The sequence below is a fragment of the Paludibacterium paludis genome (assembly GCF_018802605.1).
Classification (GTDB): domain Bacteria; phylum Pseudomonadota; class Gammaproteobacteria; order Burkholderiales; family Chromobacteriaceae; genus Paludibacterium; species Paludibacterium paludis.
Genome location: NZ_CP069161.1, coordinates 2,967,517 through 3,023,312 on the forward strand (window position 1 = coordinate 2,967,517; position 55,796 = coordinate 3,023,312).

Here is a 55,796-nt window from a genome sequence, read left to right on the forward strand (position 1 = left end):
GGCGGGAACCACGGTGGAGATCGCATGCTTGTAAACCATCTGGGTCACAGTGTTCTTCAGCAGAACCACATACTGATCGAACGACTCGATCTGCCCCTGAAGCTTGATACCGTTGACCAGATAAATGGACACCGGCACGTGCTCCTTGCGCAGGGTGTTAAGGAACGGGTCTTGTAACATTTGCCCTTTAGAGCTCATTTGTTATTCTCCGAATCGATGATTGTTTTAATGGGTATAACCTTCACGCCCGGATGGCACGCTTGTAGTTTTAGCAGAAATCATCCCGGTGTACTATTTTTTGCCACTTTTACCACCACGACTGTCCTTTTCAGTGTCAAAAGGATTGTCGCCGGTCTTGTACTGCACCCTCAGCGGGGTACCCTGCAGCTTGAACACCTTGCGGAAGGTATGTTCGAGATATCGGGTATAGCTGTCCGGCACCGCATCCAGCGCGTTGCCGTGCACGACAATGATCGGCGGGTTCATGCCCCCTTGGTGAGCATACCGCATTTTCGGGCGGATGGCTCCCGAGCGCGGAGGAGCCTGACGCTCCACCGCGACTTTCAGGACCCGCGTCAGTTTCGGCGTGGCGAGCTTGGCCATGGCCGCGCGATACGCTTCGTCGATCGATTTGAACAGGTCGGCGATGCCGCGCCCTTCCTTCGCCGAAATGAAGTGAAACTTGGCGAAATCGAGGAAAGCCAGCTTGCGGGCGATCTCCCGCTTCACGGTTTCCTTCTGTTCGGACTCCAGATTGTCCCACTTGTTGACGGCCACGACCAGTGCCCGCCCCGCTTCCAGCGCGAATCCGGCGATCGTGGCGTCCTGTTCGGAGATGTCGAGCTGGGCGTCGAGCACCAGCACGGCGACATTGGCGTCCTCGATGGCCTTCATGGTCTTGATCACCGAAAACTTCTCGATCGCCTCGTTCACCTTGCCGCGGCGGCGCACGCCGGCGGTGTCGATGATGGTATAGGTATGGCCTTCCCGCTCGAAATCAATATAAATGCTGTCGCGCGTGGTGCCCGGATGGTCGAAGGCGATCACCCGGTCCTCGCCGAGAATGGCATTGACGAGGGTCGACTTGCCGACGTTAGGGCGGCCGATCACGGCGAACTTGGGATGGCGCAGCGACTCTTCCTCGGTTTTGTCCGGAAAGCCTTCCAGCACGATTTCCATCAGTTCGCGCACGCCGTCGCCATGGGCGGCGGAAATCGCCACCGGCTCGCCCAGCGCGAGTTCATGGAACTCGGCGCCGGCCATCGCGCTTTGCAGACCTTCGGCCTTGTTGACCACGAGATGCACGGGTCGTCCGGACTGACGCAGCCGGTTGGCGATCACCTTGTCCTGCGGGGTAACGCCGGTGCGGCCGTCGACGAGGAACACCACCACGTCGGCCTCGTCCACGGCCTGCAGGGTCTGTTTGGCCATCTCGAACAGGATGCCTTCGTCGACGATGGGTTCGAAGCCCCCGGTATCCACGACGAGATAGGGCTTGGCGCCGACACGGCCATGACCGTAGTGCCGGTCGCGCGTCAGGCCGGGCTGATCCGCCACGAGCGCGTCACGGCTGCGGGTCAGGCGGTTGAAAAGGGTCGACTTGCCCACATTGGGGCGGCCGACCAGAGCTACGGTAGGTTTCATTAAGACTCAGTTCATCCCAGTGACAGCATCGACAGGCGTCCGTTGCGGCCTTGAATCAGCACGGACTCGCCCACCGACACCGGTTGTCCCGTCCAGCCCTCCGTGTCCAGGCGCAGGCGGCCGACAATGGCGCCGCTCTCGTTGGACAGCAGGTGGGCATAGCCCTCCGCATCGGCGACCAGGACATAGCGGCCCAGCATCACCGGACCGGAGATGTTACGGTTTTTCAGGTCATCCAGCTTCCAGACGTTGCGGCCGCTTGTGCGGTCGAAGGCCGAGACCGACCCGTCCTCGCCGGTGACATACACATTTTTCACATCCAGCGCGATACCGCGGCTGGAGGAGACTTCGCGCGCCCACGCGAGGTTGCCGGTGCGAGCCTCGAAGCAGGCCACGCGCCCCTGATAGGCGACCGCGCAAACGTCATTGCCATTGAACACCGGACGGCTGACCACATCGGTCACCCGCTCCAGCTCCGTCGCGCCACGCGCATTGGCCACGACGCCTTCCCACAAGGTCGCGCCAGAGGACAGGCTCGCGACCACGAGCTTGCCGGCGGGCATGCCGACCAGCACGGCCTCGGCGCCGACCACCTGCATGGAACCAGTATCGCGCACGATCAGTTGCGGCGCCAGGCGGCCCACCGACCACAGCTGGGAGCCATCCTTGACGTTCAGACCGGTCAGGCGGCTGTCGTTGGTGCGGACCACGGCCACCTCGCCCCCCACCTGGGCGGCTTCCAGCGTCACGCTGGTCAACGGCGCCTCCCACAGAGTCTTGCCGGTGTGCCGGTCGACGGCGAGCAACGAGCCGCTGCCGGTACCGACCAGCAGACGGTCGGCGGCGACCGCCACGCCCGACACCAGTTCGCGCTTCAGGTCGAAGCGCGCGGTCTCGCGACCGGTCGACGCGTCGAGTACGACGATCCGGCCTTCCTTGTCGGCGGCGATGACATTGCCCCGGTCGTAGACCGGCGTGAAGCCCGCGGCCGTATTGCCCAGCCCCGACGCCGTCCAGTTCGGCTTGATCGCCTGCAGCGTGGCCACGTCACGCAGCGGGGTCGGCTTGGGACCGGTGGACGACTCGAACCAGCTCGCGCAACCGGACAGCAGCGTTGTCGACAACAGGGCGGTAAGCAGAAGACGTTGACGCATGGATTAGCCTCCGAGGGCTTCAAGTTTGGTCTGGATGAACTGGCGGCTCGGCGAGTCGCCAGGCAGTTTGGCCACGGCGGACTTGTAGGCGTCGCGCGCGGCCGGCTTGTCGCCCTTGGCCAGTTGCACGTCGCCCTTCATGTCCAGGAACTCGGCATCGAACGCCGCGTCGTGCTCGCGGGCCAAAGCGGCCAGCGCGGCCGGGAAGTTTTTCTGATCAAGCTCGAGGCCGGCCAGACGCAGCAGCGCAACGGCCTTGATCCCCGGTTCGGAGGCATGCTCGGCCGCCCAGGAAAGCTGGGCGCGGGCAAAGGCCGTGTCGTTCCTGTCGAAGCCGAGGCGGGCAGCCAGGAGCGCCGCGCGCGCGCCGTACGGCGTCTTGCCGTAGGTGGTCTCGATGGAGGCCGTGGCCTTGCGCACGCCGTCAAGATCGCCCGCGATGATTTTCTTCTCGAGTTCGGCGTAGGACTGCGCGGCATCGCGCACCTGGTCCTTCTGGTACATGCCCCAGCCCTTGTAGCCAAGATAGGCGAGCACCAGCGCGGCGAACAGCGCCGCGAGCCACTTGCCGTACTGGTGCCAGAAGGCCTTCATCGAATCGATCTGTTCCTGCTCTTGCAAATCGAACGCCATCGCGCTCACTCCTCAAATGGTGGTCAAGCCTTGAGCCGGGCGATGGCGTCGGCGACGCCCTCGCAGGCCACGGTGTGTTGTTCGGCGCCGCCGCGCAGCGGCTTGAGGCTGGCCGTACCGCTCGCGACCTCGGTTTCGCCGAGGATCACGGCAAAGGCCGCGCCGCTGGCGTCCGCGCGCTTCATCTGCGACTTGAAGCTGCCGCCGCCGCAGTGCTGCACCACGGACAATCCGGCCTCGCGCAACTGGCGCGCGAGCTTCAGGGCGGCGATATCGGCGCCATCGCCCTGCTGGACGAGGTAGACATCCGGCGCCTTCGCTAGCGGCAGCAGGCCGCGCGCCTCGAGCAGCAGCAGGATGCGCTCGAGTCCCATGCCAAAACCGATGCCGCTGGCGGGCTTGCCGCCCAGCTGTTCGGTCAGTCCGTCGTAACGGCCACCGGCGCAGATGGTGCCCTGAGCGCCCAGTTCGGTGGTCACCCACTCGAACACCGAGTGGTTGTAGTAGTCGAGTCCGCGCACCAGGCGGTGATTCTCGACATAGGGGATGCCAACGGCTTCGAGCATTCGCTTCCAGCCCTCGTAATGCGCTCGCGAAGCCTCGCCCAGATAGTCGATCAACCGTGGCGCCGCCTCGCAGATTTCCTGCAGCGCCGGATTCTTGGTGTCGAGCACGCGCAGCGGATTGCTGTACAGGCGGCGCCGGCCGTCCTCGTCGAGCTTGTCGGCGTGCTGTTCGAGATAGGCGATCAGCGCTTCGCGGTGCGCGGCGCGCTCGGCCTTGTCGCCCAGCGTATTGATCTGCAGTTCGGCGCAATCGGCGATGCCGAGACGCCGCCACAAATCGGCGCCGAGCATGACAAGCTCCGCGTCGATATCGGGTCCGGCGAAGCCGAGGGCTTCGACACCCATCTGATGAAACTGCCGGTAACGGCCCTTTTGCGGGCGCTCGTGGCGGAACATCGGTCCCATGTACCACAGGCGCTGGGTCGCATTGTAAAGCAGGTTGTGCTCGACCACCGCGCGCAAGGTCCCTGCGGTGCCCTCCGGACGCAACGTCAGGCTGTCGCCGTTGAGCGTGTCGACGAAGGTGTACATTTCCTTCTCGACGATATCGGTCACTTCGCCGATCGAGCGTACGAAAAGACCGGTCTCCTCCACGATGGGAGTGCGGATGTTCTGGTAACCGTAATCGGCCAGGAGGCCGCGCAGCACCGACTCGAGGTATTCCCACCGGGAGGACTCTCCCGGCAGGACATCGTTCATGCCCCGGACGGCCTGGATTTTCTGTGCCATGTCAGTGAATTTCTTGTTGGTGGTGTGGTTATGCCTGGGTCGCGGAGCGCATCACAACGGCCGGATGGGAATCGTTCCCCGTCCGCCCTCGCGGCGTTTCGCGCCGCCGATTCCGTAACGCGTCGCCACGTAATTCTCCACGATCGCCTTGAATTCGTCGGCGATCGTCTCGCCCTTGAGCGTCACCGCCCGTTCGCCGTCCACGTAGACCGGCGCCACGGGCACCTCGCCCGTGCCCGGCAGCGAGATGCCGATATCCGCGAGCTTGGACTCGCCCGGTCCGTTGACCACGCAGCCCATGACCGCGACTTTCATGTCCTCGACGCCCGGGTATTGCAGGCGCCAGACCGGCATCGAATCGCGCAGGAAGGTCTGGATGCGGTCCGCCAGCTCCTGGAAGAAGGTGCTGGTGGTGCGCCCACAGCCCGGACAGGCGGTCACGAGCGGTGTGAAGGAGCGCAGCCCCATGGTCTGCAGGATCTCCTGGGCGACGACGACCTCGCGCGTGCGGGATTCGCCCGGCAGCGGGGTCAGCGAAATGCGGATGGTGTCGCCAATGCCCTCCTGCAGCAGCACGGACAGAGCCGCGGTCGAGGCGACGATGCCTTTGGATCCCATCCCCGCCTCGGTCAATCCAAGATGCAGCGGAAAATCGCAACGCCGTCCGAGTTCGCGGTACACGGCGATCAGATCCTGCACATGGCTGACCTTGCAGGACAGCAGGATGCTGTCGGGCGAAAGGCCCAGATCGATGGCCTTGTTCGCGCTGTCGAGCGCCGACACGATCAGCGCCTCGCGCATCACCGCGTCGGGCGGCAATGGCGCCGCGCGACGGTTGTTCTCGTCCATCAGGCGCACCGCGAGCGACTGGTCGAGACTGCCCCAGTTCACACCGATACGGACCGGTTTGTCATGCTCGACCGCCGCGCGGATCATGAAGGCGAACTTGTCGTCGCCCTTGGCGCCCTTGCCCACGTTGCCGGGATTGATGCGGTACTTGGCCAGGGCCCGCGCGCATTCCGGGTATTCCCGCAGCAGGCGGTCGCCATTGAAATGAAAATCGCCCACCAGAGGGACGTCGCAGCCCATGTCGTCGAGCCGGCGACGGATTTCGCCGACCCGGGCCGCCGCTTCCGGCGTATTGACCGTGATGCGGACGAGTTCGGAGCCCGCCCCGGCCAGTTCCGCGACCTGCGCCGCGGTGGCTTCGGCGTCCGCCGTATCGGTGTTGGTCATCGACTGCACCACGACGGGCGCCTCCGAGCCAACGGCAACATGCCCCACCCGTACCAGCCGGGTGGGGCGCCGCGCGAGGTTCACGCTATCCATGACACCTTTTACCTGAGTTCAATTTTGGCCGTCGTATTCCGGATCCGGTCCGAAAAGTCGACGGGCTGACCATTGTAATTGATCGTTACCTTGCCGGCATTGCCCAGCACCACGCGGAACGGAGCCTGGCCGCTCACCTCGCGGCTCTCTCCCGGCCTGACCGTGCTGTAGACGAGCCGCTTGCCGGTCGCGTCGGTGATGGACACCCACGCTTCCTCGCTGACGCTCACCGCCACCTTGCCGGCTTGCCCCGTGGAGGCGCTGGAACTGGCCTCAACACGGACGGCCGGCGCCGAAGCGGCGGGCCTGGCCGCGACCGCCGCGCTGGCGACGGTCGGGGCGCTCGCGGCGACATGCTCGGCGGGCGGGACGAGCGCCGGCGCGCTGGCGATGGCCGGCTGCGAGGCCTCGGAGAACGACGCCGACGCGGCCGGTTCGGAAGCCGCGCTCATCGGCACGGACGCTTCCTGTTGCGTTTCGTGGCTTTCCGTGCCGGAATAGATCCAGTAGACCACGGCCGCCGTGACGGCGCCGACCAGCAGCATCACCATCCAGGGGGCCGACTTGCCGTCACCGCGCACGACTTCGGCATCGGACTCGTGATGGCGCTCCTCGCGGGACAGATTGGCCACCTCGGTGGCCGCCGAAGGAAAATGTCCGTCCAGGGCCGTCATCAGCGGCGCCGGGTCGATCTCCAGGAATCGCGCGTAGTTGCGGACAAACCCCCTGACGAATGTCGCCCCCGGCAAGGCGTCGAAGTTGTCGTTCTCGATGGCGTCAAGCTGCCGCATCGACAGTTTCAGGCGTTCTGCCACTTCGCCCAGGCTCAGTCCCGCCGCTTCGCGGGCCGCCCTCAGGGCGCTACCGACACTCACCGCGGAGGTCTGAACGTTTTGTTCGGATTGTTGTTCCATCCTCAGGTTCCACTCAACAGCTGTTGGGTTTGTCTGGAGTCCGGATAGCGTCCCTTGAGCCGGGCCGCCAGCGCTTCCTCCCGGACGCGATTGCCGTTCAACCGGGCGAGCCGGATCCCCACCATGAGATCCTCCGGACCCAAAGCATCCGGATTGCCGGCCAGCCGGTCAAAGTAAAAAGATGCCAGTTTGACGTGACCGAGCGCCAGATGCAAGGCGGCGAGCGCCTTGAGCGCCGGCGGATAGTCTGGCCGGGCGGACAGGGCGGCCAGCAGATCCTCGTTGGCCTCGTCCTTGCGATCGAGCGCCAGATGACAGCGCGCCATGTTCACCCAGGCCAGCGCCGGTGTCTCGTAGAGCGGATTGGCGATGGCCCGGCGAAAATAGGCCAGCGACTCGGCGGCCTTGCCATGATCGCACAGAAAACTGCCGTAATTGTTGTTTCCGGCCGGATTGTCCGGCTCGATGGACAACGCCTTGCGGTAATCCGCGTCGGCTTCGCGCTCCATGCGAAGCCCGGAGTGGACCCAGGCCCGCGACAGCCAGCCTTCGGCGTACCCCGGCGCGATGCGGATCGCCTCGTTCGCCGCATCCAGCGCGAACCGGTAACTGCCGGCCCGGGCGTATTCGACGGCGAGCTGCGCGCGGATCTTCGCCAGATCGGGCACGGAATCGGCGGCAAATGCGTCAAGCGCGAAGGCCGCGAGGCACCCGCCGATCCACATTTGCCATCGTTTCATGCTTTTCCGTCCTCCGCGATCCTGATCCATTTTTCCTGACGCCGCGTCTTGTCCTGCACTTGTCCGGCAAGCTGTCCGCAGGCGGCGTCGATGTCGTCGCCGCGCGTCTTGCGCACCGTCACGATCAGCCCCGCTTCCTGCAGGATTTCCCTGAAAATCCGGATCGCATTGTTGCTCGACCGCCCGTAACCCGAGTTCGGGAACGGATTGAACGGAATCAGGTTGAATTTGCACGGCACGTCGCGCACCAGCTCGACAAGCTGTCTCGCATGTTCCGGTCTGTCGTTCACACCGTCAAGCATCACGTATTCGAACGTGACAAAATCCCGCGGCGCCTTGACAAGGTAACGCTGACAGGCCGCCATCAGTTCCCTGAGCGGGTATTTCTTGTTGATCGGCACGATTTCGTCGCGGATCGCATCGTTGGGCGCGTGAAGGCTGACGGCCAGCGCCACCGGACAGGATTCGCGAAGCCGGTCCATCTGCGGCACCAGGCCGGACGTGGAAAGGGTAACACGGCGGCGAGACAAACCGTAGCCGTGGTCGTCCAGCATGATCTGCATCGCCGACACCACGTTGTCGAAGTTGGCCAAGGGCTCGCCCATGCCCATCATCACCACATTGGACACCACCCGTTCGTTTTTCGGAGTGACGCCCATCGCCTTGTTCGCCCACCACAGCTGGCCGATGATTTCGGCGGTGGAAAGATTGCGGTTGAAGCCCTGGCGCCCGGTCGAACAGAACGTGCATTCAAGGGCGCACCCCACCTGGGATGACACGCACAAGGTTCCGCGGTCGTCCTCGGGAATGAACACGGTTTCGACACCGTTGCCCGTCCCGACGTCGAGCAGCCACTTGCGGGTGCCATCCGATGCCTGCTGCTGGGTAATCAACGAGGGCACCCGGACCTCGGCCGACTCTTCGAGCTTCGCGCGCAGGCTCTTGGCGATATCCGTCATCGCGGCGAAGTCGCTCTCGCCCATCTGGTGCATCCAGCGCATGATCTGGCGGGCACGGAACGGCTTTTCGCCCATGCGGGAGAAATGGTCGGTCAGCGCGTCGAGATTGAAGTCGAGCAGATTGGTCTTCATGGGGAAGGGAACCTCGTCGGGCCGCCGCCCCTCCCGCATGGAAGGCGCGGCGGCGCGTAAAACTGGATCAGCGAGCGCAGACTTCGGAAGCGGCGAAGAAGTAGGCCACTTCGATGGCGGCGTTTTCGGCGCTGTCGGAACCGTGCACGGCGTTGGCGTCGATCGAGTCGGCGAAATCGGCGCGGATGGTGCCGGCATCAGCCTTCTTCGGGTCGGTCGCGCCCATCAGCTCGCGGTTCTTGGCGACGGCACCCTCGCCTTCCAGCACCTGGATCATCACCGGGCCGGAAACCATGAAGTCGACCAGATCCTTGAAGAAAGGACGCTCCTTGTGAACGGCGTAGAAGCCCTCGGCTTCGGCGCGGGACAGCTGCTTCATCTTGGCCGCGACGATCTTCAGACCGGCGGATTCGAAGCGGTCATAGATCTTGCCAATGACATTTTTACCAACAGCGTCCGGTTTAACGATGGACAGGGTGCGTTCAATTGCCATATAAATCTCCCATTTAACAATGATGATAGCGTGACGGCTCCAGGGAGTCCGCCCGCGTCTACCCAATTTTGCGGAACCGGGTATTTTACCAGCCTTTAGCAAGGTAATGTTGCACTAATTCCATGGCGATGAAAGAAAACCCGAATTCGGCGCCCGACGAGCGCCTCGATGACGACACCGACTCCAGCACGCGCATCAAGACCCGGCTCGCCATCGCGGCCGGTCTGGCCGTGGTCGCGCTGGCGGCGATCCCGTTGATCGACAGTGTCGGCAACAAGAAAAGCGAACCGGCTCCCGCCGCGGATCCCAGCAGCGGCCGGATCGCGGCCATCGCGCCGCCGCCCCAGGCCCAGCAGCCGGCCAGCGCCGCGGCCGCGCAACCGGCGCCGGCCGAAGCGAGCGTCCCGGCCGGCGCACCGCGCGGACCGGATGTCGCCAGCACTCCGGGCATGCAAGTCACGCCGGGCGTCAAGCTGCCGGCGACACTCCCCGCCCAGACCCCGGCCCCCCAGACCTCGCCCACTACCCGCCACGAGGCGCCGCCGCCCCGCCCAGCCGCGCCACCCTCGCTCGCGCACCCGCAAGTGGCCGCCGTGCCTCCCGCGGCCCGCACCGCGCAGGCCGACCTTGTGCCGCAACCGGCTCCACTCGCCGCCCGTGCCGAACCGGCCCCGGCAACGCAGGCGCGGGCAAAGCCGGCGGGCTCATCGCTCGGCTACAACGTGCAGCTCGGCCTGTTCAGCAGTCTTGGCAACGCCCAGAAAATGATCGAGGAACTCAAGGCCAAGGGCATCGAGGTGCATACCGAGACACGGCTGCACGTCGGGCCGTTCCGCTCCCGCGCCGAAGCGGAGGAAACCCAGGCCAAACTGCGCGCGCTCGGCTACACCCCGCTGCTTGTCCCCGCCGGCGGATAAACCGACCCACCCACCCCGTCCGGCCACCCTTCCACGGGTGGTCCAGCCTCACCCGCGCCGCCCGGACACTTCGCAACCCGTTGAAAACACATCCATCTGATCCATGTCAAACAATTAATGACATAAGACAAATTGACTGACCTATTCAACGTCAAAGTACTTGACTATAAAGTCGCATTTACGAAAATTACCTTCGCTTTAAAGATTCCATTATGACAGTGAAATGCCTACAATGCGCGGCATGCCTGCTGAGGGCGGAACAGCTACCCGCCACACCATGCACATGGTCAATAAGGGTCTGCCCCGAGTCTCGCAAGGGTCCCGGGTCTCCAGTCTCCAAAGAGATACAGGATTGCATCTGTCTCAGGCATTTGCCCGCGCTAAGCGGGCATACTTTCTGACGCCCGGTATCGCCGATATCGGGCGTTTTGACTTTCCCGCCGTGTAAGGATAATGTCATTGGACCAGCCTCACCGACATTCAGGAGTCCTTACATGTCAAAGACAGCCCTACTCGTCATCGACGTTCAGCAAGCCTGCATGGACGGCCCGCCGGCCAGCGCTCGCGCCGCACAGGTTCTGGCCACGCTCAACCGCGTCATCGCCAAGGCCCGCAAGCGCGGCATGCCGGTGATCTTCATCCAGCACAACGGCCCCAAGGGCTCCCCGCTCGAACCCGGACAGGATGGCTGGAAGCTGCATTCGGCCCTGGAGCGGCACGAAAGCGATGCGGTGATCCGCAAATCCTTCAGCGACTGTTTTCATGCCACGACGCTCGCCGCCACGCTCTCGCGCCTGGGCGCCGAAGCGTTGTGGATCACCGGTTACGCCACTGATTTTTGCGTGGCGAGCACGGTCAACGGCGCGGCCTTCCGCGGTTTTCCAGTGACGGTGATCGCCGATGCCCACACCACCAAGGATCGCCCTCATGCGAAGGGCGAGACCCTGATCGACCATTACAATTGGGTCTGGTCGAACCTTGGCGCGCCGGCGCCGATACGCGTCGTTCCCTGCGACGAGCTGCCCTGAGTCCGGCCCGGCTAGCCAGAAACGGGGGGGTTCGCTACAATTGGCCACGTCCAGGTGCCCGATCCGAAAAGAACGGGTTGAACGGGAAACAGGTGAAAAGCCTGTGCTGCCCCTGCAACGGTAAGCAAGCGCGGATTCTCCGGATTCGCCACTGCGGGATACCCTCCCGCGGGAAGGCGGAGAATCAAATTCTTGCAAGTCCGGATACCGGCCTCGGACGGTCGCGCCACGGCGCGGCCATGACGACGCGCGGCAGGGTGCACGGGCTCGGGTGAGATCCAGCGAGCCCTGCCCTGTTTCCGTCCGGCCGTTTTCCCTGCCTCCATTACGATGAATGATTGCTGCGCAGAGGGCGCAGCCATGGAGACCAGGATGTCCGACCGCTCTTTCCCCGCCTTACCGTTCGCCCTTGCCCTGCCCGCCGCCTGCGTGGCGATGACGGCGGGCGCCGCCGACGCCCCCCTGTTGCCCGATGTCGTGGTGACGGCCTCGCGCATCGCCCAGCCCCTGCGTGAAGTGATCGGCGATGTCAGCGTGATCACCCGCGACGACATCGAGCGCCACCCCGGCCAGAATCTCGCGGATGTGCTGACCACCGCACCCGGCGTGCAGATTTCCCGCAACGGCGGCGCCGGCCAGTCCTCCACCTTGTGGATCCGCGGCTCCGACAAGAATGTTGTGCTGGTGGACGGCGTGCGCGTCGATTCCGCCACGCTCGGCTTAACCGCCATCGAGAACTTCCCGGCCGACCAGATCGAACGCATCGAAATCCTCCGCGGCGCGGCCGCCAGCCTGTACGGCTCGGACGCGATGGGCGGCGTGGTGCAGATTTTCACGCGCAAGGGCGGCGAGGATCTGCGCGCGTCGGTGCAGGCCGGCGCCGGCAATCACGGCAACGCGGCCGTCCAGGCCAACGTATCGGGCAGTGTCGGCGCCAGCCGCTTCGCGCTGGGCGTGGCCCACTCGCGCACCGACGGCGTGTCGGCCGTGGCCAATCCGGATAATGTCCGCTACAACCCCGACAAGGACGGCAACCGCAACACCAGTCTCAGCCTGTCGGCCAGCCACGACCTGTCGGCCGCCACCTCGTTCGGCGCCACCATTCTCTATGCGCGCAATGTCACGCACTACGACTCATATACCGGCTACCCCCCGGCGGGGCAGGGCTACGACTACCGCAACGAGAAACTCAACGGGGCGACGTCGGCATGGCTCGCCCACACCTTCAGCGATGTCTGGAAAACCCGCCTGCAGCTGGCCAGCTCCGTTGACAGCAACGATACGTTCGACCCGCTGTCCCCAACCAATTTCAGCGACAGCAAGTCATCCATCACCACACGTAACCGCCAGGCGACCTGGCAGAACGATATCGTGCTCAGCGGCGGCGGCAAGGCCACCGTGGCGCTCGAGTCGCTGGAGCAGCGCGTGTCGGGCAGCACCGATTACACCATCAAGAAACGCACCAACAACAGCCTGACGGGCAACTATCTGACCCGCTTTGGCGACCTGCGACTCGAAGCGGGCGCGCGACATGACCGCAACTCGCAGTTCGGCAGCTACAACACCGGGCGCGTCGGCGCGAGCTACGACTTCCTGGACGCCTGGCAGGTCGGCGTCTCCACCGGCAACAGTTTCCGGGCCCCGACCTTCAATGACCTTTACTGGCCCAACTCCGGAAACCCGTCGCTAAAACCCGAGAAAGGTTTCAGCAAGGAAATGTTCCTCGCCTACCGCGGCAACGCCCTCCAGGGCCGCGTGACCGTTTACGAAAACCTGGTGCGCGACCTGATCCAGTGGGCGGAAGTCAGCCAGTACGTCTGGAAACCGATGAATGTCGACAAAGCCTCCCTGCGCGGCATCACGGCCAATGCCGAATGGTCGCATGGCAAGCTGACCCTCGGCGGCCAGGCTGACTGGCTGCGCGCGCGGGATGACTCCAACGGCGCGACACGCGACAAGCGCCTGCCACGCCGCGCCGACCGGACCGCGAGCCTGTACGCGGCCTACAAGGCGGACAATTGGCAGGTGCGTGGCGAGTGGCAGGCGGTCGGCCGCCGCTTCGACGACGCGGCCAACAATGATCCCCTGGGCGGCTACGCGGTGGCGAACCTGTCCGCCAGTTGGTCGGTGACGCGCGACGTGACCCTGCTCGCCACCCTCGACAACCTGTTCAACCGCAAGTACCAATCGGTCAAGGACTACGGCGTCATGGGCCGCAACGGCATGCTCAGCGTGCGCTGGACACTGAAGTAATGGTCGAGCTGATCCTCGGCGGGGCGCGCAGCGGCAAAAGCCGCTACGCGCTCGGGCAGGCGCTGAACCACGCGGGGCCGGTGGCGTGGATCGCCACCGCCGAGGCCCATGACGCGGAAATGCGCGAACGCATCCGGCTGCATCGGGCCGAACGGCCCGCCCGCTGGCGCACGCTCGAGAGCCCGCTGGCGCTCTCGCAGGCGCTGGATGCGGCGGGTGATACGTTCACGGTCATCGACTGCCTGACCCTGTGGGTATCCAACTGGTTGTGCACGGACGACGGGCCGGGCTGGCTCGCCGAACGCGACGCTTTTCTTGCCCGGCTCGCCGCGCGCCGCGCGCCGTTGCTTCTTGTCAGCAACGAAGTCGGTTTCGGCATCGTGCCGGACAACGCGCTGGCACGGCATTTTCGCGACGAGGCGGGTTTTTTGCATCAGGCGGTCGCCGCCGTCGCCCCGCGCGTCACCCTGGTGGTGGCGGGCATCCCGATGACCGTCAAATCCCCTCCCGAAGGACACAGGCAATGACAAACACATGGTGGCAGGACAGCATTCCCGCTCTGGATGAAACCGCCCGCAACGCGGCGCTCACGCGTCAGACCGTTCTGACCAAACCCGCCGGCTCGCTCGGCCGCCTGGAAACCCTGGCGGTGAAACTGGCCGCCATGCAAGGCCGCGCCGAACCCGACCTCGCCCACCCGTGGATTTCCGTGTTCGCCGCCGACCATGGCATCGCGGCGGCCGGCGTCTCCGCCTATCCGCGCGAAGTCACCTTGCAGATGGTGGCCAACTTCGCCGCGGGCGGCGCCGCCATTTGCGTGCTGGCACGGCACATCGGCGCCCGTTTCGAGGTGATCGATGTCGGCGTCGCCGGCGACACCTCGGCCTGGCCCGACGTGGTGCAGGCCAAGACGGTGAACGGCACGGCGAGTTTTCTGGAAGAGCCGGCCATGTCGGAAGCCACGGTCGACAGCGCCCTGGCCGCCGGCCGCGAAGCCGTGGCCCGCGCCGTCGCCGCCGGCGCGGACTGTTTCATCGCCGGGGAGATGGGCATCGGCAACACCACCAGCGCCACGGCGCTGGCCTGCCTGTGGCTGGAGCGCGATCCCGAGGCGATGACAGGCGCCGGCACCGGCCTTGACGACGCCGGTATCCGCCGCAAGGCCGGTGTCGTGCGCAATGCGCTGGCCCTGCACCGGACAATGTCGGCCGACCCGAAAAGCGCGCTCGCGCGGCTGGGCGGCGCCGAAATCGCCGCCATGGCCGGCGCCTACGTCGCGGCCGCGCAGGCCCGCCTGCCGGTCATCGTCGACGGCTATATCAGTTCGGTCGCGGCGTTGGCCGCCACGCGGCTCAATCCGGGAGCCGCCGCCTGGTTCCTGTTCGGCCACGAATCCGCCGAAAAGGCCCACCGCGACGTGCTGGCGGCCCTCGGCGGGCAACCCGTCCTGGCGCTCGGCCTGCGCCTGGGAGAAGGCAGCGGCGCGGCCGCCGCCTTCCCGGTCATCCAGGCCGCCTGCCGCCTGCACTCCCGCATGGCCACCTTCGCCGAAGCGGGCGTCAGCGACCGCGAGGCCTGAGCGTCATGCCGTCCGCCATCCTGTCGCCCGGACTCTCCGCCCTGGCTCTGGGCTTCACGCTGGAGCTGGCGGTCGGGGAACCGAAACACTGGCATCCGCTGGTCGCGTTCGGCACGCTGGCAAGCTGGCTGGAGGTCCGTCTGAACCTGGGCCGCTCGCGCTTCACGCGCGGCCTGGCCGCCGTGTGCCTGCTGCTGGTTCCCGCGCTGCTGGCTTTCGCGCTCGCGCGCCATTACGCGGGCTGGGTGGCGGACGGCATCGCCCTGTGGTTCGCCCTTGGCGCGAAAAGCCTCTACCAGCACATCGAGGCCATCCGCGCGCCCCTGATGGCGGGCCGGCTCGATGAGGCGCGCGCGGCGGTCGGCCGCATCGTCAGCCGCGACACCAGCGCGCTCGACGAAACCGGCGTGTGCCGCGCCACGCTCGAATCCCTTCTGGAAAACGGCTCCGACGCCGTGGCCGCCACGCTGTTCTGGTTCGCGCTGGCGGGCGGTTACGGCGTCATACTGCATCGCCTCGTCAACACGCTGGACGCCATGTGGGGCTACCGCACCGCGCGTTTCGAACGGTTCGGCAAGGCCGCCGCGCGCCTTGACGATTTGCTGAATTGTTTGCCGGCCAGGCTGACCGCGCTGGCCTATGCGCTGTGCGGCGACACGCGCCGGGCCGTCGCGGCCTGGCGGCATCAGGCGTCCGGCTGGGAAAGCCCCAATGCCGGACCGGTGATGGCCAGCGGGGCCGGCGCGCTGGGAGTACGACTGGGCGGCGCGGCCTGCTACCACGGACAGCGGGAAATCCGCCCGGCGCTTGGCATGGGACGCCCGCCCGTGACGGGCGACATCGCCAGGGGACTCGCGCTCACCGCGCGCGCGGGCGTCCTCCTGGCCGCGCTGCTGACCGCTCTGGAGGTCGCGCGATGGATATCGTGAGCACCCCGCCGCACCATGGCGGCGACCTTGAACGCGCCATGGCGCGCTACGGCGGCGAGGCGCGGGACTGGATCGACCTGTCCTCCGGCATCGCCCCCGCCCCCTATCCGCTGCCCCCGGTGCCCCCTCGTGTCTGGCAACGGCTGCCGGACGGCGATCAGGCACTCCTCGACGCCGCAAGACGGTATTATGACTGCGACACCCTGCTGGCCACGGCCGGCAGCCAGGCCGCGATCGCGCTCTTGCCGCGGCTGTGGCCTTCCTCGCGTGTCGGAGTGCTGGCACCCTCCTACGCGGAGCATGCCTGGCAGTGGTTGCGGCAAGGACACGCGATCGTCGCGCTGTCCGGCGAAACCGATATAGAAAGGCATCTGGACACGCTCGATGTGCTGGTGCTGGTCAATCCGAACAATCCCGATTGCCGCCGCTGGCCCCGCGCGCGCCTGCTCGACTGGCACCGGCGCCTGGCGGCGCGGCGCGCGACGCTGATCGTCGACGAAGCCTTCGCGGACGCCGACAACGGGGAAAGCCTGCTGCCTTGCATGCCGCGCGACGGATTGATCGTCCTGCGCTCGGTCGGCAAGTTTTTCGGGTTGGCGGGCGTGCGGCTGGGGTTCGTCGCCGCCGCCCCGGCCCTGCTGCAGCGCATGGAGCGGGAGTTCGGTCCCTGGAGTGTCGGCGGACCCGCGCAATGGGCCGCGACGCTGGCGCTGGGCGATACGGAATGGCAGACGCGGCAGCGGAACACCCTCGCGGACGCCTCGCGGCGTCTCGCCCGCGACCTTTCGGACGCGGGACTCGCGCCGGCCGGATGCCACCCCCTGATGCACTGGTGCCCGGCCGGCGACGCGCGGGGCTGGCACGAGGCACTGGCCGGGGAGCGCATCTGGACCCGGCTATTCGGCGAACCGGCCGGTCTGCGCTTCGGCCCCCTTCCCGCGACACTTCACGATGAATTTGCCCGGCGCCTCGCGCGCGCCGCGAAGGAGATGACCCCATGAATCAGGATGACGGCCGCAACCTGCGCCACAAGGCGCGCATGGAACGCAAAAAAGCGCTGATCGACGCCAAAATCGCCGAAGCGGACACCGACACCGGCATCCTGCTGGTGCTCACCGGCAACGGCAAGGGCAAATCCTCATCGGCCTTCGGCATGGTCGCCCGGGCGCTGGGGCATGGCATGAAGGTCGGCGTGGTGCAATTCATCAAGAGCCGCACCGATACAGGGGAGGAAGGGTTCTTCTCCCGGTTGCCCGGCGTCGAGTGGCATGTCATGGGCGATGGTTTCACCTGGGACACCCAGAACCGGGAGCAGGACATCGCCACGGCCAACGCGGCCTGGGAAACCGCCAGCCGCATGCTCGCCGATCCGTCCTTCGATCTGGTCGTGCTCGACGAAATGACCTATGTGATGAAATACGGCTACGTCCAGGCGCGGCGCATTCTCGACGATCTGCTGGCCCGCCCCGAGATGCAGCATGTGGTGGTCACCGGACGGGGCGCTCCGCCGGAGCTTCTGGACATCGCCGATACGGTGACCGACATGCAACCGGTGAAACACGCCTTCCACAGCGGTGTGCGCGCGCAGAAAGGCGTGGAGTGGTGAGCGACGACGCCCGCTGCCGGGCGCTGATGATCGCCTCTCCCGCCTCCGGCAGCGGCAAAACCACGGTGACCGCGGCGCTGGCCCGTCTGTACCGGCAGGCCGGCCGGCGGGTCAAGGTGTTCAAGTGCGGAGCGGATTTTCTGGATCCCGCGTGGCTCGCGCTGGCCAGCGGCCAGCCGGCGGACAACCTCGATTTGTGGCTGACGGGCGAGGACTACTGCCGTCATGCCCTGCACCGCGCCGCGCGCGACAATGACGTCGTTCTCGTCGAAGCCGCGATGGGGCTGTTCGACGGTGCGCCCAGCGCCGCGGATCTCGCGGTCCGCTTCGACCTCCCGGTCGCCCTGGTGATCGACGCCTCGGCCATGGCCCAGACCTTCGGCGCGCTGGTGCTGGGCCTGGCGGCCTACCGGCCACCGCTCAGGATCGCCGGCGCGATCGCCAACAAGGTGGCTGGCCCGGGACACGCCGCCATGCTGCGCGAAAGCCTCGACCCCGCCCTGCCCTTCGCGGCCATCGTGCGTGGCGAAGGACTCGCGGAGCGCCATCTGGGTCTTGTCGAACCACGGCGGACAACCGGGGATGACGCGCGCTTGCTGGCCGTCGCCGATGCCCTCCACGCCCAACAGGTGGGGGACTGGGCGCCGGAACGGCGCTTCCGGCCGCAGGCGCTTCCCCCGGTGCCGCGCCTGCTCGAGGGCCGGCGCATCGCCGTAGCCATGGACGAGGCCTTCTCGTTCGTCTACCCCGCCAACCTCGCCTGCCTGGAGGCGCTGGGCGCGCGTATCGAAACCTTTTCCCCGCTCGCGCACCAGCCGTTGCCCGAAGCCGACGCGCTCTGGCTGCCCGGCGGCTACCCGGAGGCCCATGCCGCGCGGCTCGCCGCCCATCCGGACATGGCGCGCGACCTGCGCCGCGGACTTGATGCCGGCAAGCCGGTGTACGCCGAGTGCGGCGGCATGCTCGCCCTGTGTGAAACGCTCGCCGACCTCGAGGGGTGTCGCCACGCCCTTTGGGGGCTCTTCCCCGCGCATGCCAAGATGGGGCGCACCCTCGCCGCCATCGGTCCGCAAAGTGTCGACCTGGGGCATGGCCCGCTGCGTTGCCATACTTTCCATTATTCGCGCCTCACGACCTCCCTGCCTCCTTTCGCGCACGCCACGCCGGCGGGACGCGAAGGAACCGGCGAGGCCGTGTGGCGCCAGGGCGGCCTGACCGCCAGCTACCTGCATGCGTGGTTCGCCGGCAATCCGGTCGCCACCGCCGCCCTTTTCGGAGCCCGTCCATGATGTTTCGCCCGCTTTGCCTCGCCCTGATGCTGCTCGCCGCCCCCCGGTCCTTCGCCGACGTGTCGGTGCGTGACGACCGGGGCAAGACCGTCAGTCTCAAGGCGCCGGCCCGGCGCATCATCAGCCTCGCGCCGCATCTGACCGAAGACGTGTTCGCGATCGGCGCCGGGCGCTATCTCGTCGGCGCGGTGGACTACAGCGACTACCCGGCCGAGGCCCGGCGCATTCCGCGCGTCGGCGGTTACAACGGTTTCGATCTGGAGCGCATCCGCGCGCTGCGCCCGGATCTGATCGTGGCCTGGCAAAGCGGCAACCCGCCGCATCAGCTCGAACGCATCGAAGCGCTGGGCATCCCGGTGTTTTACGACGCCTCAAGAACCCTGGCCGATATCCCGACGGTGCTGGACCGGCTCGGCACGCTGACCGGAGACACCCGCGGCGCGTCGCGGGCGGCCGGACAATTTCGCGAGCGTCTGGCGACACTGGCCCGGACCCATGCAGGCCAGCGGCCGGTGCGAGTGTTCTACCAGGTCTGGGACCGCCCGCTGATGACCGTCAACCGCGAACAGATCATTTCCGACGCGATGCGCCAGTGCGCGGCGGTCAATGTGTTCGGCGCCCTGCCGTCGCTCGTGCCGACCATCGACGATGAGGCCGTGCTCAAGGCCAATCCGGAACTGATCGTCACCAGCCATGGGCCCGGCGCGCAAAGCGTTTGGCTCGGCCACTGGAAACGCTTCCCGGGCATCACCGCGGTGGCGCGCGGCCAACTCGCGCATTTGCCGCCCGATCTGCTCAGCCGGCTGGGCCCGCGCATGATCGACGGGGCGGAAGCGCTCTGCGCGGCCGTTGACAAGGCGCGGGCGGCGCGATGACACAACGCGCTCCCCTGTCCGCCACGCGGCTTGCCGCCCTGCTCGCGCTCTTGTGCCTGGCGGCGCTCCTGGCCATCACGGCCAGCCTGTCGCTGGGCAGCTCCTCCCTGCGCCCCTGGCAATGGTGGGACAGCGGCCCCGAGGCGGACCTCGCCCGCGACGTGGTGATCGAGCTGCGTCTGCCGCGCACCCTCGCGGCGCTGGCGGTGGGCGGGCTGCTCGCGCTGGCGGGCAACCTGCAGCAGATCCTGCTGCGCAACCCGCTCGCCGACCCTTACGTGCTCGGCACCTCCGGCGGCGCCTGCGTGGGCGCCCTGCTGGCGATCTTCGCCGGCGCCGGAACCGCGCTGATCAACCTGAGCGCCGGCGCCGGCGCCATGGCCAGCATCCTCGCGGTGTTCATGCTGGCGGGAACCGGCGCCGTCATGGACCGCGCGCGGCTGTTGCTCACCGGTGTCGCGCTCGCCTCGTTCTGCGGCGCGATGTCCTCCTTGCTGCTGAGTCTCGCGCCGGACGGTCTGTTGCGCGGCATGGTGTTCTGGCTGCTCGGCGATCTGGCCAGCGCGCGCTGGGAGTGGTCGCTGCCGGCGCTGGGCGGGCTTGTCGCCTTGCTGTGGCCGTTCGCGCGGGACCTGAATCTGCTGGCCCTCGGCACACAGCCGGCCCACGCGCTGGGCGCCCGCATCCGGCCCCTGCAGTGGCTGATGTATTTCGCCGCCGCCATGGCCACCGCGCTGGCCGTCACCACGGCCGGCATGATCGGCTTTGTCGGGCTGATCGTTCCGCATGCCTTGCGCCTGACCCTCGGACAGGACCAGCGCCTGCTGCTGCCGGCCTCGGCGCTTGCCGGCGGCACCTTGCTGCTGTGCGCCGACATTCTCAGCCGGCTGGTGATGGCTCCGCAGCAATTGCCGGTCGGCGTGATCACGGCGATTGCCGGCGCGCCGGCCTTCATTTGGCTGCTGCGCAGCAAGAGGAAACCGTCATGAGTCTGCTGACCGCCCGCGATCTGACCCTTGCGCAAGGCGAACGCCTGCTGTGCCGCCGGCTGAACCTGACCGTGCGGCCGGGCGAGGCATGGCTGGTGCTTGGCGAAAACGGAGCGGGCAAAAGCACCTTGCTCGCCGCCCTCGCGGGCTGGCATGCCGCGAGCCACGGCGAAGTCCTGCTCGATGGCGCGCCGATCGAGACGGTGCCGGCCCGACGGCGCGCGCGCCGGCTCGGCTGGATGACCCAGCACGACGACTCGCCGTTTCCCGTGTCCGTCCTGGAAAAGCTGCTCACCGGCGTGCATCCCAGACGGCGGCGCTGGGAGTGGGAAAGCGCCGAGGATCTCGCCCTGGCGCGCCGGCTGATCGAAGCGATGGACCTGGGCGGGCTGGAGGGACGCGATATCGCCGCGTTGTCCGGCGGCGAGCGCCGCCGCGTTTCGCTGGCCACGCTGTTCATGCAGGACACCCCGCTGATGCTGCTCGACGAACCATTGTCCCAGCTGGATCTGCGCCATCAGCAGCAGATGCTCGCGCTGTTCGCCAGGGAACGCGCCGCCGGCCGCGGTCTGGTGGTGGTCGGCCACGACCCCAACCATGCGTCGGCCTTCGCCAGCCACGTGTTATTGATGGCGGGAGACGGCGAGTGGCAGGCCGGTCCGCGCGACAGCGTGCTGACCGCGAAGGCCCTGTCCGCTCTGTACCGTCATCCGGTCCGGGAATGGACGGACGGCGCGGAGCGCTGGTTCGTGCCCGAGGCGGCGCCATGGAGGTGATCCTGGTGCGTCATCCTCGCGCCCTGAACGCGGCCGGCCGCTGTTACGGACGCCTTGACCTGATCGCCGATCCCGCCGCGCTCGCCGAATCGGCGGCACGCCTCGCCGCGTTGCGCGGCCTGCCCGTGCTGACAAGCCCGGCGCGCCGCTGCCGGGCGCTGGCCGCGCGCCTCGCGCCGGCGCCGCGCGTCCTGCCCGAACTCGCGGAACTGGATTTCGGCCGCTGGGAAGGCCTGCCCTGGGACGCCATCGCGCGCGACGAGCTCGACGCCTGGGCCGCGGATCCCTGGCGCTACGCGCCCGGCGGCGGGGAATCCCCTCTCGCGCTGCTCGCGCGCTGGCGCGCCGCGGCACGACGCCTATCCCGCATCGCGGCGCCGCGCATTGTCGTGGTGACGCATGCGGGCATCATCCGCGCGGCGCTTCACGAGGCCGGACTCATCGACGCGGACGCCTTCCTGTCCCTGGCGGTCGAACATGATTTTCCTTATCGAGTGGAACGGTAAATGCCCACACTGATGATCCAGGGCTGCACCTCGGACGCCGGCAAAAGCACGATCGCAGCCGCGCTGTGCCGCCTCCTCGCGCGCCGCGGCCTGAGCGTGGCGCCCTTCAAACCGCAAAACATGGCGCTCAACAGCGCGGTGACCGCCGACGGCGGCGAAATCGGCCGGGCCCAGGCGGTCCAGGCGGCGGCCTGCCGCATCGCGCCGCATACCGACCACAACCCGGTTCTGCTCAAGCCGGCCTCCGACTGCACCGCCCAGGTCATCATCCAGGGCCAGCCGATCGGACACCTGAACGCCCTGGATTACCACGCCTACAAGCGCCGGGCCAAAACCGCGGTGTTCGACTCCTGGCGGCGCCTCGCCGGCAGCTACCGGCATGTCGTGGTGGAAGGCGCCGGCAGTCCGGCCGAAGTGAACCTGCGCGACAACGATATCGCCAACATGGGCTTCGCCGAAGAGGCCGACTGTCCGGTCTGGCTGGTGGCGGACATCGACCGGGGCGGCGTCTTCGCGCACCTGACCGGCACCCTCGCCTGCCTGAGCGCCAGCGAGCAGGCGCGCGTGAAGGGCTTCATCATCAACCGCTTCCGCGGCGACATCGCCCTATTGCGAAGCGGCATCGACTGGCTGGAAGACAAAACCGGCAAACCGGTGCTCGCCGTGCTGCCCTACCTGCACGGACTCGACCTCGCCGCCGAGGACGCCTTGCCGCAGACCCGCGGGCACGGAGAAGGATTCCGCATCGTGGTGCCGGCCTTGCCGCGCATTTCCAATCACACCGATTTCGATCCCTTGCGGCGGCTCGATCGCGTGGATTTTCGTTTCGTGGGACCGGGCGAAGCGCCTCCCGCCGCCGACCTGATCATTCTGCCGGGCAGCAAGAACACGCGCGCCGACCTTGACTGGCTGCGCGAGCGGGGCTGGGCGGACGCGATCGCGCGCCACTTGCGCTACGGCGGCAAGGTCATCGGCATCTGCGGCGGCTACCAGATGCTGGGCGAGCGCATCGAGGATCCGGACGGACAGGAAGGCGCTCCGGGCGCCAGCGACGGGCTGGGTTACCTGCCCGTGAGCACGCGCCTCGCGCCGGCCAAGACCCTCATCAATGTCACCGGACGCCTGACGCTCGGCGGCCGGGAAGCCCGGCTTGCCGGCTACGAGATCCACCACGGCGTCAGCCTGGCCCGGGGCGGACATCCCGTGCGGCTCGACGACGGGCGGTCCGACGGAGCGGTCAGCGATGACGGACAGGTGTTCGGTTGTTACCTGCATGGGCTCTTCGACACGCCCGATGCGCTCGATCTGGTGCTCGACTGGGCCGGCTGCGCGGCCCGTAGCCCGGTATCCGGCGCGGACGCGCTGGAGGCCGCGATCGATCGTCTGGCCGACGCGCTCGACACCGCCCTCGACTGGGAAACCGCCCGGCGCGCCGGTTTGTGCCTCGACTAAGGAAACCTCATGACGCGCCTGATTCTCGCCATCCAGTTCCTGACCCGCTTGCCGACTCCGCAATTGAAGGAATTCAAGGACGAGTGGCTTGCCGAAGCGGCTCGCTGGTTCGCCCCGGTCGGCCTTTTGCTCGGCGCGCTGGTCGCCGGCGCCGGCTATCTGTCCGCGCGGCTCGACCCCGCGCTGTCCGCCTGGGTCATGCTCGCGGTCTGGGTCATCCTGACCGGCGCCCTGCACCTTGACGGCATGGCCGACGTCGCCGACGCGCTCGGCGCCGCCCATCGGGACAAAACCCGCCTGCTCGCCGTGATGAAGGACCCCCACCTTGGCGTGTTCGGCGTCGTGACCCTGATCCTGCAGTTGAGCGGCAAGGGTGTCCTGCTGATGCTCGCCGCGCGCCAGAACCTGTGGGCGGGCCTCGTGCTGATCCCGGCCTGGAGCCGTCTTGGCATCCTGTACTGGCAGACTCTGCCGCCGCTCGCGCCCGGCATGGCCGAGCGCTTCGCCTGGAAAATCCCGTTCGCGGCGAGGCGCATCGAACTGGCCGCGCTGCTGGCGGCCAGCCTTCTCCTCGCTCCCGCGCTGGTCGCCGCGCCGCTTGTCGCATGGCTGTACCGCCGTTGGCTGACGGCCCGACTGGGGGGTATCACCGGCGATTGCCTGGGCGCCGGCGTGGAGGTGATGGAACTCGCCCTGTTAGGGGTTCTGGTGACCGCCTCATTCCTACCCGGTATCCCGTTGTCTTTTCCATGATGATTCCCAATGCACTCCGGCATCAGTGAGTGCATTTGCAACACTCTGCGTCAAGTCCCCGCCGATCCTTCGGGTAGGGAAAAACGCCCCAACCTGGCCAATGACAATAGCAAGCCCATGAATACAAAAGACTAAATTTAAATAAAATCGATGCATCGGCCAACCACGTCTGATCCAGCCTCGAAAAAGACCTTTCAGCAGTCAGGACAAAAGCATGAAAAGCGTTGACAATAGCGGGTGGAGAAAACGTTACAACGGTATTTTTACCCGAATACCACAACATTAGCCGATAGCAGAGAGACTTTTGCGAGCAAGGAGGAAGCATGACGACGCACTGGATTGTGACCAACCGTGAAGTAGTACTCCGAGATGACAAAGAGGTCGTAAACGAAGACAGCGTCGAAACGCTTCCGACCTTCCGCATTGCCAAATTCGTGGTGCCGGCCTTGCTGGACCCGACCGATGATGACCTGCGCGCCGCCGTGACCTTTGTCACCGACAAGGCCGACGCCAATTATCTGCCTTCCTACGGCGGCAGCAGCGACGACCTGCCCGGCACGGCCCAGCTGTTCTCGAGCGTCTACCAGGCGATGCGCCAGTCGGCCGAGGGCAAGGGCGACACGCTGTGCTTCCTGCACGGCTTCAACCACAGCTGGATCGATTCGCTGCGTCACCTGGTGAAGCTCAGCCAGGTATACACCGACCCGGTCGACAGCCCGGTCTCCCAGATCATCTATTTCTCGTGGCCGTCCACCGGCCGGCGCAGCGACTACTCGCACGACCAGATCACCGCGCTCAACAGCGGCGGCGTGCTGGCCCGCTTGTTCCTGAAGGCCGGCGCATTCTACAAGGTCAATTTCGGCGGACCCAAGCCACTGCCGTACTGCGGACGTCGCCTGCACCTGGCGGTTCACTCGCTGGGCACCCAGGTGCTCGAGTCCTTCTGCCATATCGCCGGAGGTTACGACGGCATGCGGCTGAGCCTGTTCAACGAAATCCTGCTCTTCAACGCCGATTCGGACTGGACCGACCTGGATCAGGGCAAGCCGCTGTCGCACCTGAACGAACTGGCCGAGCGCGTGCACGTTTACAGCAACCACCACGATGAAACCCTGTGGGTCTCGGAAACCACCAAGCACAGCAGCAAGCGCCTGGGACGCCACGGACCGAAGGACATCAACGCCGTGCCGCCGCGCACGCTGGTGGTCGACACCACCAAGACCTTGCCGCCCGCGCCGCTGACCCAGCTGCATCTTGACCGTTTCGCCGAAGTGGCGCAGCGCATCCACGATATCAACGACCTGAGCACCGAATCCCGTCAGGCCATCGTGCACCACTGGGGCTACCTGTTCCGCTCCGACGTGGTCAACGATATCAAGGCCGTGCTGCGCGGCGAGTCGGCGCGCGAGATCGGCAACCGCATCCCGGAGCGCAGCGATCTGTACTCCTTGCGCTGACAGGAACGGCGCGTAGCGCGAGGGAGGCTCCGGCCTCCCTTTTTTCATGGGTATCGATTATCAAATATTCACATAGGGCAGCGATCGGCTTGCCGCCCGCCCCCCATGGTGTACCATTGCCCCTCGCCACCCCCGAAGTACGGGTGACCCGGAGCCGCGAAGACGGCGCAGACCAACCGGGCACATTTTCTTGCTATCAATGAGAGTCCTGTTATGAAAAAGCTGTTTGCTCTTGTCCTCACCCTGCTCGCCCTCTCGGCAAGCCAGACCGTGCTGGCCCGCCAGTCGCCGCTGGACATTCCCGCGCGCGTGGCATTGACGGCCCCCAAAGGCGATATCGCCCAGACCCGCAACGCCATCGTCAAAGGCAGCGCCATGCTCGGTTGGACCGTGGTGGCGGACGAACCCGGCAAACTGACGCTCAAATACAGCAAGAACGGCAAACACGAAGCCGTGATCGACGCGCTGTACGATGCCGGCGGCTACCAGTTCGCCTATGTCTCCAGCGTCAATCTCAACTACGAAAAAACCGAACAGGGCGAGCGGATACACCCGAACTTCAACCGCTGGCTGGTCAATCTGATCAAATACATCGGCATCGCCTCGGCCAATGCCCCTGCCGGCGCCCCGCAACCGGCCCCGGCGCAGGAGTGAACGCGATCGCGCCATCGACGCACCGGCGCCTTTACGGTATGATCACGCCGTCATTGGGGAGTAGCCGCTCTTCGCTTCGCTGAAGAGGCCCGCGTCAACACACTTGGCCGATCAACGGCCATGGCGCCGGCAGCCCGCGCCTGGCAAGACCTTTGACCGTACCGCCTCCGGAACTGGCCGGGGACGCGGTGCGGTCATTCGTCATGAATCCGGCCAGGGAGTTCACGTGGAAGCATTCCTCATCTCGACGGGCATCGTGGCCCTCGCCGAAATCGGCGATAAAACCCAGCTTCTGGCGTTCATCCTCGCCGCGAAATTCCGCAAACCCCTTCCCATCATTCTGGGCATCCTCGCCGCGACCCTGGTCAACCACGCCTGTGCCGGCGCACTGGGCGCCTGGATCACCTCGCTGCTCGGTCCCCAGACCCTGCGCTGGGTACTGGGCATCTCCTTTCTCGCCATGGCCGCCTGGACCCTGATACCCGACACCTTCGAGGAAAGCGAGGCCCGTTTCGCGCGACTTGGCGTGTTCGGCACCACCCTGATCGCTTTCTTTGTCGCGGAAATGGGCGACAAGACGCAAATCGCCACCGTCGCGCTCGCCGCGCAATACCATTCCATCGTCGCCGTGGTGGCCGGCACCACCCTCGGCATGATGATCGCCAATATCCCGGCCGTTCTTCTGGGTGAGCGCATCGCCAACCGCGTTCCGGTGCGCCTGGTGCACGGCATCGCCGCGGCCATCTTCGCGGTACTTGGCGCGGTCACGCTCGCCGGCGTCCGTTTCGGATTCTGATCCTCCCGCACGGCACGGCGCCATCGCGCCGCGCCGTATTGATTCTCCGCCGGCCATTTAACACCGTTGGTATTTTCAAATACCAACGGTATTCCATTTCAAATTGCCCGTTCCCGTAAAAAAAGGGGACGGAGTCGATAATCCCCATCCCGCTGAAAAACCTTGTTTTCCTGTTGCCAATTTCTCCTCATCGCCCGATACCACTTGATATTTGTCAACCTTCGCCACCCGGCCAATTTCTAAAGTGCTTGCAAGCAGACGGATTTATCCAACGCTAAATGGTTATTCAAAAAAACGGATATTAACCACAGGAGCAGCACTATGGCCTCTGGAAATGCAAGCCAAACCCATAAAATGGGCGTAATGGCACTGACACTGGTAACAGCGTCGAATATGATGGGGTCGGGAGTCTTTATGCTTCCGACGAATTTGGCCGGCGTGGGATCCATTTCCACCTACGGTTGGATCGTGACGATTATCGGGGTAATCGCCCTGGCTCTGGTTTTCGCCAAGAGCAGTCTTTTGACGCCACGGGCCGGCGGTATTGTCGCCTACGCCAATGATGCATTCGGACCGTTCGTCGGCTTCCAGTCGACGATGTGCTACTGGATCAGCGCCTGGATCGGCAACGTGGCCCTGCTGGTCGCCGGCGTCGGTTACCTGAGCTACTTCTTCCCCGCCCTGCACAACCCGATGTACGGCTGCCTCGCCGCCATCGCCATCCTGTGGGCTTTCGTCGTGCTGGGCAGTTTCGGCGCCAAGGTCGCGGGTTCCGCCCAGTCCTTCACCGCGAGCTGCATGCTGGTCGTGGTGCTGGGTGTCGGCCTGGTCGGCTGGTTCTGGTTCAAGCCGCAGCTGTTCCTCGAAGTCTATAACGCCACCGGCAAGAGCGACGGCAACGCCATCATGTCGGCCGCTTCGCTGGCGCTGTGGGGTTTCCTGGGCGTCGAGTCCGCCGTGGTGTCCTCCGGACAGGTCAAGGATCCGGAACGCACCGTGCCCCGCGCCACCGTGTTCGGCCTCTTGATCGCCTCGGCCTGCTATGTATCGAGCTCCACCGTGATCATGGGCATTGTGCCGCACAAGGTGCTGGTCGGCTCCTCCGCGCCGTTCGCCGACGCCGCCCGCTACATGTTCGGCCCGATGGCCGGCAACATCGCCTCGGCGCTCAGCATCATCGCCTGCTTCGGTTCGATTTCCGGCTGGCTGATCCTGCAATCCGAAGCGCCGCGCGCCGGTGCCAAGGCCGGTCTGTTCCCGGAATTCTTCGCTCACGTCAACAAGAACGACGTGCCGATGAAGAGCCTGGTGTTCACGGGCGTGCTGATGACGCTGGTATTGGCGATGACCGCCTCTCCGAATCTGGCCGATCAGTTCAAGATCATCATCCTGATGTCGGTGTTCGCGTCGCTGATGCCTTATATGTACGCGCTGATCGCCCTGCCGGTGATCATGATCTCCAAGAAGATCAACCGCGGCCCGACCTTCATGTTCTACACCGTGCTGGTCGTGATCGGCATGGCCTACAGCATGTTCGCCCTGCTCGGTTCGGGCGCCGACTCCCTGTACTGGGGCACCTTGATGATGGTGCTCACTATTCCGATGTACTCCTATGTGGCTCATAAAAAAGCCAAAAAAGGCGGCGAGATTCTGTTCGCCACCGCAGACGAATCGATTTGATTATTTAACCGGTCACTCAATAACATTCAACCTGACGAGATATTAAAATGCCACTCTCCATCGAAAATCAAAACAAACTGGATGCTTTCTGGGCGTATTGCGTAAAAAACCAGTATTTCAATCTGGGATATCCGGAATCGGCCGACTTCGATTATGGCAACCTGGAACGTTTCATGCGTTTCTCCATTAATAACTGTGGAGACTGGGCCGAATATTGCAACTACCTGCTCAATTCCTTCGATTTCGAAAAAGAAGTCATGGAGTTTTTCGCGGACCTTTTCCGGATTCCGTTCGAGGACAGCTGGGGCTATGTGACCAACGGCGGCACCGAGGGCAATATGTTCGGCTGCTATCTGGCCCGTGAACTGTACCCGGACAGCACCCTGTTCTACTCCAAGGACACGCACTACTCGGTCGCCAAGATCGTCAAGCTCCTGCGCATCAAGTCCCAGGTTGTGGAATCGCTGCCCAACGGCGAAATCGACTACGACGACCTGATGGCCAAGATCAAGGCCAGCGGCGAAGAGCATCCGATCATTTTCGCGAATATCGGCACCACCGTTCTTGGCGCGGTCGACAATATCGACACCATTCAGAACCGCATGACCGCCGCCGGGTTCAAGCGCAGCGATTACTATATTCATGCCGACGCCGCGCTCTCCGGGATGATCCTGCCCTATGTCGACCATCCGCAGCCGTTCAACTTCGCCGACGGCGTCGACTCGATCGGCGTATCGGGTCACAAGATGATCGGCACGCCGATTCCGTGCGGCGTGGTGGTCGCCAAGCGCAGCAACGTCGACAAGATTTCCGTGGAAATCGACTACATCGCCGCCCACGACAAGACCATCACCGGTTCGCGCAACGGCCACACCCCGCTGTTCCTGTGGCAGGCCATCAAGTACTACACCTTCGAAGAGCAGAAGGCGCGCATCGCCCACTGCCTGAAGATGGCCGAGTACGCGGTGGCCCGCTTCAACAAGAACGGCATCGACGCATGGCGCAACGACAACTCCATCACGGTGGTCTTCCCCTGCCCGTCCGAAGAGGTCTGGAAGAAGCACTGCCTGGCCACCTCGCGCGGCTATGCGCACCTGATCACCACGGCGCACCATCTTGACACCGACAAGATCGATGCGCTGATCGAGGATGTGGCCGCCGACAGGAACCGCCGATCGAAAGCGGCCTGACCGAAGGCGCAACGCCTGAGTACTGATTTGACTTGGAAGATGTTGTGATTCGGGACAGCCATGAAGCCTTTCATGCTGTCCCATTTTTTTGCGGCGCAGTTGGTCAAGATCAGAGAATCCGAAGACGAATCACGGTTCAATCCCCCTCTTCGGACAGCCCTCTGCCTTCTGTTCGCGCCGTCAAGGAGTCTGTCATGAGTACGATCCAGTCCATCCGCGGAATGAATGACATCCTGCCGGAGGAAGCCTGCCGCTGGCAGTGGCTCGAAGCCATCGTCCGCCGCGTCACGCACCGTTACGGCTATCAGGAAATCCGCTTGCCCATCCTTGAACCGGTCGCGCTTTTCCAGCGGGCGGTCGGCGACGCCACCGACATCGTGGCCAAGGAAATGTACGATTTCCAGGACAAGAGCGGCGATCACATCACCCTGCGTCCGGAAGGCACCAGCGGCTGCGTGCGCGCCGTCATCGAGCACGGCCTGTGCCACAACCGCACCCAGCGCCTGTGGTACCAGGGCCCGATGTTCCGCTACGAGCGCCCCCAGAAAGGACGCTTCCGCCAGTTCCACCAGTTCGGCGTGGAAACCTTCGGCATGGCCGGCGCCGACATCGACGCCGAACTGATCCTGATGATCCACGATATTTTTCAGGCGCTGGGTCTTGGCGGCCATGTCAGGCTGGAACTCAATTCGCTGGGCACGCCCGACGAGCGCCGCGAGCACCGCGCGGATCTCGTCGCCTATCTGACCGCCCGCAAGGATCAACTGGACGAGGACAGCCTGCGCCGCCTGGAGAGCAACCCGCTACGGGTGCTGGACAGCAAAAATCCCGACATGCAGGCGCTGATCGAGTCGGCGCCGAAACTGCTCGATTACCTCGGCGACGAATCCGCCCGCCACTTCGCCGAGCTGCAAGGGCTGCTCGGCGAAGCGAGCGTGCCCTTCGTGATCAATCCGCGCCTGGTGCGCGGTCTGGACTATTACACGCGCACCGTGTTCGAATGGACCACCGAAGCGCTGGGCTCGCAAGGCACGGTATGCGGCGGCGGACGCTATGACGGGCTGGTCGAGCTGTTCAGCGGCAAACCCCTCCCCGCCTCGGGCTTCGCCTTCGGCATCGAAAGGCTGCTGCTGCTGATCGAAACCGTGGGCACGCAGGCGCCGGTGACCGACGAGCCGGATGTGGTGGTGACCACGTCCTCGCCTGCGGCCAACGTCGACGCCGTGCTGCTCGGCCGGCAGATCCGCCAGGCGTTCGCTCAGTTGAAAGTGCTCAACGACTTTACCGGCGCGAAACTCGCCCGCCAGCATCAGCGCGCGGCCCGCCTGGGCTGCCGCTGGGTCGTCACACTGAACGAAGACGGTTCGGTCGGCGTCTGGTCGCCCGATGAGGACCGGCGCGTGACGGTCGGTCGCGACGCGCTGATCTCCACGCTGAGCGCCTGGACCCAGGCCCGTTGAAACCGGGGCGGGTCCGGCAACGGATCCGCCCCCAGTCCGAGGTGACTGCCCATGCCCCGCAAAGAACGCCTGTTCATTCCCGGCCTGCCGCAACTGATTTACCTGCGCGGCAACAATGGCGAAACCCTGTTCGCCGACGAGGAGGACTACCGGTTTTTTCTGTCCTGCCTGAAAAAGGCCAGCCAGGACTATCACCAGGCCCTGCACGCCTTCGCCTTGCAAGAAGCGCGCATCCACCTGCTGCTGACCTCGCCGGACAAAACCTCGCTGTCGCGCTTCATGCAGCATGTGGGGCGCTGCTACGTACCGTATTTCAACCGCAAGTACCAAAGAACCGGGGCGTTGCTGGAAGGCCGTTACCACAGTTGCATCGTCGAACCGTCGACTTACTTCCTGATTTGTCAGAAATACGTCGAAACGCGGCCCTCCGCGGTCTCCGCCCACGATTACCCCTGGAGCAGCGCCCGCGCGAACGCGGGTTTCGAGGCCCTGGACTTCGTGCGGCCACATGACACACTGGCCGGCCTTGGCCGCACGGACGACGAGCGCCGCGTCCGTTACCGGCAGTTTCTCGCCTCGCCCTTGAGCGGCTCGTTCACCAGCCGCATCGAAGAGTGCCTGCAGCAGAACTGCGTGCTCGGCACCCTGCAGTTTTGCCGCGAGCTGGAGGGAAACATTCATCAATCGGTCAGGCCCCGCCATTCGGGCCGGCCGCGCAAGCATTATCCTAACCGCCTGTCGCACTGGTTCCGCCTGGAACAGGAGGCCCAGGCCTGCCTGACCGGTTACGCCTACCAGGAAATCCGTCTGCCGCTGATCGACGCGAGCGCGCCCTCCGACATGCCGGTCTCGCCCTCCCTTCGCTCGGAAGGCACCATGGCCTGCCTGCGCGCGATCGCGCGCCAGGACAGGATGCATGATACGGCGCGGCTGTGGTACCAGGGACCGATGTTCCGCACTCACCACATGGCCTCCCAGGGCATCGAGCAGTTTCACCAGATCGGCGCGGAGGCCTTCGGCCACGAAGGCATCGAAATCGAACTGGAGCAGTTGCTGATCCAGTACGATCTGATCCGGCAACTGAAACTCGCGCATCTGATGGAGTTGCACATCACCACGCTGGGCAGCGAACAGGAGATCGGGCAGTACCGCGAAGCGCTGAAGGGGCATTTTTCGCCATTTCGCATCGTACTCGACGAAGCGCAGCGCAAGGATCTGGACAGCAGTCCGGAACGGCTGCTGCGGACGCCGCCGCCGATGCTGGCCGAATTGGTCGCCGCCGCTCCGGCCGCCGCGAGCTTCCTCTCCGAAGCGACACGGGCGCGCTTTGACACCCTGACCCGGGCTCTCGAACAGGCGGGGATTCCGTTCACGCACACTCCGGGCCTGTTCCCGGACCGCGCCTGTTACGCACACACCTTCTACGAATGGCAGACCGCCCATCTGGACGAGCACAATGTGGTGTGCTGCGGCGGCCGCTACGACGGTCTCGCGCGCGAGGTCGCCGGTTATGCGCTGCCGGCGGTCGGTTTCGCCTTCATGGTCGAACCGCTGGTCCAGCTCGCGGAAACGAGCCGCGCGGCCCTGACCGGCGGGGAACACGCCGTGGACATTTCCATCCTGGCCGACTCGGCCCTGACGCCCCAGGCGATGCAGCTTGGCCACCGCATCCGCGACAGCTACCCCCATCTGGCGGTGTTCAATGACTTTTCCGGGGTGCGTATGGTCAGCCGCCTCGCGCGGGCCCGCCGGCGCGGCTCGCGCTTCGTGATCGTGCTGCGCGCCGACGAACCGGGCCGGATCGAACTGACCGACAGCGAAACCCGTTCCCGGATCCTGTGCGATGCCGGCGAGGTGATGAGCCGCCTGCAGCGCTGGTTCAACTGATCAGGCCGGCACCGAAACGGCGCGCCGCCCGGACAGCAGCAGGGCCGCGCCGACAAGACAGCCGAGCACGCAGAGGCTGACGACGTAGTGGGCCGGCGCCAGCGCATCGCTCTTGAGCCACAAGGCCACGCCCAGCGGCGTCAGTCCGCCAAAGACCGCGTACGACACGTTATAGGAGAACGACAGTCCGGAGAACCTCACTTCGGGCGGGAAGGCCCGCACCAGCACGAACGGCACGGCGCCGACGGTCCCCGTCGCGAAACCGGCCAGCGAATACAGGGGAAACAGCAGCGCCGGGCCGTGCGCCATGGCGCGGTAAAACACGAAAGAAGAGACGGCGAGCAGCAGGCATCCGGCCACCAGCGTCGCGCCGGCTCCCCAGCGATCGGCTGCCCGCCCGGCGAACACGCACCCCGCTGTCAGCGCGACAATCGCCAGACAATTGGCCTGCAGGGCCAGGGCCGGCGCAACGCCCCACTGCTTTTGCAGGTAGGCCGGTGTCATCAGGATAACCACCACGATCGCCGCCGACAGGAACCAGGTCAGCAGCATGGAGACCGCCACAGCCGGCTTGTGGCGCCTGAGCACGGCCATCAGCGGTACCTCGGCGGCCAGCGCCTGACGGGCCTGCATTTCCACGAACACCGGTGTCTCGTGCAGCCACTGGCGCAGCACCATCGAAATCAGCCCGAACACCCCGCCGATCAGGAACGGCACGCGCCACGCCCAGGCCGCGATCGTCGCCTGATCGACCCAGGTGTTCAGCGCCGTGGCGATCAGCGATCCGAGCAGGATGCCGGAGGTCAGGCCGGCGGTCAGGGTGCCGCAGGCATATCCGGTATGCCGCGATGGAACATGTTCGGCGACGAACACCCAGGCACCCGGCACCTCTCCGCCGATGGCCGCCCCCTGCAGAATGCGCAACGCCAGCAAGGCCAGGGGAGCCAGGATGCCGATCGACGCATAGGTCGGCAACAGCCCCATGCCCAGGGTGGGAATCGTCATCAGGACAATGCTCAGGGTGAACATTTTCTTGCGGCCCAGCCGGTCGCCGAAATGGGCCATGACGATACCGCCGACCGGACGAGCGAGGTAGCCCGCGGCAAAGATGCCGAATGTCTGGAACTGGCGCAGCCAGTCGGGCATGTCCGGTGGAAAAAACAGCTTGCCCACCACCACGGCGAAAAACACGAAGATGATGAAATCGTAAAACTCCAGGGCGCCGCCCAAGGCGGCAAGCGCCAGCGTACGGTAGTCCTGGCGGGTGAGCGGACGGCCGGGCTGGTCCGCCGCCGGATCGGTATGCAATGTCATGATGGCTCTCTTGTCGTATGTCGTTTTATCATTGGCATGGCGGCGCATCCCTGCGGCGGCCGCCTCGCCAGCATACGGGGACGCCGGGGCCGGAAGCAAGGCCTTGCCAAAGTCATGAAATAGGAAAATTTTCCAGGCATGGCGATTTGTTGAGCGTTTTCTGCAATTGGCCATTGCGGGCCTGCGATACAGTGGTATCCCGATTCTTTGCCCGTAGCCGACAGATCATGCTGATTTTCTCCGCCCCAGCGTACGGCGTCCCGGAGCGCCGCCCAACCCGCCCGCCATTCCCGAGCCGCCAGCTCGCCAGGTTGTTCAGGTTCGCCCGTAACAGTCCGCACGAGCCGGTGCGGCTCACCCGGGCCTCGTCCTTCGTGCCCGACAGCGGCGCCGTCAATGCCGCCAACAAGGCCTTGAGCCGCCACGCCGTCGTCTGCCATTGGCCGGGACGCCGCAAACCCTTCGGCCTTGTTCCGGTTTCCCATGCCGGACATACCGCGCTGAAGGCGGTGCATGCCGAGGGGAAACAGGACACCCACCGGACCTACCTCAACGTGTTTCCGGTCAAACCGCGATGGAGATTCATCGCACTGATCAAGCGGCTGCAGCTCGACCCCGCCATGAACAGCTACCGCAAGGACAAGTACGCGATGATCTCGCGCCGCACCCAGGAAAAACTGAATGCCGGGCTACAACCGCCGCGGCCGAATCAGAAGTACTATGCTGACGCCAAGCGATGGGGAAGCAGCGCGGAAAAATGCTACCTGCCGTTTACCGGTACGGCCAGACGCGCAAACGGGTTACAGGTCAATCTGTTCGGGCTGAACGAAACATTGATGATGAAAGCATGGGAGCGCCATGCCAGCGATCCTGACGCGCATTACCGCGCCCTGAGCCCGACGCGCAATTGCGCCGGCCTGGTTCTGACGGTGCTCGATGCCGCCGGAGCCGGGCGTTACCTGCCCTTGCCGCGCATTCGTCTTTACGCCGAACCGGACCAGGTGGGCGCGTATGTCCACGCCCTGCAGCGCGAACTGGCTCGTCTAGGCGCGAGTGCCGAACGGCTGATCGCGCGCCGCGCGGACACCTCGCTTCCGGCCAGACCGGTGTCCGCGGAACGAAACGCCGAACTCTGGAAGGACGGGCATTCCCTTCACAACCGGAGCGAGGACGAAATCAGCGCCCTTGCCCTCAAATGGGTACGGCGCCTGACCGCGCCCGGGATGGTTCCATCCCGGGCGGAACTGGATCTTCTCGCGGCGCTGCATGACGCGATGGCGGCCCGGCCGGTTCCGGGAGAGCTGATAGCCGGACTGGCCGATCGTTTCCAGGCGGTGAAAAGTCAATGACTTAAGACAAACCCTTTTCGCAATGAGAGTCCATCCGGGAAAAACGTGGTTTTTCCCGTCAAACGTGCATATTCCCATTCCAGAAACGTGGTAAGTAGGCATACTACCGCCCGGGCGATTTTCGTGGCCGCCCGCCTGATCCAGCCTGTAGGGAGGATAAAAACCACAGGTGGACGGCCACGCAAATCCGCCCCTCCCTGCCTAGCGGCCGCTGTTCGCGAACACCGCTTCGAACGAATGCTGCGCGGCAATGCCCGCCAGCGTCACCGCCATCTGCCGGTACAGATGATCGAATAGACCCTTACCCATGCTGATGCGCTTGATACCCGGACAGGGAAGGGCGCCGGTCAGTCGCGCAGGCAATCGCGCAAGGCCGTGATGTCATCCTCGTGACCTCAAGCCTTGCTCCGCGGGTCAAAAGCGGTGCACCATCCCGAGTCCGAAACTGCGCTCGCTGCCAAGCCTGCTGTTTTTCCATTTCACACGGCCGTACGAGGAGTACAGCTCGGTACGCTTGGACAAGGCATAATCGAGCGCCACCACGACTTGGTCGTAGCCGCTCTTGTTCACGTTTTTGCCACTGAGCCTGGCATCGAAGCCTTTGGCGTAAGAAAGATAGGGCGTCAGGGCTCCAAACCGATACCCAGCCGTCAGCGCCACCTCATGGGTTTTCAGCTTCAGCTTGCCGACATCGGCGGCTTCGGCGGGGGTCAGATCACCGTTGTTCACCAGGTCCCGAAGTGCAGCGACTTGCACGACAGTGCCGGCAACCCCGCTGTAGTAGCTACCGAACCCATAGCCTTGGATCTGCTGGTAACTCGCGACCAGATACAGGTCGTTGGCCTGGTACCCCGCTTCGACACGATGCCAGTCCTTGGTGGCCGCCAGCTTGTCGGCATCCCCCCAGCGCTCATAGTTGTACTTGCCGAAGAAGCCATCGCGCTCGTAGCTCAGACCGACGTTCCACGTCTGGTTATTGGTGGTCGAACCGCTCCGCTTCGTGCGCCTCTCATCCGCGCCGTAGAGCACGGCAAAGCGGAAACCGTTCCAGTCGGGACTGTCGTAACGAATAGCATTGTTCACCCGGTCATCCAGACGGGTCAGGTAAGCCAATCCACCGACACTTTGATCGCTGTAAAAACCCGGATCGATCAATTCCATCGAATCGTTGGCGTAATTGGACAAACGTCCCAGTCTCAGCGTCCCCCACCCCTCGCCGGCCAGACCGACGAACGTGTCGCGGGATCCCAGGCTGCCATTCTTGCTGCCATCCACAAAGACACTGCTCTCCACTTGCCAGATGGCTTTAAGGCCGTTGCCCAGATCCTCGCTGCCCTTGAAACCGATGCGGGATTTCCAGTCGTTGACCCCGGACCCTCCTACCGGTTTGCCATCGGCATCCAGCGGCAAGGTCGAGCTATATGTCTTGTTATATTCGTAACCGCCATGCATTTCTCCATAGAGCGTAACGTCCGCCAGGGAGACGGCAGGCAAAACCAGTGTTGCCAGAGCCAGATATGTTTTCTTCATTGCTGTCCTCATCATGTCCAAGATGCCCTTCCACCGTTTTCGACACACGTCGGGCGGCACGAAACACCTGTCATTTATGCAATAACGATACCAGTTTAGCGCACCAGCAAAGAAATATGATATTCAGCTAAAAATTATCTCCAAACCCCCGGTAGAAACCGGGCTTCATGTCGCATAATGCCCTCACTGGCGGTGCCGTTCAGCTATTTATTCAGAATGGATAAATGCACTGGCGAGCACGACCGGACAGGGCAAGGCGCATCGATGGCAAAACGGCTTGGGGAAAGAAGGCATTGCGGGCGGGAAGATCGATGGGATTTTGGGAGGTTATGGCACGAATAGGGCACAAAATGAAAAAAGGGTTGGCTGTCGTTGACAGCCAACCCCTTGATTCTTATGGTGCCAATGAGGTGAATCGAACACCCGACCTACTGATTACGAATCAGTTGCTCTACCGACTGAGCTACATTGGCATCCAAACCTGGAAAAAAAGCCTTGAGCGCGTAACGAGTACAAGTGATCAAGGCTTTTTTTGAATTCTGGTCGGGGTGAGAGGATTCGAACCTCCGGCCTCTACGTCCCGAACGTAGCGCTCTACCAGGCTAAGCTACACCCCGAATTGTGCGTTGGCGGATATTTTCGCCAAGAAACGCATGATATCCGATATGGACTGTTTTCGCAAGTAAAACCAGGTGGTCGGGGTGAGAGGATTCGAACCTCCGGCCTCTACGTCCCGAACGTAGCGCTCTACCAGGCTAAGCTACACCCCGATTCAGGCTTTACCGCTTTATTTTTCCCAGATCGCCAGATTGTGTCGCTTCTGCGTTACAATCTCGATATCAGAGGACGCGCATTATGAAACAATTATGTGGTTTAGGCAACTAACTTTTTATCGGCTGAGCGGGGATACCCTGCCCGACGCGGCGCAACTGGCTGATGCGCTTGAGAAAAAACCCTTTCACCCGTGCGGCGGGCTCGACTGGTTCACCGAAGGCTGGGTTCCGCCCGCCAAGCACCTGGCAAGTCCGGTGTTTCCCGCACAGGGCGGCTGCCTTGCCGTGCTGCTGCGGCGCGAGGACAAAGTGCTGCCCGCGGGCGTGATCCGCGACCAGCTCGACAGCCGGGTCTCCGAAATCGAGGCGCAGGAGATGCGCAACGTCGGACGCAAGGAAAAGCTCGCGCTCAAGGAACAGATCACCGACGATCTGTTGCCGCGCGCCTTCGTGCGCTCGCAGCGCCTGTCCGCCTATCTGGACACGCGCCGGCGCTGGATGATGGTCGACAGCGGCACCGCCTCGCGCGCCGAGGCGCTGGTCAGCCAGTTGCGCGAAGCGCTGCCGCCCTTCCCCGCCGCGCTGCCGCGCACCGCGCTGTCGCCGCACGCGGCGATGACGGCATGGCTCGCCGACGGAGCGGCCCCGGACGGCTTCGAGCTGGATGCGGATTGCGAACTGAAGGACAGCTCGGAAAACGGCGCGGTGGTGCGTTGCTCGCGCATCGACCTGACCGCGGAGGAAATCCGCCAGCACATCGCCACCGGCAAGGTGGTGACCCGCCTCGGGCTGATCTGGCGCGAACGGATCCGCTTCATGCTGACCGACACCCTGCAACTGAAACGCATCCAGTTCCTGGACGTTCTGCAGGAAGAGGCGAGCCACGCCGGCGACGACATCGCCAGCCTCTACGAAGCCACCTTCACGCTAATGAGCGGCGAACTTGGCGAGCTCGTCGACGAACTCGTCGAGGCGCTGGGCGGTCTGGAGGACTCCCAGCTTGGCACGGTGGCCAGCCACGCGGCGCCGCTCGCGGCCAGTCCGGCGCCGTCCGTTCCAGCAGACGGCGACGCGGACGTGCCCTGGGACGATTAAGGCGTCCCGAGCCGGCCGCGGAACGCGTCCAGGGTCCGGTAGCCCTTGGAGCGCATCAGCGCGGACAACTCCGCCGCGATGCGCTCGAAGGCGCCGGGCCCTTCTTCGTACAGACAGGTGCCAATCTGCACCACCGTCGCGCCGCACAGAATGTGCATGAAGGCCTCGGCGCCGCTTGTCACACCTCCGCACCCCACCACGTGCCGGTCCGGCAGCCGGCGGGCGAACTCGCGTACGTTGGCCAGCGCGGTCGGCAACACGTAGCTCCCGCCCAGCCCTCCCAGCCCGTCCTTGGGACGGATCAGCGCGAGTTCGCGCTCCACATCCACCACCAGCGCATTGCCGATCGAATTGATGCAGGTCACGAAGCCCAGCGTCGGATAGGCGCGCAACACATCGGCCATCATGTCGAAGTGCACCGGATCGAAATACGGCGGCAACTTCACCCCGAAGGTTTTCGGGTAGATCCTGACGATGGCGTCCAGCAGGGCGGCCGAGGCGGCGAAGTCATAACCGGTCTGGGGCTTGCCCGGCACATTCGGGCAGGACAGATTGACCTCGGGCAGACAGGGCAGATCCAGCCGGGCGAGCTCGCCAAGGATGGTCAGCGTCTCGTCCGCGGACATCCCGGAAACCGAGACGAACAGCGGCTTGCCACGGCCATAGTCGTAACGCCGGGCGTAATCCAGGTAATAGCGGAAGCCCTCGTTGGGCAGCCCCATGGAATTGATGCTGCCAAAAGGCAAGGCGGCGTAGCGTGGTTCGGGATTGCCGGCGCGCGGCTCAAGCGTGCAGCTTTTGGTGATCACGGCGCCGGCGCAGGATGCGGCGAGCCGGTCCAGTTCATCGGCGTGGCGGCACATGACCCCGGACGCGTTGAACAGCGGCGAGGCCATCGAGAGCCCCAGCCATGAAACGGAAAGATCGATCTCCATGCCACACTCCAGTTCCGGTTGTCCGGGAAGGGAGTGTGGCATGGAGAGCCGGTCATGGCCCTGCGTCAGATCAACGACTCAGGCGAAGAAATGCGTCGCCGTCTGGTAAAACACGAAGGACACCACCCAGGCCAGCAGCAGCGACCAGCCGACATTCAGACTGGTGAACGCCACGCTGCGCGACTCGCGGTGAATGGCCGAGATGGTCGACACGCACGGCACGTAGATCAGCGTGAAAAGCAGGAAGCTCATCGCCGACATCCAGTCCAGATGCTGGATCAGCGCGCCGCCCAGGCCGGCTTCCGGTACCCCGTAGATGACGGCCATGCTGCCTAGCAGGATTTCCTTGGCCACAAAGCCGAACAGCAGGGCGACGGCCAGTTCGTGGCGGATGCCGATCGGATCGAGCACCGGCGCGAACACGTCGCCCAGCGCGTCGGCCAGCGTGCGGTTCGCGCCGGCGGGAATGTGGGTCAGCAGCCAGACCATCACCACGCCGACCAGGATGAAGGTGGAGGCCAGCTCCAGGAAAGCGCGCACCTCGCCCACGGCCCGGACGAAGAGATGGCGGGCGCCGGGCAAACGGTAGGGCGGCACCTCCAGCAGGAAAAGCTCGCGGCCGGCGAAACGGCGCCGGAACACCCATGCGGTAAAGATGGCCACCAGCAGGCTCAACACGTACATGCCGGTCAGCACCCACGGCGCGACACTCGCGGAAAACAGCGTGCTGGCGAAGAACACCACCACCTGCAGGCGCGCCGAGCACAGCGAGAGCGGAATGATCAGCATCGACAGGAGACGCTGCCCCCGGTCGCGCATCACCCGCGTGCCCAGAATGGCCGGCACATTGCAGCCAAAGCCCATCAGCTGCATGACGAACCCCCGTCCGTCGAGTCCCAGGCGCGCCATCAGCGCGTCGGTCAGGTACGCGGCCCGCGCGAGGTAACCGCTGTCCTCGACCAGCGCCATCAGCACGAAGAACACGAAAATGATCGGCGCGAAGGTCAGCACCGTGCTCACCCCCTGCCAGACGCCATCAAGCAGCAGGCTCGCCACGATCGGCGGCAGCGCCGCGGTGGCCGGAACCAGTGCCCCGTCCTTCACGACATCCAGCGCCCCGGCGACCAGATCCTGCAAGGGTTTGCCGATCGAATAGGTGGCGTTGAACACCAGCGCCATGATCAGGAAAAACAGCGGCACGCCGAGCCACGGGTGCATCAGCCAGCGGTCGACCTTTTCCGTGACCCGCGGGGGCAGCACGGGCGGCACCGACCAGACCCCGGCGAGCATCGCCTTCGCGCGGCCGATCGCCGCATCGTGGGCGGGAAGGGCCGACAGGTCGGCGCGGACGGCGGGCTCGGGGCGCGACGCGAGGGCGCCGAGCGCCTGCATCATGCCCTCCCAACCCGTCATGCGCCGGGCGGAGACCAGTCGCACCGGCACGCCGAGGCGCCCGGCGAGCGCCGGCAGGTCAAGATCGACCGCCATGCCGCGCGCCTCGTCGGCCATGTTCAGCACCACAAGGCAGGGCACGCCGCTGGCGATCACCTGCACGGCGAGCGGCAGTTGCCGGTCGAGCTGGCAGACGTTGAGCACCAGCACCAGACCGTCGAACCCGGTGCCGGCCAGAACATCGCGGACCACCGCCTCGTCGTCGCTGTAGCCGGTCAGGTCATTGACGCCGGGCAGGTCCACGAGCTCGACCATGCTGCCGCCGAGCAGCACCCTGGCCCGGGCCAGTTCCACGGTCAGTCCCGGCCAGTTGCCGACCCGCTGCGACAGTCCGGTCAAACGATTGAACAGTGTGGATTTCCCCGTGTTGGGAAAACCGATCAGCGCGAAACGTTTCATGCGAGCCGGACTCCGATGGCACGGGCAAGACTTCGCCGCAACAACACATGGGTCGTGCCCACCTGCAGCACCAGGGGCCCGCCAAGGGGCGCGATGCGCTCCACCCGCAGCGTTTCTCCGGGCAGCAATCCGAAAGCGGCGACACGGCGGCAGGCCTCGTCGTCAAGGTCGAGCCTGGCGATCACGGCGCGATCCCCCCGGCTCAATTGGTCCAGCGTCTGCATAAACGTGACTTCACAGATGATAACGGGAATGGTTTATATTTATACCCCACACTTCTTCGATCCGTATACAAATGAAGGCGATGGTTGACGAGCGTCAATAAGGGTCGGGAGAAATCAACACACCTCGAAGTGCCGGCGAGTCTGCTAAAATCGCTGCATTCTTTGAATTCCCCGTTACGGAACACATCATGAGCATCAAATCGGACAAATGGATCCGCCGCATGGCGGAGCAGCACGGCATGATCGCGCCGTTCGAGCCCAATCAGATCAAGAACGTGGACGGGCAGAAGGTGATCTCCTATGGCACGTCAAGCTACGGTTACGACATCCGCTGCGCCGACGAATTCAAGGTGTTCACCAACATCAACAGCACCATCGTCGACCCGAAAAACTTCGATCCCAAGTCCTTTGTGGAAGTCTCGGGCGACGGCTACTGCATCATTCCGCCCAACTCCTTCGCCCTGGCGCGCACCGTCGAGTATTTCCGCATCCCGCGCACGGTGCTGACCGTATGCCTTGGCAAGTCGACCTACGCGCGCTGCGGCATCATCGTCAACGTCACGCCGTTCGAGCCCGAGTGGGAAGGCTATGTCACGCTGGAGTTCTCCAACACGACCCCGCTGCCGGCCAAGATCTACGCCAACGAAGGCGTGGCCCAGGTGCTGTTCTTCGAATCCGATGAAGAGTGCGACGTGTCCTACAGCGACCGCAACGGCAAGTACATGGGTCAGCACGGCGTCACCCTGCCCCGCCCGTAACCCGCCCCCGGAACACGGCAAAAGAACTGGCCGGGGACATGTCGCGAAGGCGCGTCACCCGGCCAAATCAGTTCTCGCTTTTTTGCCGATGTAGGCTAATGTGAATCAGGGTTGCGAAGAGTCGCTTCCGGCTTTTCTTCCCTGGCACAGCAGCTGTTTCTGTTGGGGCGTTGGCGGTTCCCCCTTGCCGCTGCGCCTCTTTTTTTATGGCCGCAGCCGCCGGTTCGTGACCACAACGCCGGCTTCCACCATCACCGCCCGCAATTCGCGGGTCATCCTGGCCAGATCGTCGTCCAGCCTCGCGTGCAGATCGTGCATCCCCGCTTTGAGAATCACCGATGCCAGTTGCCCGGCCTCGACGCCGAACACCTCTCCCAGCGCCTTGAGTTCATGACAATCGGAATGGCTGAGCGGCACTCCCACCGTATGGTGCGTTTGCGGGTCGATCAGCTCGCAGCAACCCTCCACTCCGCAGCGGGATTCCAGTTCCGTCAGTAGACGGTCGATTTCGTGTGACATGATCCTATCCTCCCTTGTCGAACACCTCCCCCTTCCTGACTTCAGGATAGACCAGCGATGAACGACGGGAATATGTTCCAGATCAATAACCTAGCGGCGGAAGTGAATACACCTTCAGCAAAAAATCGGTAAAGGCAGGCTCCGCGCCCTTCCCGGGAAGGCGGGGGTATTTTCGGAGGGTGTCGCGCAAATACGACTCCATCCTGGCCTGCGCCTCGTTCTGGTCGAGGCGGCCGGCCTCGCGCTCCACGGTGATCCGGCGATAGCGCGCGAACGACGCATCGTCGATCGCATTGCTTCCGGCGATCTTCAGCCGATAGGCATTAAGACGGTCCGCCGCCTCCACGCGGCCGATTTCCCCGGTTTTGACGAGTCCCGCCAGGCGATTGGCCTCGCGCAGCAGCAGATCCACCTTGCCCTGAGGCGCCGCGGCGGGCTTTTCCCGGGCGGAAGGCAACGGCGGCGGCGTCGAGCAGCCGGCCAGCATCAGCGCGATGAGCGCAAAGGCATATCGTGTTCTCATGAACGTATCTCCTCCACGGGGCCCGCCACCCCGCTCAGGGGTGGCGGCAATTCACCGGAACAGTGCTTGCAATAACGCGCGTCCAGATCATGCCCTTCGCTGAAGCAATGGGGGCACAATCGCGTGGCGGACTGGTTGCCCGGACGGGGCGAGGAACGGGCGATTTCGGCGGTGACGATGCCGGTCGGCACCGCGATGATGCCATAGCCGAGAATCATCACCACGCTCGCCAGCATCTGCCCCAGCGGGGTTTTCGGGGTGATGTCGCCGAATCCGACGGTCGTGAGCGTGACGATCGCCCAGTAGATGCTGACCGGTATGCTGGTAAAGCCGTGTTCCTCCCCTTCCACCACGTACATCAGGGTACCCAGCAGAATCACCAGCAGCAAGACCCCCAAGAGGAACACCGAAATCTTGCGCCGGCTGGCCAGCATCGCCGATTTCAGCTCGCTCGCTTCGTCCAGATAACGCGGCAGGTTAAGAACTCGGAACACCCTAAGCAGACGTAGTACACGTATATCCGTAAGAAAACGTCCTTCCGGAACGACAAGTCCGATATAAAGGGGGAGAATGGACAGCAGATCGATCAGCCCGAACAGGCTGCGCGCATAACGCGCCGGGCGCGGCACGCACATGAGCCGCAGCACGTACTCCGCGGTGAAAAGTCCGGTGAACAGCCAGTCGAGCGCGAACAGCAGGCGGCCGTGGCTGGCCCGGATCGACGCGACGCTTTCCAGCATCACCGTCAGCAGCGACAGAAGGATGGCGATGAGGAGGATCTGGTCGAAGCGCCGCCCGGCCGGGGTATCCGCTTCGAAAATGACGATGTACAGGCGCTTGCGCCAGTCCTGCCCGGAAAAAATGTCTTTAAAGCCTGTCATAGTCCAGATGACTCGTTGTTCTCTTGTTATAAGTAAACGATATTAGTCGGGTACGGCCCAACTGGTTATTATGTTCAGGTATAACGTTCAGTAAGTTATACGATCAAGGAGAATAAGCAATGCGTATCGCCAGTAACGTGACCGAACTGATCGGCAACACCCCGCTGGTCCGGCTCAATCGCCTGACCGAAGGCACCCATGCCACGGTGGTTGCCAAACTGGAATTCTTCAACCCGGCCCACAGTGTGAAGGACCGCATCGCGGCCGCGATGATCGAGGCGGCCGAAGCGGCCGGCAAGATCGGCCCGGGCTCCGTGATCGTCGAACCGACCTCGGGCAATACCGGCATCGGTCTCGCGATGGTCTGCGCCGCCAAGGGTTACCGCCTGATCATCACCATGCCGGAAACCATGAGCCGCGAACGCCGCCTCCTGCTCAAGGCCTACGGCGCCGAACTCATCCTGACGCCGGGACCGGATGGCATGGGCGGCGCGATCGCCCGGGCGCGCGAACTGGTGGAAGCCAATCCCGACACCCATTTCATGCCGCAGCAGTTTGAAAACCCCGCCAATCCGGCCATCCACCGCGCAACGACCGCGGAAGAGATCTGGAACGACACCGACGGCAAGGTCGACATTTTCGTGGCGGGCGTCGGCACGGGCGGCACGGTGACCGGCGTGGGCGAGGTGCTCAAGGCCCGCAACAGCGCGGTCAGGGTGGTGGCCGTCGAGCCGGACGCCTCGCCGGTGCTCTCCGGCGGAGCCAAGGGCCCGCACCCGATCCAGGGCATCGGCGCGGGCTTCGTGCCGGCCATCCTCAATACCGGCGTTTACGACGAAATCATCCGCGCGCCGAACGACGCGGCCTTCGCCACCGCGCGCGACATGGCCACCCGCGAAGGCCTGCTGGTCGGTATTTCATCCGGCGCCGCCGTCTGGGCCGCCCTGGAACTGGCCCGCCGCCCGGAAAACGCCGGCAAGCTCATCGTGGTGGTGATTCCGTCCTTCGGGGAACGCTACCTCAGCACCCCGCTGTTCGAACACCTGAACGCCTGATTCAGGATCCGGCCTGGGCCGGCAGCGCAAGGCGGGCGATCTGCTCGGCGCTGTCGGCCAGCAACGCCGGGGCATCGCGCATCGCTTCGGCCAGCGACATCGGCCGCACGCACAAGGAAAAACACCCCTGAAACCTCGGCGACAGGCTCGCCAGCGCGGCAGAGTCCAGGCTTCCGGATAACAGCGTTACCGGCACCCCGGCCGCCGCGGCCTGCGCCGCCACGTATCCGGGAACCTTGCCGCGCAGCGTTTGAGCATCGCTGCGGCCCTCGCCGGTCAGCACCCGGTCGGCCCAGGTGAGCGCGGCGCCGAGTCCCGCGAGTCGGGCCACCTCCTCCGCGCCGGCGCGCCGCGCGGCGCCCAGCCCCTGCAACACATAACCGAGCCCCCCCGCCGCGCCCGCGCCGGGCAGACCTGACACCGCCCTGCCCCATTGCCGGTCGAGTTCGTCGGCAAAGCGCCGGATCACACCGTCAAGCGGCCCGAGCGCCTCGGGCGCGACCCCTTTTTGCGGGCCGAACACGGCCGTGGCCCCCGCCTCCCCCGTCAGGGGATTGTCCACATCGCTCCATATCTCGAGCCGGACACGCGCGAGCCGGGGATCGACGCCGGAAAGATCCACGTGATCCAGAACCGCCAGCGATGCGGGGGAACCATCCAGAATATCGCCGTCCTTGCCGAGCAGGCGCGCGCCCAGCCCGACGAGGCACCCCGCCCCGCCATCGTTGGTGCCGGAGCCGCCAAGCGCGACCGAGACGCGCGTCGCGCCCTCGTCCAGGCAGCGAAGGATCAGCTCCCCCACTCCGCGGCTGCTGCGCCGCATCACGTCGGTGCCGTCCGTCGCCGCGAGCCCGACGACCCGCGCCACCTCGATCACGGCGTGGCCGGATCCGGCGAGCAGACAGGCCGCCTCGCACGGCTGGCCGGCGGCATCGCTCACCCGGGCCTGGCGCCAGGTTCCCCCGATGGCGGCATGGATGGCGTCGAGCGTTCCCTCGCCGCCGTCCGCCATCGGCAGAAAACGGAATTCGGCCCCCTCATCGGCGCGCGCGATCCCCTCGGCCATGGCGTTGGCCACCAGGGCGGCGGGAAGCGAGCCCTTGAACGAATCCGGTGCCAGTACCCATTTCATCGGCTCATGCTCCAGAAAGACAAAAACCCTCCGGCGGGGTTCCGCTGGGAGGGTTTTTGCAAGAACGGGCTGATCGGATCAGTTGTCGGCCGCCGGCGTTTCCGGCGTGGCGACGGGAGCCTCCGGAACCGGTTGCGTCTGGGCCGCGGGTTTCGGCTGCGATTGCAGCTCGGCGGCCTTCTTCTCGTCGGCGGTCACTTCGCCGGCGGGTTTGCCGGCCAGGTCGAAACGGCGTCCACCGCGGGCAAGCGACTTGATATAACGGGGCTTGCGGCAGTGGTTGGCCACGACGCGCGAAATCAGCTGGGGATCGAACTGCGGCAAGGCGGCGATCAGGCTTTCGTGAATGCCGAGCGCCAGGGGACGGAATTGGCGGAACACGTCGAACTTGCCGTAAATGTGCTCGGCGATCATTTCCGTCTGCTTCTTCTTGCTCAGACTCTGTACCGCGGTTTTGAGCGCGGCGCCCAGTGCCGTTTCAGTTTGTGGCTTCATGAACATCAATCTAATCAGTCGTTGCATATGGGCCGGCACGGCGGCAGGCCCCGGGACAGCGTCGCAGCCGCCCCACGTGGAAACATGCAAGAGGCCTCTTGGTAGCGCCAGCGAGCATCACAGAGGGCGTATATTAGTCCAAACACGCCGGAATGGAAAACCCGTGCGGCGGGAGGAGGTCCTTTACCCAAGGAAATTATATACTTCTGCAACATGGTCGTTAATTTTTATTCGTTATGAATAGCAAATTCACCGAAGGCATAAATGAAAGACCAATCTAGCATTCCCGTCAACCCGGAAGGCACTGGCAAAACGTTCAGTTATCATGACATGCTCTGGGCCCGTGACAAGACCTGGGAAGCCGTCAACGCCATCGCCGCGGCGATCCGGCCCGGCATGACGGAGGACCAGGCCGCGCGCCTTGCCGACCAGTGGCTGGCCGACGCCGGCATGGAGCGGATCTGGCACGGGAGCAAAATCCGCTTCGGGAAAAATACCCTCAAGTCGTTCCGCGAGCGCTCCGACCCTGATGTGGTGCTCGGAGACAACGACATTTTCTTTGTCGATCTGGGGCCGGTCTGGCGCGGTCATGAAGGGGACGCGGGCGACACCTTCGTGACGGGCGACGATGCGCAGATGCAAGCCTGCCGGCTCGCGGCGCGCCGCCTGTTCGGCGAAGTGAGGGACCTGTGGCTGCAGGAGCGCCTGAGCGGCGCCGCGCTCTATCGCGAAGCGGAGCGGCTGGCGCGCGAGGCCGGCTGGCGGCTGAACCTCGACATCCAGGGACACCGCGTGTCGGACTTCCCCCATGGACTCTACAAGGCCGGCGCGCTCGGGGCCTTCGACCGCGAACCGTCATCGGGACTGTGGGTGCTGGAAATCCAGATCCATCACCCGGACAGGCCGTTCGGCGCATTCTACGAAGACCTTTTGCTGGCGTGACCGGTCAAGGGCACGTCTTGTCGATGCCGCCCGGATGAAACTCCCGTCGACCGGCGAAACCGGCGGGGATTTCGCCAAACGGGAGGCCGGCCGGCGCGACACGGAGGGCGCGGACGGTCAGGACAGGATGTCTCGCACGGCCGGGTGGGTTTTCACCGGGGTGGATTCGGTGACGCGGTACTCGGCCAGGCCATGCCGACGGAAGGGATCCCGGGACAGGGCCGACTCCAGATCCTGGCGCGACACGCCGCCGCTGGCGAGGATGACGCCGCCTTCGCGGGGCACTTTCGGTCCCGACGCCAAAAACAGGCCGCTGGCATACTCCTCGTCCAGGTAGCGCCGGTGGACCTCCAGATGGGTTTCGATGTCGGCCAGGGGTTTCAGATACGTCAGCTCAACAATGTACATTGATGCTCCTTGATTCGAAACGACAAAAGCATAGGATGCCTCCGCATCCCCGACGACCGTAGCGGGACAGGGCAAGGCGCGAATGCCGACACCCGACCGTCGACGGAACGTGACCACGCGCCAGCCTACACCAATGCCCTGATGTCGACGGCTTTGCAGGCCGCCGCATAACCCCTCCGCCCCCGTCAAGGATAGGCAACGTTACCGCGGGGGATGGCCCCCCGCCCAAGTCCACGCTACCGCGCGCCTGGTGCGCGAGCGCTTGATGGACTGCGCCGCCACCGGGCTCGCGTACTGCCCGCCCGGTCGGGTGATTGCGGCCCGCCTTCCGCGCTATCCTTGGCCGAGGGGAGCAGCCGGCAGAGGCGCCCTCCTCGTCCGCAAATACATCGGGAGCAGAGCATGACCCTATTCACCATCGGTTATGAGGGGCTCGACATCGACACGTTTCTGGCGCGACTTGCCGCCTGCGGCATCGATACCGTGGTCGATGTGCGCGACCTACCCGTATCGCGCAAAAGCGGGTTTTCCAAGAAAGCGCTGAGCGCCCGCCTCGAGGCGGAAGGGCTGCATTATGTGCACATGGCCGGGCTGGGGTGCCCGAAACCGATCCGCGAACACGTCAAGGCCGGCGGCGACCAAGCCTGTTACGAGGCGGCGTTTAACGCGCATCTGGCCACCCGGGAGGACGACATCGCCGCGCTGGCCGGCCTCGCCCGCACGTCGCGGGCCGCGTTGCTGTGCTTCGAAGCGGATCCGCGCCGATGCCACCGCACGATGGTCGCCGAAGCGGTGCGCGAGCGCTTCGGCCTCGCTGTCGAAGCGCTGGGCGCCGCCCGCTGAGACTCACAGCGCGTCGAGCATGGCGAGGAACTTCTTGCGCCGGGCGCAGCGGACCCGGATATCGGCGATCAGCGCGGCGAACTCCCCCTTCGCCATCATCGGGGCAAGGTGCCCGAGCTGACGAATGGCATCCCGGTAGGCGTGCTCGCCGCTGCCGGCCAGAGCCTGCTCCAAAAGACGCTGGCGCAGCGCGGCGCAAAACTCGCGATCCTCGCCGGCGCAAGCCTCGGCCAATTGCTCCAGCACATGCGGATACACGCCTCCCTGGCGCGATAACGCCATGGCCTCGCGCACCGCGCCTTCGGCCAGCAGGAGACCGACCCGAAGACTGACGTTGACCAGCGCCCGTCCGTCCCGTTCCTGCGCGCGCTCCTGCCCGGCCACCTGGGCCAGCGCCTTGTCGCGCCACGCGGCGCGGTCGTCCCCCGCCGTGTTCAGCAAGGCGAGGTAATGCTCGGCTGTCGGCGACCGGGTGAAGATCGCCCAGCGCAGCGACAGCGCCTCCTCGGCCAATCCGTCGTCGAGGTACCAGCCGGCCAGGGTCGCGGCCAGGCGCCATTCGTCGGGAAACAGGGCCAGTCCCTGCTCGGCGCGCTGCCTGGCCTCCCGTTCGCGCCCCATGGCCTGCAGGGCTTCGGCGAGCTGCAAGAAGCGGTAGCCGGAACCGAGATCGCGCTCGTGCACGGCGATCGCGAGCGCGCTATCCCCGGTCAGGTCGGCGAACTGCAGCATCAAGCGGTCGGTGCGCAGCGACGCCCCGAAACGCGCCGAATCCTCGCCGCCGGGACCGATTTTCGGCAAGGCTTCCCAGGCTTTGCGCACCAGGCGGCCGTAACGGGCGAGCCCCGCCTCGTCGAGCAGCGGAACGAGCGCCTCCACCGGGTAAAAGTCGTAATCGTCCTCGAGCGCCCGCTGGACAAGACGCTCGGCCAGTTCTTCGCCGACCAGCCCCCCTTGCCGGCACGCCTCGACAAACACCCGGCTCAGCATCCGGATTTCCTCGCCGATGGCGCCGGCCGAATCGTCCGACTCCTCCATGATCCGCACCAGCTTGCGGATGGCCCAATCGGCCAGTTCCGCCGCCTCGCGCGGATCGTCCTGTTCGAGCCGTTCCCGGATCATGGGCTCGACGGATTGCAGACGGCGGGCGTATTCCAGGCTCTGGCGGTAGTCGCGGAAACGCGGGCGGCCGATCAATGCCGCCAGCGCGTCGCGACGCTGTTTGGGCGAGCCGTTCGCCTGGCTTAGCCAGAATCTGAGCTGACGGGCGACGCCACGATCGTCCTCGGCCAGCTGAATCAGCCATTCGGCCAACCGCTCGGCGGGCTGGCGAGCCAACTCGTCGCGCCAGTCCGGTTCATGCGCCGCCCCGGGCGCCTCGGCCGGCGCGGGCTCCGCTTCCCCCATTTGCCAGGCGAAGGCCGTGGCGACAAGGTGTTTGCACGGCGTGCCGGCCTGCCCCATCGGGCAACTGCAGCTCCCCCTCCCGTCCCGGAAAAGCGCCACCCGATAGGGCACACGGGAGCTGCCCGCGACATCGGCGAGGCAATGTCCGGTGTCCTGCCGGACAAGCGTGACCTTGTTCTTGTGGTAATAGGCGGCGCCGCGTTCGAACACGGCGTCGCCGGCGCTGGCGTTCAGGGTTTTCAGTAAATCGGACATGATCCGGGAACACGATGGTCAGGATGAAAAAGCCAGTGTGAGCGATTCCCCGCGAAGGCACAACACCACGCACCCGCGGGGGTGTTTTCGCCCGGTCAGGCCAGCATGGACGCCGGGCGGTACGCGGGGAACCGGATCACTGTGCTCCGGCTGCCATGACTCCGGAGGCGTCCAGCGCATCGCGCATGGCCGCGAAGGCCAGGTCGATATCCTCCATCCTCGTGCGCCAGTTCACCAGCGCGGCACGCACGCCGGGACGGCCGAAGAGTTCCGTGGGCGTGCACAGCACGCGCCCGTCGCGGTTGAGCGCCTCAAGGAACGCGTCGCGCCCGGCGGCCGCATCGCCCGACGTTCTTGGCGCGAAGCACACCACATTGAGCGTCACCGGCGCCAAAAGCTCGAAGCCGCCGAGCTCCTCGAGGCGCCGGCCCAGCAGGGCGGCCAGATCGGCGCAACGCTCCACGATCTCGGCGAACCCGCCGCGGCCATAGGCGCGCAAAGCCATCCAGACCGGCAAGGCGCGCCAGCGGCGGGAGTTTTCCGGGGTGAGATGCAGATAATTGTCCGGACGGGCGACCGGCGCGGACAGGTACGGCGACAGGTTCTGAAAGGTCGCCAGCTGCATGTCCAGGTGCCGGGTGAACTGCATCGCGCTGTCGTAGGGCACATTCAGCCACTTGTGCGCGTCGACGGTGATCGAGTCGGCCGCCTCCCACCCGGCGAGCCGGCCGGCGAAACGCGGCGAGACCGCCGCGACACCGCCGAACGCGGCATCGACATGCAGCCAGAACCCGTAGCGGTCGCGCAACCGGACAAGCGCCGGCAGATCATCGAACGCGGTGGTGTTCACCGTGCCGGCATTGGCCACCACCAGCGTCGGCATATCCGGCGCCTCGGCCAGCCGCGCCTCCAGCGCCGCGGGATCGATCGCCTCGCTGTCCGGCAAGGCCGCCACCGGCCACCAGGCATCGCGCCCGAGCCCCAGAAGGCTCATCGCCTTGAGGGTGCTGCTGTGCGGGCTGGTCGACAGCACGCGCACCGGCCCCAGCGCGGCGACGCCGCTCTTGGCGATATCGATGCCGCGCGCCGCGCCCAGCCACTGCCGGCCGATCGCCAGACCGACCAGATTCGCCATGGTGGCGCCGCTGACGAAACTGCCGGTGAAAGCCGCGGGCAAGCCCAGCAGATCGCGCACCTGTGTCACGGTCGCCAGTTCCAGCGCGGCGGCCACCGTGTCGCCGTTCAACTGGGCGTTCTGGTCGACGACGCTGACCAGCCAATCGGCCGCCAGCGCGGCCGGCGTGCCGCCGCCGGTGACGAATCCGAAGTAACGCGGCCCGGCGCTGCCCGACAGTCCGTCCGCATGGCGTGCCCAGAATTCGTCGAGGGCCGCTTCGGCGCCGATGCCCTCTTCGGGCAGGCGGAACGCTTCGGCGTCAACGTCGACCGCCCGTCGTGGCGGGCGAACCGGCCGCCGCTCAAGCCCTTCCAGAAAAGCCATGGCCTTGGCGCAGGCGTTGTGCAAGATTTCGGCCTCGCGGCCGGCATCGTGATGCAAGATCGGATGCATGGTTTCTCCTGTGAGATGACACGCGCCGGCCGGGCGAACGATTCGTCCGTCACCCGCACCGGACCCGGCACAGGGTAACCTTTGGGCGGGGATATGCGCAGCGAAACACTCTCAACATCCTGTTGTCAATGCTTGCCGCCACTCCTTTGGCTGGCCAACCGTCCCCGGTGCGAGGATCCGGTGGCGCCCTTCCTCACCACGCTGGTCATTTGACCAAAAAAAATGGCCACATGACCAATTACTGTTATACTTCCAGACAAGAAAGGGATTGTGATGAACACCAACGTTTTCTATCGGGTCGCGTGTGGGCCTTATCGAATGGATCTGAGCGGCAAGGGCGCGGAGATGTTCGGTGGTCGATGGAACCCGGTTGGGGTACCGGCCGTTTACGCGGCATCGTCCATTTCCCTGGCGATGCTGGAAATTCTGATACACGCCAGATCGCTCCCCCTCGATTACTTTGTCATGGCCCTGTCTGTCCCCATGGAAGGGGTGAAATCGGTGCGAGCGCCTGCGCTCCCCGCGGGTTGGGATCGGCTGAATGACCAAAGTGCCAGCCAGCAAGCGGGCACCCGACACGTATTTCAAGCAAACCGGTTCGGTGTGCTGTTGCCATCGGTCGTCGTTCCCGAAGAGCAGAACCTGGTTCTGAACCCGCTGCATCCGCTAATGCGTCGAGTGACCGTTAAGGAACTGCGACCGCTTCGGCCCGATCCCCGACTATTTCCCAATCCCTGATGCCGCATGTTTGGAGGTTAACGATGGACACGACGGTCTTCGATGCATTACACAAACCTGTTGCACAACGGATCGGACTTATCCGCGAGGGATTTCCGGCTGAAGAAGTGGATATCGTCAGCAATGCCGTGGGGATGAGCAAGCAAAGCCTGCTGGACATTCTGGGTACCCCTCAACGCACGGTCAATCGCATGATCAAAACGCAGCGTCGGCTGGATCCGGCGGCAAGCGAACGCCTGCTGCGCGTGGTGGAAATCGAACAGCGCGCGGAAGAGGTGTTTGGCGACAAAACCCAGGCCCGCGAATGGCTGACTAACGCCAACGCGGTACTGGGCGCCGTCCCGTTGCAATTGCTGGATACGGAACTGGGCGCCAATCAGGTCCGCCGGGCGCTGACGGCCATTGAACACGGCTTACCGGTCTAACCTCGTCGACAACCGCCCACCCCATTGCCGATACCGGCCACGCGGCGCCACGCTTATCCGCGCTCCGGCACCCCCTGACGCGCCAGCGCATCGCGAAGGCGCGCGACACCCTCCCCGATCGCCTCGGGCGTCAGGCCGCCGAACCCCAGACGCACGCCCTGAACCGGCCGTTCGTCCGCCGCGAAGACCCGCCCGGGCTGAATCGAAACACCGAGCGCGCGCGCATCGGCCGCAAGACGATCGACATCGACGCGCGCCTCGAACCTCACCCAGATCGCCAGCCCGCCGTTAGGCAACGTGAAATCCGCCATGGGCGCGAGCATCGCGCCGACACAACGGGCCAGTGTTTCGCGCCGGTCGCGGTAGATCCGCAGCGCCCGACGGATATGGCGGCGCAACTCGCCGCTTCGCATCAGTTCCGCGATGGCCAGCTCGGTAACGCCATTGCCTTGCCGGTCGATGCCGAGGATTTCCCGGGCGCAGCGGTCGATCACCGCTTTAGGCGCGGCAAGGTAGCCCACCCTCAATCCGGGCGCCAGCACCTTGGACAGCGATCCCACGTAAATCACCGATCCCTCCCGGTCAAGACTGGCCATCGGCATCGCCGGACGGCCGGCGAAATGGAACTCGTGATCGTAATCGTCCTCGATGATCGCGAAACCGTATTCCTTAGCCAGCCCGAGCAATTGCAGGCGGCGTTCGGGCGGCATCGTCGATGTGGTCGGAAACTGATGGTGCGGGGTGAGATAGACGGCGCGCACGCGGCGGGTCCGGCACAACGGCTCGAGCGCGTCGGGCAGCATGCCGTGCTCATCCTGCCCGAGCGCGTGAATCGTCGCGCCGGCCGCCAGGAAGGCGGCGCGGGCCGGAGGGTAGCTCAGCGCCTCGAACGCCACATGATCGCCGGGACGCACCAGAACCCGAGCCGCCACGAAGATGCCCATCTGGCTGCCCCGCACGAGGCAGATCGTGTCGGCATCGGCGGGCAGTCCGCGCTGGGAAGCGAGCATCCCGGCCACTTCTTCGCGCAACGCCCTCTCGCCGCGCGGATCGCCATAGGCCAGACGATTGGCCCGCGCGGTGGCGACCAGCGCGCGGCGGTAGGCCCGGCCCAGCACATCGAAGGGGATCAGCCGCGCATCGGGTTCCCCGTCGGAAAACACAATGCCGCCGGCGGGCGGTACCGAAGCGGCGGCCGGGCCGCAAAGCTCGTAGGAAGGAAGTTCGGCGCGGGCGGCCGGCGACGCGGCCGGGCCGGCCCCGGAGGGCAGCTCCAGCGCGATGAAGGTGCCTTTCCGGCCAAGGGCGCGCACCCAGCCCTGGGCCGCCAGTTCGTCGTACGCGCACACCACGGTCTTGCGGTTCACGCCAAGCTGGCGCGCCAGTTCCCGGGTACCGGGCAGGG

The 55,796-nt window shown here is 65.2% G+C and carries 53 protein-coding genes, 3 tRNA genes, 1 pseudogene and 2 riboswitches (2 of these 59 only partly in view); of the genes and pseudogenes, 30 read left to right on the forward strand and 27 right to left on the reverse strand.

The window, feature by feature from the left end; translation table 11 throughout:
* From hfq to ndk, 10 genes are all read right to left on the reverse strand, one after another.
* Positions 1-198 carry the 5' portion of an RNA chaperone Hfq gene (gene hfq / locus JNO50_RS13505; protein WP_189530779.1) on the reverse strand. 63 nt of this gene lie to the left of the window's left edge, so the window shows 198 of its 261 coding nt (coding positions 1-198); it begins with the start codon at positions 196-198; its stop codon lies beyond the left edge, outside the window.
* Between the two features lie 93 nt (positions 199-291).
* A complete protein-coding gene (gene der, locus JNO50_RS13510) occupies positions 292-1,644 on the reverse strand; it encodes a ribosome biogenesis GTPase Der (protein ID WP_189530769.1) in 1,353 nt (450 codons plus the stop codon).
* An 11-nt stretch (positions 1,645-1,655) separates the two neighbouring features.
* Positions 1,656-2,798: an outer membrane protein assembly factor BamB gene (bamB, locus tag JNO50_RS13515; protein ID WP_189530767.1), complete on the reverse strand. Its 1,143-nt coding sequence runs from the start codon at positions 2,796-2,798 to the stop codon at positions 1,656-1,658.
* A 3-nt stretch (positions 2,799-2,801) separates the two neighbouring features.
* Complete coding sequence (locus JNO50_RS13520) at positions 2,802-3,431, reverse strand: YfgM family protein (RefSeq protein ID WP_189530765.1); 630 nt, start codon at positions 3,429-3,431, stop codon at positions 2,802-2,804.
* Between the two features lie 23 nt (positions 3,432-3,454).
* Positions 3,455-4,726, reverse strand: coding sequence for a histidine--tRNA ligase (hisS, locus tag JNO50_RS13525; protein WP_189530763.1), 1,272 nt, complete (start codon positions 4,724-4,726; stop codon positions 3,455-3,457).
* 51 nt (positions 4,727-4,777) lie between these two features.
* Positions 4,778-6,055 (reverse strand): flavodoxin-dependent (E)-4-hydroxy-3-methylbut-2-enyl-diphosphate synthase, encoded by a 1,278-nt coding sequence (gene ispG / locus JNO50_RS13530; RefSeq protein WP_189530761.1) that lies wholly within the window; start codon positions 6,053-6,055, stop codon positions 4,778-4,780.
* A gap of 8 nt (positions 6,056-6,063) precedes the next feature.
* The gene (locus tag JNO50_RS13535) at positions 6,064-6,969 is read right to left on the reverse strand and encodes a RodZ domain-containing protein (RefSeq protein ID WP_189530759.1); all 906 of its coding nucleotides are present in this window, start codon (positions 6,967-6,969) and stop codon (positions 6,064-6,066) included.
* 2 nt (positions 6,970-6,971) lie between these two features.
* Complete coding sequence (gene pilW / locus JNO50_RS13540) at positions 6,972-7,709, reverse strand: type IV pilus biogenesis/stability protein PilW (RefSeq protein ID WP_229804447.1); 738 nt, start codon at positions 7,707-7,709, stop codon at positions 6,972-6,974.
* Positions 7,706-8,800: a dual-specificity RNA methyltransferase RlmN gene (gene rlmN, locus JNO50_RS13545; RefSeq protein ID WP_189530758.1), complete on the reverse strand. Its 1,095-nt coding sequence runs from the start codon at positions 8,798-8,800 to the stop codon at positions 7,706-7,708. Before rlmN ends, pilW begins: the two co-directional genes overlap by 4 nt.
* Positions 8,801-8,867: 67 nt before the next feature.
* Entirely contained in the window at positions 8,868-9,293 is a 426-nt protein-coding gene (gene ndk, locus JNO50_RS13550; protein WP_189530756.1) for a nucleoside-diphosphate kinase, read from the reverse strand.
* Between the two features lie 122 nt (positions 9,294-9,415).
* On the opposite strand from ndk, the gene JNO50_RS13555 reads away from it, so the two are divergent.
* The 22 genes and pseudogenes from JNO50_RS13555 to JNO50_RS13660 all read left to right on the forward strand — a co-directional run bounded on the left by JNO50_RS13555 (position 9,416) and on the right by JNO50_RS13660 (position 33,369).
* Positions 9,416-10,210 (forward strand): SPOR domain-containing protein, encoded by a 795-nt coding sequence (locus JNO50_RS13555; RefSeq protein WP_229804445.1) that lies wholly within the window; start codon positions 9,416-9,418, stop codon positions 10,208-10,210.
* Between the two features lie 494 nt (positions 10,211-10,704).
* Positions 10,705-11,238 carry a cysteine hydrolase family protein gene (locus JNO50_RS13560; RefSeq protein WP_189530754.1) on the forward strand — a complete coding sequence of 178 codons (534 nt, stop codon included), beginning with the start codon at positions 10,705-10,707 and terminating at the stop codon, positions 11,236-11,238.
* Between the two features lie 35 nt (positions 11,239-11,273).
* A riboswitch (cobalamin riboswitch) is annotated at positions 11,274-11,468 on the forward strand.
* A 142-nt stretch (positions 11,469-11,610) separates the two neighbouring features.
* A complete protein-coding gene (locus tag JNO50_RS13565) occupies positions 11,611-13,491 on the forward strand; it encodes a TonB-dependent receptor domain-containing protein (RefSeq protein WP_189530752.1) in 1,881 nt (626 codons plus the stop codon).
* Entirely contained in the window at positions 13,491-14,018 is a 528-nt protein-coding gene (gene cobU / locus JNO50_RS13570; RefSeq protein ID WP_189530750.1) for a bifunctional adenosylcobinamide kinase/adenosylcobinamide-phosphate guanylyltransferase, read from the forward strand. The genes JNO50_RS13565 and cobU overlap by 1 nt, the downstream gene beginning before the upstream one ends.
* Positions 14,015-15,070, forward strand: a complete 1,056-nt coding sequence (gene cobT, locus JNO50_RS13575; RefSeq protein WP_189530748.1) for a nicotinate-nucleotide--dimethylbenzimidazole phosphoribosyltransferase — start codon at positions 14,015-14,017, stop codon at positions 15,068-15,070. Before cobU ends, cobT begins: the two co-directional genes overlap by 4 nt.
* Positions 15,071-15,075: 5 nt before the next feature.
* The gene (gene cbiB / locus JNO50_RS13580; protein WP_189530746.1) at positions 15,076-15,999 is read left to right on the forward strand and encodes an adenosylcobinamide-phosphate synthase CbiB; all 924 of its coding nucleotides are present in this window, start codon (positions 15,076-15,078) and stop codon (positions 15,997-15,999) included.
* Positions 15,987-17,000: a threonine-phosphate decarboxylase CobD gene (cobD, locus tag JNO50_RS13585; protein ID WP_189530745.1), complete on the forward strand. Its 1,014-nt coding sequence runs from the start codon at positions 15,987-15,989 to the stop codon at positions 16,998-17,000. The genes cbiB and cobD overlap by 13 nt, the downstream gene beginning before the upstream one ends.
* Positions 16,997-17,605: a cob(I)yrinic acid a,c-diamide adenosyltransferase gene (gene cobO, locus JNO50_RS13590; RefSeq protein ID WP_189530744.1), complete on the forward strand. Its 609-nt coding sequence runs from the start codon at positions 16,997-16,999 to the stop codon at positions 17,603-17,605. Before cobD ends, cobO begins: the two co-directional genes overlap by 4 nt.
* Positions 17,602-18,894: a cobyrinic acid a,c-diamide synthase CobB gene (locus tag JNO50_RS13595; protein WP_229804443.1), complete on the forward strand. Its 1,293-nt coding sequence runs from the start codon at positions 17,602-17,604 to the stop codon at positions 18,892-18,894. The genes cobO and JNO50_RS13595 overlap by 4 nt, the downstream gene beginning before the upstream one ends.
* Positions 18,891-19,769, forward strand: coding sequence for a cobalamin-binding protein (locus JNO50_RS13600; protein WP_189530743.1), 879 nt, complete (start codon positions 18,891-18,893; stop codon positions 19,767-19,769). Before JNO50_RS13595 ends, JNO50_RS13600 begins: the two co-directional genes overlap by 4 nt.
* Complete coding sequence (locus tag JNO50_RS13605) at positions 19,766-20,758, forward strand: FecCD family ABC transporter permease (RefSeq protein ID WP_189530742.1); 993 nt, start codon at positions 19,766-19,768, stop codon at positions 20,756-20,758. The genes JNO50_RS13600 and JNO50_RS13605 overlap by 4 nt, the downstream gene beginning before the upstream one ends.
* Positions 20,759-20,820: 62 nt before the next feature.
* Positions 20,821-21,534 (forward strand): annotated as a pseudogene (locus JNO50_RS13610) (ABC transporter ATP-binding protein); the annotation flags it as partial.
* On the forward strand, positions 21,525-22,040 hold the full coding sequence (locus JNO50_RS13615; protein ID WP_189530740.1) for a histidine phosphatase family protein: 516 nt from the start codon (positions 21,525-21,527) through the stop codon (positions 22,038-22,040). The pseudogene JNO50_RS13610 and the gene JNO50_RS13615, both read left to right, overlap by 10 nt.
* The gene (locus JNO50_RS13620) at positions 22,041-23,492 is read left to right on the forward strand and encodes a cobyric acid synthase (protein ID WP_189530739.1); all 1,452 of its coding nucleotides are present in this window, start codon (positions 22,041-22,043) and stop codon (positions 23,490-23,492) included. It abuts the gene before it with no gap.
* 9 nt (positions 23,493-23,501) lie between these two features.
* The gene (gene cobS / locus JNO50_RS13625) at positions 23,502-24,245 is read left to right on the forward strand and encodes an adenosylcobinamide-GDP ribazoletransferase (RefSeq protein WP_189530737.1); all 744 of its coding nucleotides are present in this window, start codon (positions 23,502-23,504) and stop codon (positions 24,243-24,245) included.
* Between the two features lie 323 nt (positions 24,246-24,568).
* Positions 24,569-25,702 carry an alpha/beta hydrolase gene (locus JNO50_RS13630; protein ID WP_189530735.1) on the forward strand — a complete coding sequence of 378 codons (1,134 nt, stop codon included), beginning with the start codon at positions 24,569-24,571 and terminating at the stop codon, positions 25,700-25,702.
* Between the two features lie 213 nt (positions 25,703-25,915).
* Positions 25,916-26,356: a hypothetical protein gene (locus JNO50_RS13635; RefSeq protein WP_189530733.1), complete on the forward strand. Its 441-nt coding sequence runs from the start codon at positions 25,916-25,918 to the stop codon at positions 26,354-26,356.
* Between the two features lie 43 nt (positions 26,357-26,399).
* Positions 26,400-26,580, forward strand: a riboswitch (yybP-ykoY riboswitch).
* Positions 26,581-26,582: 2 nt separating this feature from the next.
* Entirely contained in the window at positions 26,583-27,152 is a 570-nt protein-coding gene (locus tag JNO50_RS13640) for a TMEM165/GDT1 family protein (protein WP_189530731.1), read from the forward strand.
* Between the two features lie 396 nt (positions 27,153-27,548).
* Positions 27,549-28,832 carry an amino acid permease gene (locus JNO50_RS13645; protein ID WP_229804460.1) on the forward strand — a complete coding sequence of 428 codons (1,284 nt, stop codon included), beginning with the start codon at positions 27,549-27,551 and terminating at the stop codon, positions 28,830-28,832.
* A 47-nt stretch (positions 28,833-28,879) separates the two neighbouring features.
* A complete protein-coding gene (locus JNO50_RS13650) occupies positions 28,880-30,022 on the forward strand; it encodes a histidine decarboxylase (RefSeq protein WP_189530727.1) in 1,143 nt (380 codons plus the stop codon).
* Between the two features lie 194 nt (positions 30,023-30,216).
* Positions 30,217-31,482: a histidine--tRNA ligase gene (gene hisS, locus JNO50_RS13655; RefSeq protein ID WP_189530725.1), complete on the forward strand. Its 1,266-nt coding sequence runs from the start codon at positions 30,217-30,219 to the stop codon at positions 31,480-31,482.
* Between the two features lie 51 nt (positions 31,483-31,533).
* Positions 31,534-33,369: an ATP phosphoribosyltransferase regulatory subunit gene (locus JNO50_RS13660; protein WP_189530722.1), complete on the forward strand. Its 1,836-nt coding sequence runs from the start codon at positions 31,534-31,536 to the stop codon at positions 33,367-33,369.
* Here JNO50_RS13660 and JNO50_RS13665 read toward each other — a convergent pair whose 3' ends face one another.
* Positions 33,370-34,683 carry an MFS transporter gene (locus JNO50_RS13665; RefSeq protein WP_189530720.1) on the reverse strand — a complete coding sequence of 438 codons (1,314 nt, stop codon included), beginning with the start codon at positions 34,681-34,683 and terminating at the stop codon, positions 33,370-33,372.
* 227 nt (positions 34,684-34,910) lie between these two features.
* Here JNO50_RS13665 and JNO50_RS13670 point away from each other — a divergent pair, with 227 nt between their 5' ends.
* Positions 34,911-36,032: a hypothetical protein gene (locus JNO50_RS13670; protein WP_189530718.1), complete on the forward strand. Its 1,122-nt coding sequence runs from the start codon at positions 34,911-34,913 to the stop codon at positions 36,030-36,032.
* A gap of 414 nt (positions 36,033-36,446) precedes the next feature.
* Here the strand turns inward: JNO50_RS13670 and JNO50_RS13675 are convergent, their stop codons facing one another.
* From JNO50_RS13675 to JNO50_RS13690, 4 genes are all read right to left on the reverse strand, one after another.
* A complete protein-coding gene (locus JNO50_RS13675; RefSeq protein ID WP_189530717.1) occupies positions 36,447-37,562 on the reverse strand; it encodes a porin in 1,116 nt (371 codons plus the stop codon).
* A 397-nt stretch (positions 37,563-37,959) separates the two neighbouring features.
* Positions 37,960-38,035 (reverse strand) — tRNA-Thr (locus JNO50_RS13680).
* 67 nt (positions 38,036-38,102) lie between these two features.
* Positions 38,103-38,179 (reverse strand) — tRNA-Pro (locus tag JNO50_RS13685).
* A 76-nt stretch (positions 38,180-38,255) separates the two neighbouring features.
* Positions 38,256-38,332, reverse strand: a tRNA-Pro gene (locus tag JNO50_RS13690).
* Positions 38,333-38,428: 96 nt separating this feature from the next.
* Here JNO50_RS13690 and JNO50_RS13695 point away from each other — a divergent pair.
* On the forward strand, positions 38,429-39,430 hold the full coding sequence (locus JNO50_RS13695; protein ID WP_189530716.1) for a recombination-associated protein RdgC: 1,002 nt from the start codon (positions 38,429-38,431) through the stop codon (positions 39,428-39,430).
* On the opposite strand, the gene JNO50_RS13700 is transcribed toward JNO50_RS13695, so the two are convergent.
* The 3 genes from JNO50_RS13700 to JNO50_RS13710 all read right to left on the reverse strand — a co-directional run bounded on the left by JNO50_RS13700 (position 39,427) and on the right by JNO50_RS13710 (position 42,440).
* Positions 39,427-40,365 (reverse strand): dihydroorotate oxidase, encoded by a 939-nt coding sequence (locus JNO50_RS13700; protein WP_189530715.1) that lies wholly within the window; start codon positions 40,363-40,365, stop codon positions 39,427-39,429. The two genes, JNO50_RS13695 and JNO50_RS13700, sit on opposite strands and share 4 nt — an antisense overlap.
* 78 nt (positions 40,366-40,443) lie before the next feature.
* On the reverse strand, positions 40,444-42,216 hold the full coding sequence (gene feoB / locus JNO50_RS13705; protein WP_189530714.1) for a ferrous iron transport protein B: 1,773 nt from the start codon (positions 42,214-42,216) through the stop codon (positions 40,444-40,446).
* Entirely contained in the window at positions 42,213-42,440 is a 228-nt protein-coding gene (locus tag JNO50_RS13710) for a FeoA family protein (protein WP_189530713.1), read from the reverse strand. The genes feoB and JNO50_RS13710 overlap by 4 nt, the downstream gene beginning before the upstream one ends.
* Before the next feature lie 188 nt (positions 42,441-42,628).
* Here JNO50_RS13710 and dcd point away from each other — a divergent pair, with 188 nt between their 5' ends.
* Entirely contained in the window at positions 42,629-43,198 is a 570-nt protein-coding gene (gene dcd / locus JNO50_RS13715; RefSeq protein ID WP_189530711.1) for a dCTP deaminase, read from the forward strand.
* Between the two features lie 204 nt (positions 43,199-43,402).
* Here the strand turns inward: dcd and JNO50_RS13720 are convergent, their stop codons facing one another.
* From JNO50_RS13720 to JNO50_RS13730, 3 genes are all read right to left on the reverse strand, one after another.
* On the reverse strand, positions 43,403-43,717 hold the full coding sequence (locus tag JNO50_RS13720; protein ID WP_189530709.1) for a hypothetical protein: 315 nt from the start codon (positions 43,715-43,717) through the stop codon (positions 43,403-43,405).
* Positions 43,718-43,799: 82 nt separating this feature from the next.
* Positions 43,800-44,240, reverse strand: coding sequence for a putative periplasmic lipoprotein (locus tag JNO50_RS13725; RefSeq protein WP_189530707.1), 441 nt, complete (start codon positions 44,238-44,240; stop codon positions 43,800-43,802).
* On the reverse strand, positions 44,237-45,121 hold the full coding sequence (locus JNO50_RS13730; RefSeq protein ID WP_189530705.1) for an ion transporter: 885 nt from the start codon (positions 45,119-45,121) through the stop codon (positions 44,237-44,239). The genes JNO50_RS13725 and JNO50_RS13730 overlap by 4 nt, the downstream gene beginning before the upstream one ends.
* Positions 45,122-45,240: 119 nt before the next feature.
* Here JNO50_RS13730 and cysK point away from each other — a divergent pair, with 119 nt between their 5' ends.
* The gene (gene cysK / locus JNO50_RS13735; RefSeq protein WP_189530703.1) at positions 45,241-46,176 is read left to right on the forward strand and encodes a cysteine synthase A; all 936 of its coding nucleotides are present in this window, start codon (positions 45,241-45,243) and stop codon (positions 46,174-46,176) included.
* A 1-nt stretch (position 46,177) separates the two neighbouring features.
* On the opposite strand, the gene JNO50_RS13740 is transcribed toward cysK, so the two are convergent.
* On the reverse strand, positions 46,178-47,308 hold the full coding sequence (locus JNO50_RS13740) for a glycerate kinase (RefSeq protein WP_189530701.1): 1,131 nt from the start codon (positions 47,306-47,308) through the stop codon (positions 46,178-46,180).
* Between the two features lie 78 nt (positions 47,309-47,386).
* Positions 47,387-47,803 (reverse strand): ProQ/FINO family protein, encoded by a 417-nt coding sequence (locus JNO50_RS13745; RefSeq protein WP_189530700.1) that lies wholly within the window; start codon positions 47,801-47,803, stop codon positions 47,387-47,389.
* A 264-nt stretch (positions 47,804-48,067) separates the two neighbouring features.
* Between JNO50_RS13745 and JNO50_RS13750 the strand changes: the two genes are divergently transcribed.
* Entirely contained in the window at positions 48,068-48,745 is a 678-nt protein-coding gene (locus JNO50_RS13750; protein WP_229804440.1) for a M24 family metallopeptidase, read from the forward strand.
* 117 nt (positions 48,746-48,862) lie between these two features.
* On the opposite strand, the gene JNO50_RS13755 is transcribed toward JNO50_RS13750, so the two are convergent.
* Positions 48,863-49,153, reverse strand: a complete 291-nt coding sequence (locus JNO50_RS13755) for a YciI family protein (RefSeq protein WP_189530698.1) — start codon at positions 49,151-49,153, stop codon at positions 48,863-48,865.
* Positions 49,154-49,555: 402 nt separating this feature from the next.
* Between JNO50_RS13755 and JNO50_RS13760 the strand changes: the two genes are divergently transcribed.
* Positions 49,556-49,996: a DUF488 domain-containing protein gene (locus JNO50_RS13760; RefSeq protein ID WP_189530695.1), complete on the forward strand. Its 441-nt coding sequence runs from the start codon at positions 49,556-49,558 to the stop codon at positions 49,994-49,996.
* A 3-nt stretch (positions 49,997-49,999) separates the two neighbouring features.
* On the opposite strand, the gene JNO50_RS13765 is transcribed toward JNO50_RS13760, so the two are convergent.
* Both JNO50_RS13765 and JNO50_RS13770 read right to left on the reverse strand, forming a co-directional pair.
* Positions 50,000-51,658 carry an SWIM zinc finger family protein gene (locus tag JNO50_RS13765; protein ID WP_189530693.1) on the reverse strand — a complete coding sequence of 553 codons (1,659 nt, stop codon included), beginning with the start codon at positions 51,656-51,658 and terminating at the stop codon, positions 50,000-50,002.
* A gap of 136 nt (positions 51,659-51,794) precedes the next feature.
* Positions 51,795-53,228 carry a pyridoxal phosphate-dependent decarboxylase family protein gene (locus tag JNO50_RS13770; protein ID WP_189530691.1) on the reverse strand — a complete coding sequence of 478 codons (1,434 nt, stop codon included), beginning with the start codon at positions 53,226-53,228 and terminating at the stop codon, positions 51,795-51,797.
* Between the two features lie 273 nt (positions 53,229-53,501).
* On the opposite strand from JNO50_RS13770, the gene JNO50_RS13775 reads away from it, so the two are divergent.
* Together JNO50_RS13775 and parS are read left to right on the forward strand one after the other, a co-directional pair.
* Entirely contained in the window at positions 53,502-53,966 is a 465-nt protein-coding gene (locus JNO50_RS13775; protein ID WP_189530689.1) for an RES family NAD+ phosphorylase, read from the forward strand.
* 23 nt (positions 53,967-53,989) lie between these two features.
* Positions 53,990-54,391: a type II RES/Xre toxin-antitoxin system antitoxin gene (gene parS / locus JNO50_RS13780; protein ID WP_189530686.1), complete on the forward strand. Its 402-nt coding sequence runs from the start codon at positions 53,990-53,992 to the stop codon at positions 54,389-54,391.
* Positions 54,392-54,444: 53 nt separating this feature from the next.
* Here the strand turns inward: parS and pdxR are convergent, their stop codons facing one another.
* Positions 54,445-55,796, reverse strand: the 3' portion of a protein-coding gene (gene pdxR / locus JNO50_RS13785) for a MocR-like pyridoxine biosynthesis transcription factor PdxR (RefSeq protein WP_189530684.1). 121 nt of this gene lie beyond the right edge of the window; the window shows 1,352 of its 1,473 coding nt (coding positions 122-1,473); its start codon lies beyond the right edge, outside the window; it ends in the stop codon at positions 54,445-54,447.

Excerpts from the sequence above, each read along its gene's own strand:
- rlmN (WP_189530758.1), bottom strand. The coding sequence starts at position 8,800 with ATGAAGACCAATCTGCTCGACTTCAATCTCGACGCGCTGACCGACCAT.
- JNO50_RS13555 (WP_229804445.1), top strand. The coding sequence starts at position 9,416 with ATGGCGATGAAAGAAAACCCGAATTCGGCGCCCGACGAGCGCCTCGAT.
- cobU (WP_189530750.1), top strand. The coding sequence starts at position 13,491 with ATGGTCGAGCTGATCCTCGGCGGGGCGCGCAGCGGCAAAAGCCGCTAC.
- JNO50_RS13645 (WP_229804460.1), top strand. The coding sequence starts at position 27,549 with ATGGGGTCGGGAGTCTTTATGCTTCCGACGAATTTGGCCGGCGTGGGA.
- JNO50_RS13695 (WP_189530716.1), top strand. The coding sequence starts at position 38,429 with ATGTGGTTTAGGCAACTAACTTTTTATCGGCTGAGCGGGGATACCCTG.
- JNO50_RS13605 (WP_189530742.1), top strand. The coding sequence starts at position 19,766 with ATGACACAACGCGCTCCCCTGTCCGCCACGCGGCTTGCCGCCCTGCTC.
- JNO50_RS13615 (WP_189530740.1), top strand. The coding sequence starts at position 21,525 with ATGGAGGTGATCCTGGTGCGTCATCCTCGCGCCCTGAACGCGGCCGGC.
- cobT (WP_189530748.1), top strand. The coding sequence starts at position 14,015 with ATGACAAACACATGGTGGCAGGACAGCATTCCCGCTCTGGATGAAACC.
- JNO50_RS13745 (WP_189530700.1), bottom strand. The coding sequence starts at position 47,803 with ATGAAGCCACAAACTGAAACGGCACTGGGCGCCGCGCTCAAAACCGCG.
- cysK (WP_189530703.1), top strand. The coding sequence starts at position 45,241 with ATGCGTATCGCCAGTAACGTGACCGAACTGATCGGCAACACCCCGCTG.
- cobD (WP_189530745.1), top strand. The coding sequence starts at position 15,987 with ATGGATATCGTGAGCACCCCGCCGCACCATGGCGGCGACCTTGAACGC.
- cobS (WP_189530737.1), top strand. The coding sequence starts at position 23,502 with ATGACGCGCCTGATTCTCGCCATCCAGTTCCTGACCCGCTTGCCGACT.
- JNO50_RS13535 (WP_189530759.1), bottom strand. The coding sequence starts at position 6,969 with ATGGAACAACAATCCGAACAAAACGTTCAGACCTCCGCGGTGAGTGTC.
- JNO50_RS13710 (WP_189530713.1), bottom strand. The coding sequence starts at position 42,440 with ATGCAGACGCTGGACCAATTGAGCCGGGGGGATCGCGCCGTGATCGCC.
- hisS (WP_189530763.1), bottom strand. The coding sequence starts at position 4,726 with ATGGCACAGAAAATCCAGGCCGTCCGGGGCATGAACGATGTCCTGCCG.
- JNO50_RS13600 (WP_189530743.1), top strand. The coding sequence starts at position 18,891 with ATGATGTTTCGCCCGCTTTGCCTCGCCCTGATGCTGCTCGCCGCCCCC.
- JNO50_RS13740 (WP_189530701.1), bottom strand. The coding sequence starts at position 47,308 with ATGAAATGGGTACTGGCACCGGATTCGTTCAAGGGCTCGCTTCCCGCC.
- cobO (WP_189530744.1), top strand. The coding sequence starts at position 16,997 with ATGAATCAGGATGACGGCCGCAACCTGCGCCACAAGGCGCGCATGGAA.
- JNO50_RS13650 (WP_189530727.1), top strand. The coding sequence starts at position 28,880 with ATGCCACTCTCCATCGAAAATCAAAACAAACTGGATGCTTTCTGGGCG.
- feoB (WP_189530714.1), bottom strand. The coding sequence starts at position 42,216 with ATGAAACGTTTCGCGCTGATCGGTTTTCCCAACACGGGGAAATCCACA.
- JNO50_RS13775 (WP_189530689.1), top strand. The coding sequence starts at position 53,502 with ATGAACACCAACGTTTTCTATCGGGTCGCGTGTGGGCCTTATCGAATG.
- JNO50_RS13520 (WP_189530765.1), bottom strand. The coding sequence starts at position 3,431 with ATGGCGTTCGATTTGCAAGAGCAGGAACAGATCGATTCGATGAAGGCC.
- JNO50_RS13620 (WP_189530739.1), top strand. The coding sequence starts at position 22,041 with ATGCCCACACTGATGATCCAGGGCTGCACCTCGGACGCCGGCAAAAGC.
- pilW (WP_229804447.1), bottom strand. The coding sequence starts at position 7,709 with ATGAAACGATGGCAAATGTGGATCGGCGGGTGCCTCGCGGCCTTCGCG.
- dcd (WP_189530711.1), top strand. The coding sequence starts at position 42,629 with ATGAGCATCAAATCGGACAAATGGATCCGCCGCATGGCGGAGCAGCAC.
- ndk (WP_189530756.1), bottom strand. The coding sequence starts at position 9,293 with ATGGCAATTGAACGCACCCTGTCCATCGTTAAACCGGACGCTGTTGGT.
- JNO50_RS13630 (WP_189530735.1), top strand. The coding sequence starts at position 24,569 with ATGACGACGCACTGGATTGTGACCAACCGTGAAGTAGTACTCCGAGAT.
- JNO50_RS13755 (WP_189530698.1), bottom strand. The coding sequence starts at position 49,153 with ATGTACATTGTTGAGCTGACGTATCTGAAACCCCTGGCCGACATCGAA.
- ispG (WP_189530761.1), bottom strand. The coding sequence starts at position 6,055 with ATGGATAGCGTGAACCTCGCGCGGCGCCCCACCCGGCTGGTACGGGTG.
- JNO50_RS13665 (WP_189530720.1), bottom strand. The coding sequence starts at position 34,683 with ATGACATTGCATACCGATCCGGCGGCGGACCAGCCCGGCCGTCCGCTC.
- JNO50_RS13700 (WP_189530715.1), bottom strand. The coding sequence starts at position 40,365 with ATGGAGATCGATCTTTCCGTTTCATGGCTGGGGCTCTCGATGGCCTCG.
- JNO50_RS13770 (WP_189530691.1), bottom strand. The coding sequence starts at position 53,228 with ATGCATCCGATCTTGCATCACGATGCCGGCCGCGAGGCCGAAATCTTG.
- JNO50_RS13725 (WP_189530707.1), bottom strand. The coding sequence starts at position 44,240 with ATGAGAACACGATATGCCTTTGCGCTCATCGCGCTGATGCTGGCCGGC.
- JNO50_RS13635 (WP_189530733.1), top strand. The coding sequence starts at position 25,916 with ATGAAAAAGCTGTTTGCTCTTGTCCTCACCCTGCTCGCCCTCTCGGCA.
- JNO50_RS13660 (WP_189530722.1), top strand. The coding sequence starts at position 31,534 with ATGCCCCGCAAAGAACGCCTGTTCATTCCCGGCCTGCCGCAACTGATT.
- JNO50_RS13765 (WP_189530693.1), bottom strand. The coding sequence starts at position 51,658 with ATGTCCGATTTACTGAAAACCCTGAACGCCAGCGCCGGCGACGCCGTG.
- cbiB (WP_189530746.1), top strand. The coding sequence starts at position 15,076 with ATGCCGTCCGCCATCCTGTCGCCCGGACTCTCCGCCCTGGCTCTGGGC.
- JNO50_RS13560 (WP_189530754.1), top strand. The coding sequence starts at position 10,705 with ATGTCAAAGACAGCCCTACTCGTCATCGACGTTCAGCAAGCCTGCATG.
- hisS (WP_189530725.1), top strand. The coding sequence starts at position 30,217 with ATGAGTACGATCCAGTCCATCCGCGGAATGAATGACATCCTGCCGGAG.
- parS (WP_189530686.1), top strand. The coding sequence starts at position 53,990 with ATGGACACGACGGTCTTCGATGCATTACACAAACCTGTTGCACAACGG.
- bamB (WP_189530767.1), bottom strand. The coding sequence starts at position 2,798 with ATGCGTCAACGTCTTCTGCTTACCGCCCTGTTGTCGACAACGCTGCTG.
- JNO50_RS13750 (WP_229804440.1), top strand. The coding sequence starts at position 48,068 with ATGAAAGACCAATCTAGCATTCCCGTCAACCCGGAAGGCACTGGCAAA.
- JNO50_RS13670 (WP_189530718.1), top strand. The coding sequence starts at position 34,911 with ATGCTGATTTTCTCCGCCCCAGCGTACGGCGTCCCGGAGCGCCGCCCA.
- JNO50_RS13730 (WP_189530705.1), bottom strand. The coding sequence starts at position 45,121 with ATGACAGGCTTTAAAGACATTTTTTCCGGGCAGGACTGGCGCAAGCGC.
- JNO50_RS13760 (WP_189530695.1), top strand. The coding sequence starts at position 49,556 with ATGACCCTATTCACCATCGGTTATGAGGGGCTCGACATCGACACGTTT.
- JNO50_RS13720 (WP_189530709.1), bottom strand. The coding sequence starts at position 43,717 with ATGTCACACGAAATCGACCGTCTACTGACGGAACTGGAATCCCGCTGC.
- JNO50_RS13675 (WP_189530717.1), bottom strand. The coding sequence starts at position 37,562 with ATGAAGAAAACATATCTGGCTCTGGCAACACTGGTTTTGCCTGCCGTC.
- JNO50_RS13565 (WP_189530752.1), top strand. The coding sequence starts at position 11,611 with ATGTCCGACCGCTCTTTCCCCGCCTTACCGTTCGCCCTTGCCCTGCCC.
- der (WP_189530769.1), bottom strand. The coding sequence starts at position 1,644 with ATGAAACCTACCGTAGCTCTGGTCGGCCGCCCCAATGTGGGCAAGTCG.